This window comes from Niallia oryzisoli, from assembly GCF_043641075.1.
GTDB lineage: Bacteria > Bacillota > Bacilli > Bacillales > Cytobacillaceae > Bacillus_BD > Bacillus_BD oryzisoli_A.
Map to the genome: position 1 here is coordinate 690,822 of NZ_JBHZRC010000001.1, position 57,671 is coordinate 748,492.

Sequence of the window (57,671 nt, forward strand, 5' to 3'; positions counted from 1 at the left end):
CTGAGGGGGTTAACGCATGAATATAACACGTCAAGAAGTAGAAGATTTTTTATACCATGAGGCAGAACTGCTTGATGAATGGAAAATGCAAGCATGGGCTGATTTATTTGCTAAAGAAGGAACATATGTTATTCCTCCTATCGGAAGCCCAAATGCAGATTTCAAAACAGCTTTATTCCTAGTACATGATGATAGAGCACGTCTTGAGCAAAGAGCACTACGTTTATTGAAGAAAGAAGCTCACGTAGAGTTTCCACATTCAAAAACTACACATAATGTATCTAACGTAAGAATCGTTAGCAATGAAGATGGCGTTGTAACTGTAAGAGCTAACTTCATTACTTACCGTGCTAAGCGTGATTTCCTTGATACTTATGTAGGTGTTAATGAATACCAATTAGTTCAAGAAGATGGCGAATTAAAGATTCTTTCTAAGAAAGTAATTCTTAACTTAGAAGGTTTACGTCCACAAGGTAAAGTAAGTATCCTTCTATAAAGATCAAAAAAACACGCATGGAAAATTCCATGCGTGTTTTTATTAATATCAAATAAGCTCCAGGTTCTATGATTATTTTTATTATATTTGACTTTTAACCTAATCTTTGATTAGGTATAATATATTTTGTGAATAAATAAGTAAACATCTAACACTACTAATGTTAAAAGGATGAGTACGCTTATTTAAGGAAATCATTACGTAAATCGTTGAAAGAGAGTGGGATTTTATGGGTCGTAAGTGGAATAATATTAAGGAAAAAAAAGCATCTAAAGATGCTAATACAAGCAGAATTTATGCCAAGTTTGGAAAAGAAATATATGTAGCTGCTAAACAGGGTGAACCAGATCCAGAATCTAATCAGTCTCTACGCTTCGTATTAGAGCGAGCAAAAACATATAATGTACCAAGACATATTATCGATCGTGCCATTGAAAAGGCAAAGGGTGGATCAGAGGAAAACTTTGACGAACTACGCTATGAAGGCTTTGGTCCGAACGGATCCATGGTTATTGTCGATGCATTAACGAATAATGTGAATCGAACTGCATCTGAGGTACGAGCTGCCTTTGGTAAAAACGGAGGGAACATGGGTGTAAGTGGATCTGTTGCCTATATGTTTGATCCAACCGCTGTAATCGGGGTTGAAGGAAAAACCGCTGATGAAGTACTGGAACTATTAATGGAAGCAGACTTAGATGTTCGCGATATTATTGAAGAAGATGAAACCGTTATTGTTTATGCTGAACCAGAACAGTTTCATGCTGTACAGGAAGCCTTTAAAGCAGCTGGTGTCAGTGAGTTTACCGTTGCAGAGCTAACCATGCTGGCGAAAAGCGATGTGACATTACCAGAAGATGGAGTCGCACAATTTGAAAAACTAATCGATGTTTTAGAGGATTTAGATGATGTTCAACAGGTTTATCATAATGTGGATTTAGGGGAATAATAAACAAAAAAGCAGACTTTTGTATAAAAAGGTCTGCTTTTTTGTAACCATCATTTATTTGCTTATATATTTTCAATCTTACCTTCACATTGAATCATTCTGGATGTACATATCTAGCTTCCTGATAATCGTTTTGTACTTTAATAATAGAATTAGCAATATTGGCAGCATGATTTCCAATCCGTTTAAGGTTGCTAATGATATCAATAAAAACAATTCCAGCTTGATGACTGCATTCACCGGATTGCAAACGTATAACATGATGTGAACGAAATTCCTCTACCATTTTATTAATTAGACTACCCTTTTCCATTACCTTCTTAGCTATGTCCTTATTGTTCTGATCCAATGCAGTTATAGCAGTTTTAACAGTATCAACTGTTAATTCAAACATTTCATCTAAATCCTCTAGGGCATGGTTCGTTAAATTCACTTTCATGGCAATCTGATAGTCTATATGTTCGAGGATATTCTCAAAAAGATCTCCTATTTCTTCAATATCACGGACCGTATTTATCAGATTATGTTGTCCTTTTAATTCATGCTCCGATAAAGAGCTTGATTCAATATCAACAAGATAATTTGTAATTTTTAAATCAAAATTATTTAAAAAGTCTTCGATTTGCCTAGCACTATTGGCATGCTTCACCTGCTTCTTTTGGAAGAAATGATAAGATTCCTCTAGTCCTTTTATGGCGAATTTCCCCATGAAAATGATTTCTTCTTTAGCCTGTCCCAATGCAATGGACGGTGACTTTACAATTAAATGAGGATCAAGCCTTTTTTCCCGATACTCTATAAGAACGTCATCACCCGGAATTAGCTTTTTAATCAATAGGATTAGCACATTAATAAATGGGAGGAAAAGAAGACTACTCGATAGATTATAGAAGCCATGCGCAAAAGCAATGGCCATTTCAGGGCTTAAATGGATGACAGACGTTAACCAAAGGATTAAAGCAGCAAATGGCTGCAAAAGAATTAAAAAGAAAATCGTACCCAATATATTTATCAGTACATGGATTCCCGCAGTTCTTTTGGCAGCTGTTGAAGTACCGATGGCTGCAATAACAGCAGTAACAGTAGTACCGATATTATCTCCATATAAAATCGGCAATGCAGCTTCGAGAGAAATAATATGATCTGCATAAAGCCCTTGTAATATACCAATTGTTGCACTAGAGCTATGGATCAGAATCGTTGTAATCGTACCTAACAATACACCTAATAAAGGAATAGAGCTTAATTGCAAGGTAAGGTTATGAAAGGTGTCAAGCATACTTAATGGCTCCATTCCAAGAGTGATTAAGTCTAAACCATAAAAAAGTGCCCCAATGCCAAAGACAACCTGACCAACATTCTGTACCGTTTTCTTTTTAATGAAAAACAAAAGAAAGGATCCTACTGCAATAATTAGTAATGCGTATTCTTCTATATTTATCCCTATAACAAATGCCGTAACCGTTGTACCGATATTGGCCCCAAGAATAACCCCAATGGCCTGTCGAAGGGTCATAAATCCTGCACTAACCAGACCAACTGTAATGACCGAAGTGGCTGTACTGCTTTGAATCATTGCTGTCACAAGTATCCCTGCTAAAAATCCTGTGAAAGGATTTTTTGTGTATCGATCAAGAATATCTTTTATTTTATTCCCAGCACATTTTTGAAGTCCCATCCGCATTGTTGATAGACCGTAAAAAAAGATTCCAAGACCTCCAAGCAATTCAAGTATCACTCGTTGAACTTCTATTTCCACATTTCCAACCCCTGACTACATTGTTCGACAAAAAAATACAATTCTATTAAATTATGAAGGAAAGATTAATGTAAAGCAATGTAATAGTAATTATTTTTTACTATTTCTTAATATTAGCTCTATTTTTCTTAAATAAATCTTTGTTATAGAGCATAAATCCTACTAAAGCAGAGGTAGATGAAATAAGACTGAAATACTTCGTCATATCATAGGGTATAATTTCCACCTTTGTGTAAAATTGGTTTCTATTTTAATGTTGGTAAAACTTTCTACTTATTAGATTCCTATTATGCCTTATAGCTTTATAGTTGCAATGTATCTATTACCACTTTTTGGGTCATGAAACGTTGTATTACAACTGCTAGCCTAGTAGTAGAGAGAAACGCAGACTACTAGGAGGTTTTCTAATGAAAAGGTTAAAAAAATTTAAAATGGCAGCACTGGCATTTGTGACAACTGTATCGCTATTTACCTTCCAACACCCTATTGATACAGAAGCGGCTAGTGTAACCCATACTGTACGTTCAGGAGATACTCTATGGAAAATCAGTAATTGGTATGGAGTAGGACTAACTACTTTAAAACAAACAAATAATCAGACTAGTAATATGATTTATGTTGGACAGAAGCTGGTTATTCCACAAGCTACAATTTCTGAAAGTGATAAGGATCTGATTGCCCGTTTAGTTTCAGCCGAAGCAAAAGGGGAGCCCTATGCAGGTAAAGTAGCAGTGGCAACAGTTATTCTCAATCGTTTAGACCATCCTGATTTCCCTAATACAGTTAGAGACGTTATCTATCAAATAGACCACGGCTATTATGCATTTACTCCTGTTCAAAACGGAACAATTAATCAGCCAGCTGACGCACAATCGAAAAAAGCTGTCACTGAAGCAGTTGCTTATAGAGGACAGGGAAACGGCTCGCTTTATTTCTATAATCCAAACACGGCTTCTAGCTCCTGGATTTATTCAAGACCAGTTACAGTGACAATCGGTAATCACCGGTTTGCAAAGTAATCAATTACTGGCATAAAATAGTCCGGCTCCCATTAATGGAGTCGGTCTTTTTGTATCTACTCTACATATTTTGCTAATATAATGAAGAATAACAGTACTGTAATTGAAAGGGTTGATCTTTTGAACGAAACCATAAAGCTATTAAAAAACCACCGATCCATTCGGGAATTTGATACACAAAAGGATGTCGAGGAGAACCAAATCCAAACGATGATAGAGGCTGCAATGGCTGCACCAAACTGGATCAACGGACAGCAGGTCAGCATCATTGAAATCCGTGATACAGCTAAAAAAACTAAATTGGCCGAGGCAGCAGGAAATCAAAGATGGGTAAGAGAAGCCCCTGTATTTCTTGTGTTTTGCCTTGATTTTTACCGAGCAAAATTAGCTGCAGATAAACATAAAAGGGAATTTAATATAGTTGAGAATATAGAAGCCATTATCGTCGGTTCAACAGATGTTGGAATCATGCTTTCTAATGCCATCACAGCAGCAGAATCGATGGAACTTGGAATCGTACCAATTGGCGGCATCCGTCGAAATCCAGCCACATTTATTGAATTGTTACAGCTGCCACAATATGTGTTTCCAATTGCCGGGCTTGCTGTAGGGTTTCCTAAAGAAATTCCAGAGCAGAAGCCTCGGTTGCCAATATATTCTGTTTACCATAAAGAGGCATATAACCGAGATATTCAAGAACGACTGCTAAATGAATATGATGACACCATCTCCGCATATACTCTGGGAAGATCCGATAAGCAGCATTCTACTGATTGGTCATCAAATGTCAGCACCTTCTACGAAACAGGCTTTGAGGCCTATGCTAAAACCGTTAGTCCTGCGTTAAAAAAACAAGGTTTTAAGTATTAGCTATTAATAGAATTTAAGAACTTTTACTTCTTTGCGCATCAATATTTGAGTTGGAGTGAATGAATTGAGTCAATCTTTCGCTAAATGGTATGATTTTTTCATGTACCCATTAGAGAAAGGGAAATTTAAACATATCCGTATGGATCTTCTGAAAAAAGCATATGGAAACGTTTTGGAGATAGGATCAGGCTCCGGGATTAATTTCCCTTTATATAAGAGGGTAGACGGTGTAATTGCAATTGAACCAAGTCCATATATGATTGAACGATCGAATAAAAATAAACAGAGTGCTTCTGTTCCAATCAATATCATCCAATCAGGTGCAGAAAACTTGCCATTTTGTGATGATACATTTGATACAGTTGTTGCCACCTTAGTCTTTTGTACCATACCAGATATAGAAAAGGCATTAAGGGAAATCAAACGAGTATGCAAAACAAATGGGAGAATCCTTGTATTTGAACATATTAAGATGGACAATCCATTATTAGCACGTCTTCAGGAACAATTAACTCCTTATTGGAGTAGAATATGTGATGGCTGCCAATTAGATAGAGAGACTGTACATATTTTCGCCGCAAACGGTTTTGATATATTGGAATTGAAAAAGTATTATAATGGTCTATTTGTCACAATGGAACTCAAGATAGTATAAATCAACAAATCTCTTTTTTATTAACTAAATGAGCATCTATTTCAAATATCCCCAAGAAATGGATGCTTTTTCTTATTCCTTATTTACACAATGTGCTATAATATATTCAGAAAAATCAAATAGTGGACGGTGTGTGAATAATGGGGAGCCGAAAAAGAGAAAGCACTGGATTTCTACTTAAACAGAGGGCATTTATAAAGTTATACCTCATCACCAATATTGAAAATGGTAGATGGTACGGACTGCAGCTGTTAGATGAAATTCGAAAAGAATTTCAACCATTTGGCTTTGAACCGCAGCATTCAGAAATTTACCGGGCCTTACATGATTTATTAGAAGATGGTGTACTGACAAGGGGCAAGATTAAAAAAGGCGACTCAAAGTACCAGGAGGTTGCTGTATATTCCATAAAGGACAAGGAAAAAGCCAAGACCTATAAAAAAATGGTCAAAGCAGATTTAGACCGCTCTTCCCAGCTCCTTAGGAAAGCATTAGAAGATAATTATTCATAAATGATAATAAATAAAACCATTAGACTAAAAATCCTTTAAGCCGGCAGTATAAAACTGTCGGTTATTTTATATTGTTTCTTGTTATTCTGTCCTATTTTGTCTATATTAATAGGTAAAGATAGTTGTCATGACAACATGATGGAGGCTTCAATATGACAGAAAAGAAATTCTCTCAGAAAAAGCTGTTGAGTGTAGCAGGACTTGGATGGATGTTCGATGCAATGGATGTCGGAATGCTGTCCTTTATTATTGCTGCTTTATCAGCAGAATGGGATTTAACACCTGGTCAAATGGGCTGGATTGGCAGTGTAAATTCCATTGGCATGGCTGTTGGGGCGCTTATTTTTGGAATAATGGCTGACCGAATTGGCCGGAAACATATTTTTATCATTACATTGCTCATGTTTTCACTGGCCAGCGGGTTATCGGCATTCACTACGACCCTAACCATATTCCTTATATTACGTTTCTTCGTCGGCATGGGTCTTGGCGGTGAATTGCCAGTTGCCTCAACACTTGTTTCAGAAAGCGTTCCTGCTAAGGACCGTGGACGTGTCATTGTATTATTAGAAAGTTTTTGGGCTTTTGGCTGGCTGCTTTCTGCACTCATTTCATATTTTGTCATTCCTTCTTACGGATGGCAGACAGCGCTTATCATCAGTGCAATTCCGGCACTATATGCATTATACTTACGTATAAAATTACCAGACTCACCAGTATTCTCTCCGAGCAAAACGGAGAAGAGAAGTATTTGGCAAAACGTAAGCGATGTATGGTCAAAAGAATATGCCCGTTCTACTTTTGTGTTATGGGTGCTTTGGTTTACTGTAGTCTTTTCATATTACGGAATGTTTCTTTGGCTCCCAAGTGTTATGGTCATGAAGGGCTTTAGTATGATTCAAAGCTTTGAATATGTTTTGATTATGACGCTTGCACAACTGCCTGGTTATTATTCTGCAGCCTGGCTGATTGAAAGAATGGGGCGCAAATTTGTCCTTGTGACCTATTTATTAGGTACAGCCGCTTCGGCACTTGCCTTTGGAAACGCCGAAACAACGACAATGTTAATGTTATCCGGTATTTTGCTTTCGTTCTTTAATCTCGGTGCATGGGGTGCTCTTTATGCTTACAGCCCTGAGCAATATCCTGCAGTAATCCGCGGAACAGGCTCCGGCATGGCGGCAGCAGTCGGCAGAATTGGCGGGATCCTTGGTCCGCTGCTTGTTGGCTCACTTGTAAGTGCAAATTATTCGATTTCATTTATTTTCACTATTTTTTGCATCAGTATTGTCATTGGTGTTGCAGCAGTAGCTTTCTTTGGTAAAGAAACTCGTCAACTAGAATTGACCTAAAAAACCGCTCAATAGGCTGTTCACCTATTGAGCGGTTTTTTGATTTGATTTCCTATTATCCCTTATCTTGATTGGAAGGGTCATGTGTGAGAATGTCTCCAACCATATAGGAATCACTAAATTGTTCATGCGTTTCCGCTAAACCTTTAGATTCTTGATTGTTTTTTTCATAATCACTTGAATCATAAATTTTGTTAACGGGTTTGAAATTATTTCCTTGATCTTTACCCATGGCTGATACCTCCTTTATAGCATTAGCTTTCTTCAAAATGATAAGAACCATTCCGAGAATAAACAAAAAGGTTCAACGATGCAAAATACGGACAAGATACAAAGGAATTTGTTAGAATAATAAGTATCAATAATGATAATTCCATCATTGAATAAAAATGACCTAAAGGCTGTGAGAAAATTGTGTTTAATTTTATTTGCCTATCAAGTACATCCAGTCTATAAACTGGTAGTAGCAGCGAATAGAGATGAGTTTTACCAAAGACCGACTGCACCTGCTCAATATTGGGAGGATAACCCTGACATACTTGCAGGCAGGGATCTTGAGAAAATGGGTACTTGGATGGGCGTCACGACAAATGGGCGTTTCTCCGCCTTAACAAACTACAGGGATCCAAGCGAGTTTTCTACAACAAAACGCTCCCGCGGCGAATTGGTGGCAGACGCCTTACAATACAAAGGTAATATACAAACTTATATGCGTATGCTAGCAGCCAAAAAAGAACTGTATCCTGGTTATAACTTACTTGCTGGAGACATAGATCATCTATACTATTATTCAAACAAGAGCGATACCTTACAAAGACTAATGCCGGGTATTTACGGGGTAAGCAATCATTTACTTGATACCGAATGGCCAAAGGTCCAAAAGGGAAAGGAAGGCCTGTCTGCCATAATTGAAGGAAAGACGAGTGATATGGTTGAGGAACTTTTTATGCTTCTCCAAAACTCTGATCCTGCCCCTGACCAGCTCCTGCCAAACACTGGGGTCTCATTAGACATGGAAAGAATGCTTTCACCTTTATTTATTAAGAGCAATGATTATGGGACAAGAAGCTCTACCGTTATTCGTATGACAGATGATAAAATTTTATTTCATGAGCGAATTTTCACAAACAATGTGGCAAAGAAGCAATCCTATACGATTCAAATCAAAAATCATTAACCTGACCTGTACAAAAAAAGCGGACAAAATATTGTCCGCTTTTTTGTACAAATTCATTTAGGTTCAAATGAATGAACACTACGAGTCCAACTCAATTAATAGCTCCCCAATTTTTTGGTCCTGAATCACTTCATCTGCATATATATCAAAATCAGTTTTTTCCATATTGACAATAACCAATTTAGCGCCATTTTCCTTTGCAATCAGTGGAAATCGATTCGCAGGGGTTACACTTAAGGAGGAGCCTAGCACAATAAATAGCTCTGATTTTACCGCTTCCTCATAAGCCGTTTGAAATGCTTTTTCCGGCAGTGTCTCTCCAAATAACACGATTGACGGGCGCAGTACCCCGCCGCAAGTACAATAATATTCCTGATGAATATATTCTTCACTGCTGTATTCTTTTCCGCATGACTGACAGTGGAGTTTTTGCAGCGTACCATGTAATTCAGAAACATTTTGGCTTCCTGCTTGCTGATGGAATCCATCTACGTTTTGCGTAATAATGTGTTTAATAATCCCTTGCTTTTCCCAGTCAGCTAAAATAAAATGCCCTTTATGAGGTTTATATTCTTTAACACCTAAGACTCTTTCACGGTAAAAGGCAATAAATTCATGGACATTTTCATTCAGTGCCCTTGTACTTGCTATCTTACTCGGATCCTTTTTATTCCACATTCCTTGTTTGGAGGAACGAAAATCGGGTAAACCGCTTTCTGTTGACATACCGGCGCCTGTAAAAACAACCGTATAGTCGGATTCCTGAAGCCATTTTTTTATCATCATCTAACATTTCCCCTTACAGATTTACTTCCTTTCATTTTAAGATAATCACATTAGATTCACAATTACTATTACAGTTAAGAAACAAACAGCTGGAACTGTTAAATATAGACGCGTTTTTTTTCGGGCGATGAAGAAAGCATCATGATTCCGATACTTTCTGCCAATCGGGTTAGCCAGTATTACTTTATCCCATAAATGACCTGTCCAAATCCAAATAAATACCGTAAATCCCATAAGAATAAGCAGTTTCAGGTAGAGTGGAGGCAGTGAAATCATAGCTAGGGCAGTTACACCTAAAAGCTTATAGTATCCACCAACATATGTTGAATTACGTAAAACAACTTTAATGAAAAGCTCATAAAATCCATTTTGAGCAAGATTCCTTTTAAAGAGCTTTTTTGATTGAGGAAATACGATTGGACGATTTCTCTTTATTATTTTCGGTTTTTCAAGCTCCGGTGCCGCACCATAAATGATGTTTACATAACGCATTTTTTCTTCGTCTTCCTTCATTATTTCCTGTTGAAAATAACGAGTAGTGTGAAGCCTGTAATAAGTTAAAATGAATGCGATTATCATAAAAACAAAGGAAATCCCTATGAAATAATTCGGTACATAAACATAGTTAGAAAAAACACATATCGTACCGATTAAGAAAACCACAAAGACAAGGACAACTAACAGTTTTTCCTTCCAACCTTGAAAATACGAAGAAAAAAACATTTTGATACCAATAAAAAAGAAGGAAAGAGAGATAAATAACAGCATAAAGCATAGCACTTCTACCATAGAAAACGAGTGTTTAACAGTTAAGAATGGTGATGCCAATATAACGGTTAGGATTATTGAAATAGCATTTTTCGTTAATGAATAGAAAAACGACCACTTCTTAAGAAGGATGTATTTCTGCTTATGTTTAAGCAGAAATACTCCATCAGCTTCCTTTACAAAGCTGCGACAGCTGCTTGAGGCTGAAACAAAATAAACAATAACTGCTATAACCGGAAGATGTATAAAAGCACTCCATGCCGGCAGCTCTATCCACCAGGAACTGTACATATATCCAGCTATTACGAGTCCTGGAACAGCAATATATAACATAACCGTCCAGTCAAAAACCATTTTCACTACTTTATATTGAAATCGATAATCCTGTACTAGCCGATTGAATAGTATCCAGAAACTACTCATCACGATTGCCCTCAATTAAATGGTGATAACATTCGAATAGTGATCCTTCATGCAGATTACAGAACTCGCGGAAATCCTGTAACGAACCAACGGAAAGCTGTTCACCTTGGTCAATTAAAACAAAACGGTCGCATATTTTTTCAGCCGTATCCAATACATGAGTACACATTAATATACCCACGCCGCGCTTACATTCCTCCATAATCATTTCCAGCAAGATCTTCGTAGCAATCGGATCAAGGCCCATAAATGGTTCGTCAATAATTAGAAGATCAGGCCTAATCATCAGAGCTAAGATAATCATCGCTTTTTGCTGCATTCCTTTCGAATAGGTACCAGGTAATTCATGAACATGATTCATCAGCTGAAATTTTTCCAATAGCGGTGTAACCCGGTTGTTTACTACTTCAACTGGAAGCTCTTCGACGGCTGCTATAAAATTTATATGTTCTTGAAAGGTTAATTCATCATAAAAAACCGGGCGCTCAGGAAGGTATGCCGTTGAAATCCCTTCTTGAATCAGTATTTCACCTTCTAGAAAGGTCATATGGCCAAGTATACTTTTAATCGTCGTACTCTTTCCGGCACCGTTTGCTCCAATTAATCCAATTAATTCGCCTTTATGTATCGAAAAATTAAGATTATGAATTTTAGCTTCCCCTGGGTCATATCCTGCTTCATTGATTTTTATTGAAATTAGTGACATAATCATTCCCCCTGTAGTTAAAATACGTGGGCATTTCAAGAAAAGTTTCAAATCATTACAAATAGAAAAAGAGAGTGTCGTGGAACACTCTCTTTTTCTATTATACTGACACTTTTGATTGTGTACTTTTTTGCTGTTCTTTTCGATTTAATAATCTAAAAAACGGAGGGAGGACTAAGATGACAAAAACGATACGCAAGACCTGAACGGCTACAACAAATGTAGAATCAGCCTGCAGAATTACAGCCGTGGTCGACATCTCTGCTACACCTCCAGGTGCAAAGGCCAGCACAGAGGTAATAAGGGAAATGCCTGTAACCTTGGATACGATAAACGCGCATAAAAACATGGCTATGATAAGCCCTATAGTGCCTAGAAAGGCAACAACGACGGCTCTTCCAACCCCAATAAACATACTTCTTTGAAAACGAGACCCCACACTGGAGGCAATTAATACCTGGGAAAGAATCATAATGATCTCCGGCCACCAGATGACCATGTCATGTCCAGTAATATAGGAGTAGATGCTCTGGAATAAAGCAACAAAAATCATTCCGCCTACGAGCCAGGGGGCAGGAATTTTTATTCGCTTGCCTACATAATAACCGACCCAAGCAGCTAGACCTAATAGTACAGTGCCAAATAGCTGGCTCATCGTAAATCCAGCTGTTGTAAGTGCATGATTGGCTGACACGGACGGATCAATAGGGGAGGCAATCCATGCCGAAACGATAATCGGTATAGTTAAAACGACTAAAAATACACGCATGGTCTGGATAATACTCACGATCGCTGTATTGGCACCAACCTCATCTGCAATACCTGGCAGGGTAGCCACTCCTCCTGGTGCTGTAGCAAAGAAGCTTGTAATCATATCTGTTTTACTAAACTTCCATAAAAGCAAACCTGAAAGAAGGGAAAAACCAATAGAGAGTACCAGCATGACCGAGACGGTAATCCAATTTTCACTAAAAATATGAAGAACTGAATAATTAATTTGTTTCCCAAGCTCGATCGCTAACAGCCATTGCCCCAGATTCATCCAGCTCATTGGAAGCCCCTTTTGTGAACCGGTAATTTTCAGCCAGCCTGGCTGTCTGAAGCAGAGTAATGCAGCTAATATGATGGTCCCCAGCATCCAGCCAATTCCAAGACCAGTTAATGAGAGAAAGAATCCTCCAATACTGCTAACAATAATAAACAATACACTTTGATAAAATAAATTCCGTTCCATAAAATTCCTTCTTTAATCGTGAATTAATTAATAAATTTTAATATTAATAAATATAGTACATTTTTGTTAATAAAGAAAACAAATTGTTTTATATCGTACTTAATTTCAAGTTTACTAGTTGTTCATGTTACTATTAAAGCGACGAGGGGGAGATTACATGTTGAAAAGAACCATGACTATTCTTATAATAAGCGGTCTGTTGATTCTTAGCGGTTGTTCACTTATCAGCGAGGTTAACAGTACAGTTGAGTATGCAAATGAAGCCACTGAATATATTGATACTGTTCAAAATTTTTCTAACCAACTACCAGCTTTGGCCGGAGATGCTGTCACTGATGAAGCAGCGAGGGATACCTTAGAAACTGAACTGCTTGCTATGAAGGATGAAATCGAGACGTTTAATCAAATTGAACCACCATCCATTGCAAAGGACCTTCATACTCAAATCGTAAACTCGAATGCAAAGCTCAATGAGGGGATTGACCTTTATCTAACCAATATGGAGAACGGGGTATTGGATCCTGCATTTTTAGAGGAAACAGGAGTTCTAACGACCATAACAGAAATCACCGGTTTAATGGAGAATATTCAACAGCTTGTGAACTAGTTATCATAGCATAATAAAAGGACACTGGGTGGATTAATAAAGCCTTAGTGTCCTTTTATTACCTTATGAAGTCCCAAAAAGGATCAAAACATCAATTAATAGAGTATTTCTATCATTCTAAAAACGCTTCGACATTATTTTAATATTGCAACCAATTTTTGTTGCCTTATGTCAATATATGCGCTTACCCAGGAAATTATTTTCGATTAGGGGAATAATTTCCGCGCGAAATAGTATGAGCATGGCAACAGTTTAGCGTATATTGTTGTATTCATGCATGTCTAAAATATGACCTTTTTTGTGAAAGCTGCAAGCTCCAGCATTTTAATTGTTCTGCAATAGGCTTCTTCAATCAACCCCTCCACTTGATCCCCGGAATTGTTCAGGAAATAAATAATACGCCAATCTTGAAACCATTCATATATTTCTGCAGGTTTATGCTGGATATTTTCCCATGCAAATTCTAGTTTAGGGCTATAAATACGAGCTGAACCGGGTTTCAGTTTACAAGAGTCTATCCTTGGCTTAACGAGCTTACCAGGTACCCCTTCATAGATTTCATGGAAAAAATGCGGCCAATAATCTTTTCGAGATCCCGTATGCTGATGTTTCATTGCCCATTGAACCACCATCCCTAATTGTTCCTGATTGCTAAACAACACTGAATATAATTGCTTTCCCAAACGGATTCGATCCTGCAGCTTTTCAAATTGGTGAACAGTTAGCCCTTTCAGCTTTATTTTTTGTTCATCCATAAATGGAAATAAGATATGGTTTAGAGAAAGGAAATCCTGAAAGGTAAATTCCAAGGTACTTATGACAGCTTCTTGAAATTCCTGATTTCGAATTACTCTTGACTCTATATAATTCTGCTCATTGATAATAAGGGCAGCTGTGATCAAAAAGGAATCCTGTTCCTTCCAATACTGATTCCAAACAGACTCCATAAAGATGGAAATATGAAAATATGGCAAAAGATAAAATAGGTTTTGCCCTCTTTTTTGACTTTCTTCATAGATTAGCAGTTGAGGATAGGCATCCTGAAAAATCAGCCAATTCGCTCGCTCAATAAAGGTAAAATAAGCGTTTCGGTCTTTATTGGATAGGATTTTTGAAAGAAATTCTCCTTTTAAATCTGTCATATTCCAGCCTGCATTTCGTGAAACCATATGGGCCAATAAAGCCCAATGCAGCTCCGGATGTGACAGATAATAATCAAGGTAGGCTTTAGTCCTTGTAATATTATTTTTATTCCATTCCATTGTTTTTTCTGTTATTTCTTTTATTAAGAGCCTTTCATCTGAAGAAAGATTCTTTTTTGGGCTGTTTTTCCTTTTTCTCTTTAATACATTTTTTATCTGGATGAGTGATTTAGAAATGGAAGGAGACTTTGATTGAAAGAAATTACTAAACATGATGGTCCGCTCCTTTGATGAATGCTCTTCATATTCTCCGAATAATAATCGATAAGGGGATTATTTATTGGAGGGGGGAAGGTTATACATTGAAAAGTCGAATATCGTATGGAATTAACCGGATAATTGAGAACATTCGTCTAAACCAAGCTCCAAATGGCTCTTGGAATTATCCATTTGATACTGGAATCACAACTGATTGTTACATGATTATCTTATTAAGAGCCTTAGAATTACATGAGGAAAAATTAATCAAACAGCTGACAGACAGAATTGTCAATAAACAAAAACCGAATGGAGCTTGGAAGCTTTTTGATGATGAAGAGGAAGGGAATCTTTCACTTACAGTGGAAGCGTATTACGCATTGCTATACTCCGGATATTATGGTAAAAATAACCAATTATTGAAAAGAGCTAGGCAATTTATTATTAAAAAGGGCGGGATTGCCAATTGTCATATGCTGACAAAAATCATGCTAACCATAACTGGGCAGCTGAAGTGGCCAACACTTTTTCCACTACCGGTAGAAATGATCCTTCTGCCATCTTCATTTCCCGTCAACTTTTATGATTTTTCTGTGTATGGGAGGGCCAATCTAACTCCCATTATGATTATGGCGGATAATAAATTTCGTTTAACTACAGTAGGTACCCCTGTTTTATCAGAGCTATTTTTACAAAAGAAACACGAAAGCATATTGAGATTTAAAGAATTACAGGAATGGCGTTCATTTCTTAAACTTATTGAACAGGGAATCAAGAATTTAGTGGGATTACCAGGTCAAATCCATCAGCTTGCAATTGAACAAGCCAAACAATATATGCTAACGAGAATAGAAGAGGATGGAACATTGTTTAATTACTTTGGTTCGACCTTTTTGATGATTTTCTCCCTCCTGTCATTGGGATATAGCAAACGTCATCCAATTATCACGAAAGCTGTAAAAGGCTTACTAGCCATGAAATGTAGCATAAATGGTGAGCAGCATATACAATTTACAACGGCAACAGTATGGAATACAAGCCTACTTAGCACTGCATTACAGGTAGCAGGAGTTCCTGATTCGGACCCAATGGTAGTGACGGCAAATCGTTATTTACTTTCACGCCAGCACATGAAATATGGTGATTGGGTTGTTCATAATCCCTCAGGCTACCCAGGCGGATGGGGATTCTCAAATAGTAACACGATTCAGCCTGATATAGATGATACAACCGCTTCATTAAGAGCCATCGCAAGGAATGCCCAGACGGATATGAGCATTCGTCAATCATGGGATAGAGGCTTGCAGTGGGTTCTATCTATGCAAAATAAGGACGGGGGATGGCCTGCATTTGAAAAAAATACAGATAACCGTATCCTGCAGCTTCTCCCGATAGAGGATGCAGAATATCTTATTTCTGATCCGTCCACGGCAGATTTAACAGGCAGAACACTTGAATACCTCGGCTCCTATACGAATTTATCTAAACATCATCCAGCTGTTAAAGGAGGTATTAGCTGGTTAATCACCCATCAAGAGACTAACGGTTCCTGGTATGGGAGATGGGGAATTTGTTATATCTATGGTACATGGGCAGCACTTACTGGATTATCTGCAGTCGGCGTCCCACCATCACACCACTCCATTAGAAAAGCAGTGGAATGGTTACAGATGATTCAGAATCATGACGGTGGTTGGGGAGAATCATGCAATAGCGATATCAAGCGTACGTATATTCCTTTAAAAGCCAGCACATTAACACATACAGCATGGGCAATTGATGCCCTTATTTCTACTTCAGAAAAACCGACTCCCGCTATAAAAAAAGGAATTAGCTTTCTACTGAACAACCTTGAACGTGAGGACTGGTCAACATCCTATCCAAAGGGCCAAGGAATGGCAGGTTTCCTGTATATGCATTATCACAGCTACCGCTTTATTTTTCCACTTCTCGCTTTATCTCATTATCGTACTAAATATCTAAAATATAACGAAATGTAACTCTCTGAATAATTAAGCGAAAATAGGCAATTTACTTTACATTTTACTACATTCATATTATAATTTTATAAGTTTATAATATTGCTACATCTACTAGGGGTGCCTTTAATAGAGGCTGAGAGAAAAGCACATGCTTTTCAACCCTTTGGACCTGATCCGGATAATTCCGGCGTAGGAAAGTAGGATCTACTCTAACTTACTTTTGCTTCTTGCTATCAAAGCCGGGTCCTTTACTAGGGATACGGCTTTTTTATATTTACATATCAGCTTAAGAGAGAGGTGAAACAGCTTGAACAAAACATTGAAACTGACCATGACAGCCATGTTTGTTGCCATAGGAACACTTACAAGCCATTTGATTTATATACCGATTGGTTTTACAAAGGTTTTCCCCATTCAACACTTTTTAAATGTATTGTCTGCAGTATTGTTAGGCCCATACTATGCTGTCCTACAGGCATTTACTGTATCTTTATTAAGAAATATGATGGGAACCGGGTCTATTTTTGCATTTCCTGGAAGTATGATTGGCGCCTTGTTAGCTGCCTGCTTATTTATGAAAACAAAGAAGCTTTCCTTTGCATTTGCAGGTGAAGTCGTTGGTACAGGCATATTAGGCGGGTTAGCCTGTTATCCAATTGCAGTGCTTCTATTAGGTCAGAATGCTGCATTATTTGGCTTTGTTCCTGCATTTATGATCAGCTCATTTGCCGGAAGCTTATTTGGCTTTATCATGTTAAGCGTGATGCTTAAAAATCCAGCGATTAGATCCTTTCAACAAAGAAATCTTTAGTAGGGTATATGTTCCATAGCAGCACATGAAAAGAACAGCTCGATGGAGCTGTTCTTTTTCTATGATCGGAAGTTTTATAAACGATTAGATAATGTCAGTAAAAGCTTTGAGATTTCCTCGAACCTTGAGATACGTGAATTTATTTCCTTTGCTTTTTCCAATTGATTAATAACGGTAGAATTAATGGCTGTCACTTCTTCTGTGATCTTCTGTAAATCGACTTGAAGATCCTGTAAGGTTTTTTCTATTTCTACACTTGCATCATTGCTATGACCAGATAATTTTCGAATTTCATTTGCTACGACCCCAAATCCTTTTCCAACCTCGCCAATCCTAGCCGCTTCGATAGCAGCATTTAATCCAATTAACCTGGTTTGAGAGGAGATTGATTTGATTGATTCCAAGATTTGATTGGTCTTTTTAAATTTATTGTTTATTTCATCAGCCTTACTTTGCAGTGTAATACTGTCATTATTTAATTGAGCGGCCACGATGAGGAATTGATCAATAATATTTCCTACCTCATCACTTGATTCCGCAAGATCTACAGCACTTTTATTGAGGCCTGTCCAGGTTTCAATATTTTTAGCTATGCCCACGGAACCGATTACATTTCGATAATCATCTAGGAGAGGATAGCCATAAATTCTTACAGGGATTCCATATAAAGAAGCGTCCATGTTTTTTGCTGCTGGTTTCTTTGTCCTCATTGCCTCCGCCATGGCTGATTTAGGATTTACTGGATCACCGGGAGAAATATGTAATTTAACCGTTTTACCATCCTTTTGGATAATAAATTTTTCCTTATCTGTAACAGCAAAGCCCATATCAGTCTGCATGATTTCTGCAATCCAAGGAGTAATCGTAATTAATGCCTGCATGATTTCATTTCCAGTTGCTTTACTTTCCATCGGCTTCTCCTTTCTCTTTGTACGAAATAGTAGGATAAAAAGGTAATATTATCTTTAAATACTATTATACACTAAATAATATTGGGGGAATATGTGTCAGGAGGATATTAAAAAGAGGTTTATTGCACTTTCTTAAACATTCATTGATAATGAAAAAAATGACCGTTTGGTCTTATACATCAAACGATTATGTTAGAGAAGGATGTGTTAATTCTAATGTGTTTCACCAAAAAAACAGTAATCGTAACAGGAGCGGGGAAGGGAATCGGTAAAGGGATTGCTCTTGCCTATGCCAAAAAGGGAGCAAATGTAATTGTAGCGGAAATGGAGGAAAGAGAAGGTACAAAGACAGTTCAAATCATTAAAGAGCAGGGAGGAGAAGCTCTCTTTGTCCAAACGGATGTACGAAGAGAAAGGGATATTATTTCCTTAATGCAAGCTGCTAATCAAGCATATGGAAGAATCGATATATTAATCAACAATGCTGGAATAAGTGTTTTCAAACCTCTTTTTGAATTACCAATCGAAGAATGGGATGATGTCATCCAAACTAATTTAAGAAGTGTTTTCTTAGGATCACGTGAGGCAGCAAAATACATAAGGCAAAACGAGGAGGGAGGAGCAATTGTTAATATTGCCTCTACAAGGGCTATGATGTCAGAGCCAAATTCAGAAGCTTATGCCGCTACAAAAGGCGGCATCGTAGCGCTTACCCATGCGCTTGCCGCTTCATTGAGCAATGATCGGATTACGGTGAATGCAATTTCCCCGGGATGGATTGAAACAGGTGATTACTCAAAGCTTAGTAGTATGGATCATGAGCAGCATTTTTCAAAACGTGTAGGGAAGCCGGAGGATATTGCACAGGCCTGTCTCTATTTAACAGCGAGGGAGAATGACTTTGTTACCGGAATCAACCTTGTTGTTGACGGCGGTATGACACGGAAGATGATATATGAAGAATAAAAGAGAAGAGTTAAATAAAACCCTCTTGAATGTTCAAGAGGGTTTATCTTTATCTTATAGGTACGGACTTTCGTGTTTTGCTTTCAATTGATTCCAACGGCGTTCTACTTCGCGTTCAAATTCTTGAAGCATTTCTTTATTCTCTTCTTTTAACATGTGTTTTGTTTTACCCATATGTTTTAACCAGTCACCAAGTTCAATGCGTTTCTTTTTGTCTTCTGGGTTATGAGTAATTTTTGTAACACCTCTTTCCACTTCATAAAGAGGGAAGAAGCAAGAGTTTACAGCCGCATCTACAATCTCTTGTCCTAGTGTTTCATTTGATTTCCAGTTCAACGGACAAGCAATTAGGATTTTACCATAAACCATACCTACATTATTTGCATACCATTGCGCTTTCGCAGCTTTTCTCACAAGGTCTTGCGGGAATGCTTCAGAGCCTGTGAACACGTATGAAATATTAGTAGCAGCCATGATTTGAGCTGTGTCTTTATGATGGAAAGCTTTACCTGCCTGATATGGTCCTACAGCAGAAGTACTTGTCATATGTCCAAGTGGAGTAGAGTAAGACAATTGGCTTCCTGTATTCATATAACCTTCATTATCATACTCAACGATGATCATTTTGTGGTTACGTAAAGCTGTACCAATCGCAGGACCCATGCCAATATCCATACCGCCGTCACCAGTTACCATAACAAATGTAAAGTCATCGCTTAATCCAAGGGCTTCAAACTCACCACGACGTTTTCTTTCATGGAACATTTCCACAACGCCAGATAATGTAGCCGCACCATTTTGGAAAAGGTTGTGAATATAAGTTTGTTTATGTGAACTGTATGGATATCCTGTTGTAACAATCATTCCACAGCCAGTATGGAATAATGCAACAATATCGCCTTCAATTCCTTTAAAGAATGTCTCTAATCCAGAGAAAATACCACATCCAGGGCATGCACCGTGTCCTGAAGAAATACGTTTTGGTTTTTTCGTTAAGGCTCTTAGTGGAGGAATCTTAACTTTCAATTCACCAGTTTCTTCATTAGGAGTAACCGTAATAAGACCTGTACGTAAATCTTCTTTTTTCATTGGTTCTACTCGACGTTTTGGAGCTAATTCCGGATTACCAGGAGTGTGACCAAAGTAATCAAATGGTACTTCAACTTTATCAGCTTCTACAGCATCGACTGCTAGTTGGAAGAACTTCTCTGCATCATCTGCATAGAAATCTTTACCACCTAATCCGTAGACGCGGTTAATTACTTTTGTTTCAGTGTTGCCATAAGTTTGCAGTGCTGCTCTTACTTCAAGAGCCATGTTACCACCGTGTGCTCCGTATGAATCCCCACGGTCACCAACTGTAATAGCTTTTACATTTTTTAATGCTTCCGCAATTTGCTTTTGTGGGAAAGGACGAAGAATATTAGGAGAAATAACCCCAGCTTTAATGCCTTTCGCACGTAATTGATCGACAACATCCTTACAAACTTCTGTTGCAGAGTTTAACATGAATACGGCAACTTCAGCATCTTCCATTTTATATAAGTCAAGAATTGGATACTCACGGCCTGTTAATTCTGCATATTCTTTTGTAATTCTTTCGAATACCTTCTCAGCATTATACATTGCTTCAGATTGTTGATAACGGTTGTTGATTGTATCAGGCTCGTTCATATATGCACCAATTGATACTGGGTTGTCACGATCTAGAGCATGTGGGAAATTTGTTGGCATTTCACCGATAAACTTCTGAACTTGGTCATTATCCTTAATAACTTGAACACGTCTCTTTTGGTGAGAAGTAAAATATCCATCATAAGATACAATGACAGGTAAACGAACTTCAGGATCTTCTGCTAATTTAATCGCCATGATATTCATATCATAAACAACTTGTGGATCACGAGCCATTAGAATTGGCCAGCCAATATTTAAGGCAAAATATAAATCAGAGTGGTCACCATGAATATTTAAAGGTCCTGAAACAGAGCGGTTTACCAAGTTTAATACCATTGGCATACGTGTTCCGGATTGAACAGGCAGCTGCTCAAGCATATATAAGAAACCATTGGCACTAGTTGCATTGAATACACGTCCGCCGCCAGCTGCTGCACCATAACAAATCCCTGCAGAACCGTGCTCACCATCAGCCGCAATTAATTTAATATCATGTTGTCCTCTTGCTTTCATTCCATCAAGGAATTGCGCAACTTCAGTAGAAGGGGAGATTGGGTAATATCCCATAACATGATAGTTAATTTGATGTGCAGCATATGCAGCCATTTCATTACCTGATTCAAATACGATCGCTTGCTCAACAGATCCTTCTGATAGACCTGCTTTCTCTTTATCTATAACAATCTCTTTAGACATATACGTAATCACCTTTCACTATGAAAATTATTTTACTAATTCAAATAAATGCGGTACACGGTTAGCATCAGCGTATCCATCATTTGTTTCCACTTCATTTGTTAATGCTTCCACCGGGCAGGCATGTACACACTTTAAACAGCCTTTACAGTATTGATAGTCAATTCCTTTTAGGAACATTTGTGGACGGCCTTTTTTATCAGGCTGTTCTTCCCAAACAAAGCAGAAATCAGGGCAGGCTGTATCACACGCAGCACAGTGGATACATTTATCTTCATGATAATGAGGAAGCACTCCAGAACGTGAAATACTTAAATCTTTGAAAATACTATTTCCTGGGTCAATAACGATACCACCGATTGGTTGAGTTTCATAGCCAAGTGTTGGCTCCTCACGTACAAACGGCTTAGCTGTTGCATCTTCACTAGCTTCAAAGGTCTTAAATTCCACTTCATTATAACCTCTGTCAAATGTACGAAGATTGGATTCTACTAAATGCGGATATTTTTTCTCAAAGGTACGACGAATCGTATCTCTCATAGAGTCAGCATCCATGAAATCAAGAATACGGTATAATGCCCCCAGCATCGCTGTGTTTACTTTTGTTTTTTCTTCTAATGCAATTTTCGTTGCATCTATAACGGCCATAATACCACCATCTATATTCATTAACTCCTTAAGCTCTTCAGGAGTTTTCATAGAGTTTACTAGAACCGTACTGTCTGGATAAATACCGCTTGTACAATCTAATGTTTTATATAGAGCATCATGGAAGATTGCTACGACATGTGGACGTTCTACAGGAGTAGTGTCCCGAATATTTGTATAAGGTTCACAGAAACGAATATGTCCTTTTACTGGTGAACCTTTTTTCTCAGATCCATAAGATGAAAAGCTTAGTCCATTAAATCCATTTCCTACAACACCTGCTTCAGATAGTAATTTACCAGCAAGGTTGGCTCCCAATCCGCCAATGGATTCAAGACGAATCTCAAAAAATCCTAATTCATTTACTCTAGGTAACTTAGTCAACAGAATTCCTCCGATCAAACCAAAATAATTTTTGCATTTAAAATTGTGAATATTCATAAATATGCTCTCATTATAACAGCGCTTTTTTTTTAATGCAACAGATTTTTTGAATATTTATAAATCAACCTTTTGTCAGTATTATTACTGGTTTAGAAGGCATATTCTTAGCTTTTATTTAAAGTTGTACCAGTAATTTCCCAATCTTGTTCCATATATATTTATAGTGTTAAGTTAATTATCTATTCGATAAAAAGTATAAATATACGAGCTTCTTCTATCATTTTCGACAGGAATCGCATAAATAAATTTTATAAATCTATAGAAAAGTTTTATGTATGAAACCCTTTACTGAGGATATTACCAAAGGAAAGAGTAATGATTTGCGGGTAAATATCATTCTCATAGACAGTAAGAATTTATTAAAAGAATCAAGGGAACTTTAAAAAAGATCCTAATTTTTTGAGGAGGTAAAAAAATGGAAAACGATTCACTCCGTGACCTTATTACGGTTGAAGATGAAAAAGGACAGCAACTTTCTTATGAGATTGAAGCATTATTTGAAATGCAAGGAGAATCCTATGCAATGGTACGTAAGGAGAATGACACAATGTTAATGAGGGTTAAAGAAGATGAAAAAGGACAACATTTCGTAAACGTTAAAAATCAAAGAACATCATAAAAATTCTACAGTAAGAAGCAGCACGCTAAGAAGTGAGTGCTGCTCTTTTTTGTTCATTTTATCGTTTTATCTTCTGAGTTCTCTTTTTGACCATATTTTAGCTGATCGTGATTGATTCCTTTTTCTTTATTTACTTTACCGCCTAGACTCACATTTGAAAAATTTTTATTTTGAGTATTCATTTTTCACACCTCCAGGATATTAGTCTGTCTTTTTTATTGAAAAATATGATTTAATTACCTTAATCAGCTACCCGATATATTGGAGAAGGTAGTTATTCTAACCAAAACATATCATGGAGGAATTGCATGCTAAAAAAATTTACCTTACAAACAAACAGTCGTGATGACATGATTGAAATCACTGAAAAAGTGCAGAATTATGTGTACGAAAACAAACTTCATGATGGAGCCGTTATTGTCTATTGTCCTCATACGACTGCAGGTATTACCATAAATGAAAATGCTGATCCTGATGTAAAACGTGATATGATTCGCCGCTTTGATGAGGTTTACCCATGGAATCATGAGCTTGACCGTCATATGGAGGGTAATACCGCTGCACATATGAAAGCGAGTACCATAGGAGCATCACAGCATGTCATCATTTCGAATGGACGATTAGTTTTAGGAACATGGCAGGGAATATATTTTTGTGAGTTTGATGGCCCGCGCACGAGAACGTATTATGTGAAAATATTGTGATTGAGTTAGAGTCTCTCTGGTTATTAGAGAGGCTTTTTTTGAATTATTACAGTTTTAAAAAAGAACAGCCTATCATAAAAAAGGTATATAATAAATCTTTAGGGGTCAAAAGACCAATAGGAGATGAATTGGGTTGAAAAGTATGTTTCAAAATAAATGGGCTGTCATTGGAATAGCCATTATTTGTTCAGTATTATGGGGGAGTGCCTTTCCCGTTCTTAAAATCAGTTATATAGAATTGCAATTAGCTGCAAATGACACAATGGCACAGATTGTGTTTGCCGGTCTCCGTTTCCTAATGGCTGGACTTATTCTTTTACTGTTTCTATTCTTTACGAATCGTAACCATTTACTTGTAAAAAGGTCACATATTCTAATCTTACTTTTGTTTGGTACCATCCAAACTGCCGTGCAATATTTTTTCTTCTATAATGGTCTATCAAGGGTATCAGGGATGCAGGGAGCTATTCTGTCTTCATGCGGAACATTTTTGGCAGTCATTTTGGCACATTTTTATTACCGGGACGACCATATAAATTGGAAAAAAACAATTGGATTGATCGCTGGATTTGCTGGAATTATTGCCGCAAATTGGGGCCAAGAATTCCAATTTCATTTTCATTGGAGCGGAGAAGGCTTCATGATTTTGTCAGGTCTTACAAGCGCGGTCACGACCATCATGACAAAAGAGCTTGCTTCCGATATTCATCCGGTCACTCTTACAGGCTGGCAGCTGACAATTGGTTCCCTTGTTTTATTAATAATTGGTATTCCGCAATTAGGAGAACATTCGATTACCTTCACACCGATTGGCTGGGGATTGCTGATTTATGCGGCATTATTGTCTTCAGTGGCATTCGCCCTTTGGACAACAATCCTTAAATATAACAAAGCAGGGGAAATGAGCATTTATAGTTTTTTAACTCCGGTTTTTGGTGCAATATTATCTGCGATTTTTATTCCTGGAGAAAGCTTCAATCAGTATATTGTTGCAGCTCTTTCTTTAGTTGCAGTTGGAATCATTGCCATAAATTACCGAGGGGAACGTTCGTTCGGTACAACAAAACAAATAAAGAGGAATGTAGGTTAAAACATTCCTCTTTATTTTATAGTAAAATTATAGTTAATATATAAGAGGGGGGGTGAACACATGGATATTTCACAATTACTAGGAGAAAAATACTTCAGTTTAGATGCTGCTCAGGTTGATAAAAGCCCTGAAGAGCTTGTCGTAACAGATAATGATGAAACCTATTACATAGTTTCAAGTGATGCATTCGAACAAACATTGAAGGACCTAAATTATAAGATTATCGTTGGTTTAGGAGAGTAATACTTATCAATAATAGTCTTAAGACTTTGAAAAAGCACCTAATGGGTGCTTTTTTTCATCTTTCCTTAGAAGAATTCCCTGTCAACAGTTGTTAACAGAATCCATTCACATGGTTATGATTTATATAAAATTGTGGAATCCTAAATATTATGAATCAAAACACGAGGGTGAAGCAGATTGAACGGGAATTTTCTTTTTAAAAGTTATTTGCTTAAATGCTTCTTACTCCTGGCTGCCTTACTTTTGTCGATTCCAATACCGAGCATAGCAGCTCAGGATACAATAACAACTGCACCATTAAAAGCCCAAATAGACAGGATACTAGAGGATCAGCGACTTGAGGGGGCAGTGACTGGCATAAGCATCAGAAAGGCCGGCAACGGAGAGGTCATTTATTCTTCTAACGGAAATATTCGATTGCATCCTGCCTCAAATATGAAGCTATTGACGGCTGCAGCAGCTTTAGAAAAACTTGGTCCCGACTATCAATTTTCAACAGAATTGTGGATGGATGGCAGGGTAAAGGGAAAGGTTCTTGAGGGGGATTTATTTCTAAAAGGTACAGGCGATCCAACTTTAATGAAGAAAGACCTTGACCAATTTGCTAAGGAATTGAAAGAAAAAGGAATTTCTAGAATTAACGGAAATCTGATAGGAGACGATAGCTGGTATGATAATATTCGGCTTTCACAGGATCTGAATTGGTCAGATGAACCGTTCCATACAGGTGCCCAGGTTTCAGCATTAACTCTTTCACCAACTAATGATTACGATTCGGGAACCGTCCTCCTTGAAATAACGCCCAGTGTAAAAATTGGGAAAAAGGGAAGCATTCAGGTAACTCCAAATACTGATTATGTAAACATCATTAATCAGACAAAAACAGCAGAAGCTGAACAATCCAGCCAGGTTATTATTGACAGAGTACATGGAACGAACACAATTATTGTAAAAGGCAGTATTCCACAGAACGGCAGTAGCATGAAAAAGTGGGTGGCTGTTTGGAAACCAACAGAATATGTCTTACATGTGTTTAAAAAGTCCCTTTATGCACATGGAATCACATTCGGAGGGAAATCAGCAATAAAAACAGGTGTTCTTCCACATAAGGCTTCAAAGCTTGCTGACAAACAGTCGATGCCATTAAAGGAGCTTCTGATTCCTTTTATGAAGCTCAGTAATAATAGTCATGCTGAGGTATTAACAAAAGAAATGGGGAAGGTTGTTCAAGGCGAGGGTAGCTGGGATGCCGGTTTACAGGTAATCAAGGAGACAGTAATGAATTTAGGACTTAATGGAGAAAGTATTCAGCTTCGAGACGGTTCTGGAATGTCTCATAAAAACATGATTACAGCAAATGAGCTTTCCAAATTACTTTTTATTGCCCAGTCTAAAAAATGGTTTCCTGAATTCGAAAAGTCTTTGCCGATTGCCGGTCAATCAGACAAACTGTCAGGCGGTACATTACGAAGTCGCCTAAAAGACGAGCTGACAATTGGCAATGTAAAAGCTAAAACTGGTTCAATTTCAGGTGTTTCCACATTGAGCGGGTATATTACAGCTAGGAGCGGAGAGCCATATATTTTCTCTATCATGATTAATAATTTTCTAGCACCTTCGGTAACAGACTTAGAAGATAGCATCGTAAGAGCTATAGCTGAATCTTAAGCAAAGAAAACTACCGAAAAAAATAGGGAGTCTCAGCAGATGTTAATCGTCTTTTGAGACTCCCTATTTTTTCGGTAGTTTAGTTAAAAATTGTTCCACTGGTATAGCAAGGCCTGTACCATCTTCAATTGTTTTTGCATAAACAACTCCAATCACTTCTCCATCTAAGTCAATAACCGGACTGCCACTGTTTCCTTTATAAATAGGTGCCGAAATCATTAATAACTGATTATTATCAGACCCTTCCAATATATCGCCTTCATTGGCAATTTGATTATGAAAAAGTGGATTTCCAATCACATAAATATGATCTTTACTATTCCATTTATTAGGCTTACTCAATGTAAGAAACGGTAAATTTTCACCGTCAACCTTTAAGAAGGCAAGATCTAAAACAGAATCCATATGAACAATGGAAGCTCTCAATACATCACCTTGTGGAAACATTACAGTAATAGGATTCATATCTTCTACAACATGTCGGTTAGTAATAATGAACCCGTTTTCAGCAATATTAAAACCCGTTCCTTTTGTATTAGAGTCCTGTATCGTAACAACCGCTTCCTTATACTTCTGGATCTTTTCTTGCTTAGAAAGCTCCTTGGACTTCTGTAAAAATTTAATAGAAGGAATATTAATAACCTGAGGCCATATTTGATTAAAGCTAATCAGCATGGCTAAAACCAGTCCTGTGGTAACTATTTTAAAAAAGAAGGATCGCCGTTTTTTCTGTTTTTCCTTTACTATTCGATCATCTTCATTAGGTAAAAAATCCTCTAATGGGGGTTCATCAAAATAATCTTCCTGTTCATTTTGGTCATGACGTTCCATATGGTTTATACCCTCACATTTAACTGATTGTTTCTTCAATTATGATACCAAATGCGATTAAAAATCAAACGATTTAGTATGAGTAATAAACGGAGTCGTTGGTGCAAATTAATTATAATTATATATAAAATGAAACAAAGTCCTGCAAATTTACTTACAGGACTTTGTTATTTAATAAATAATTTATCTCCTTTTCTTCTTATTATCGCTCACTAAAGCCTGTTTCTTAACAACCTTTTCAAATTCCACATATACATGAACGACGTTTTCTCTGACCTCCTGTACATTCATAACTTTTCCTTTACGGCCTTTTATCTTAATATTCTCATCTACAACAGGTATTTGCTGTCGGCACTGGCTTAACACTAAATTACTTTTTTCATAAAAATGAACGGCAACCATATGGAGTTTCTCCTTTTTAATAAATTTTTCACAAAAAAGGGGAATTAGGGAACACTCATCTTTTATAAAATATTTAGGAAAACTCCATATTAGACCAGGTACAACTTTATTCATTAAATGATTTTAGAAAATGAAAGGAGGGAGGGGAACGAATTACCAGTTAACTGGTACTAAATGTGTGACTTTTGATATATTGATGTTTATTTCTCTGTGCTATTCTTAGTTTGTTAAGTATCGAACAAATATTTAAAACGGAGGTTATATATATGAGCTGTGGTTGTACAACAAATTTACATGACGGTAAGGCAATTGTTGATCATGTTAAAAGCAAAGGAAAAGCGGATTTAGCACCAACAGTAGCACATGAAATCGCATGTGATTGCGGTGAAACCTTTACATTAGAAAAAGTTATTATGAATTGTCCAAAATGTGAAATGACCTACGCCGTTACACCATGTGGTTCAGATGATAAAAATAATATCAAGCAGGCAGGAATTAAGTACGAATAACATGAAAAAAGGAAAATCCTCGTATAATTGGATTTTCCTTTTTTCATTATTCTTCTCTAAACCAGGTAAGCGCAATGGTTCCCGCACCAGCATGAACTCCAATTGCGGATCCCAATGGCCCAATCACTACTTCAAGATCAGGTGAAAGGGCGCGAATCTGCTCTTCGATACTAAGAGCTTCCTGTTTAGCGCCGCCTTCTAAAATATAAACGGTTTTAATGATTATATCTTGTTCTAGATCGTCCTTTAATTTCGCAACCATATAGGATAACGCCTTTTTTTGCGAACGTACCTTATCATAGGGAATCAATTTACCATCTTCAAACGTTAGAATTGGCTTAATTTGAAGCAAACTTCCCATCAGCATTTGAATCGCACTCACACGTCCCCCTTTATGTAACTGCTCTAGAGAACCAATCATGACATAAAGTGTATTAGTGGGATACATCGTTCTAAGTTTATTTGCTGTATCCTCAGGTGAGTGCCCCTCACGAATCCATTCCTGACCTTTACGAATTAGATGGGCCACCGGTAAAGAGATAAGTCTTGAATCCACTAGTTCAAGAGGAAAACCAGCCATATCAGCCGCTTGTTTTGTAGCGTTTGCCGTTCCGCTCAGTTCCGTTGATAAATGAACAGCAATTCCTAAATCATATTCTTTTTTTAGTTCCTCAAATAGAGAAACTAAATCTCCAATAACTGGCTGAGAGGTTTTTGGCAGTTTTCGAGAAGAAGTGAGTCTTGAATATAATTCTTCTTCTGAGATGTCAATTCCATCTTTATATGTCTCATTTTCAAATGTGATTTCAATGGGTACAACAAATATATTATTTTGCTTTGCATATTCAGGTTCGATATAACAGGTACTGTCCGTAATCCAAGCGATTTTTTTCAACAGAATTCCCCCTAGGCCAGATTTGTAAAATGATAGTTAGTAACATTAATTCGCAAACAATTTACGAAGTTCACAAAAAACTATACCCTCATCTTAATACCAGCTACTATATGTTAGTATATATGATATACCATCATACCCGTTAAAAAAAGCATTTTTTGCAAACACAGCTTTCTTTCAGCAATCATTGCAGTGGGTGGGGATGGAAAAATTTATTAAATATAACGGTGGCACACCAGCTTTCAAAGGTTAAATTGCTTCTCATTTTTATTAGCGTCTTTTTTGGTAAACACACAAAGTATAAAGAAGTCAGCATGCTAACAGGTAAAAATATATCCATTTCCAGTACTGAACCAATGAAAGTTCACACAGATGGTAAATATGCTGGAGAATCACCGGTTACCATTGAAATATTGCCATCATATTTTCCTATCTACTCAAAGCTAAAGGAATATAACCAGGATTAGATATCAGCACTACTATTACTATTACAGATAACCACTAACTAGAATAGCTAACAGCAAGGGTGTAGGAGGAGTAACTACTCTGGTTAGTTTCTTTTTATTTTCTAGTTTACATAATATATATTATAAGAAGCAATTATAAAAATGATTAATCCGTCTCAATATCTGAGTAAACTCTTAAAAGTGAGACAGAAAGTAAATTTTTTACTAAAACGATTTATTTAATCGTATAAATCTAACTTAATATTATTGATTAAATTTATACTCTAAAAATCTTATGTAAATCGGGATATTGTAAATAATCAACTCTTTGTAAACTAAATCATGTATCAGTCATATGTCATAACTTAATAATTAATAAAAACAATTACTAAACCACACTTAGTATCTCCAGTCTTCCTCCTCCATTCTTTTTCTTATTTAGTTTACATAACATTATTATCAATTTTTATCCTTCTTTTTTTGATTTCTAATTCATTTTAATAAAACTAAAAGGTAATATCTCATCATTCAGATATTACCTCTGGTTAATACATTCCATTACTTACTCTTCTTTGCTTTCTTATCTCTATTAATCACCTTTGTATCAAGCAAGTTCCATTTTCCATTTTCGTAAAACCATTTAGATTCTACAAATGCGATTGAATCTGCATGATATGCTCCACTTATTTGCTGGATTCCTTTTAATCCATATAACTCATCTTTTACGATGACTGGCTTTAGTGAGCTATAGGGATCGATCATTAATTCTCGAGGCTCATTTAATTTCCCTTTCACAAAGAGTCCTAATTGATCATAATCCTTTTTCTTGCTAATTAAATTAAAATTGTACGTTTGACCTGTGTTATCAATAGTAATCGAAGCTTTGTAGTTATTCTGGAACTCACTTGTAATCATCAGAGAATCAGGTACACCTATATCAGTTAATATGAAGTCTTTTAACGTATATAAAAAGTGATGAGCGATCCCACCACTGCTGCCTGTTGGAATGGTAATGTATATATCCATTATTCCATCATGGTTAAGGTCATCAAATTTTAATATCGGATCAAAGCCGCTATCCAATTCAGCTGTATAGATTTGACCATTTGATCCCTTGATTAAAAGGATCATCTCCTTTAAGAAAGAGCTGTCTTCCTCATACTGAACTCCATTTATTTCAATTGTATCTACCTTTCCATCACCTGAAACATCCATTTCCTCACTCAATAAATTAATTGTTTTGTCTACATTCGTTTCTTCTTTTTGTATTTGCTTCTTGTCTCCCTCTACTGCATATGCACCTGTAATAGCATTTAAGGACAGGAAAAACAACGCTAATAAAACCAACCCGAATTCTTTTTTCATCTACTGGTCCTCCTTCGTGATGGATTCCATTAGCTATTATGTCCAATATTGGTAAAAAGATGTAGAAAACCTCCTGCATTTTACAGGAGGTTTTTATATGCTAATCTATTGATGTTATTGATCTTCCGTTGCCGTTTCTTCCTTCTGCTCTAGTTTCCAAATCGTTTTTGCTTTTCCGTTTTGGTCTTCATCAAATAAGAAGGAACCATTTGAATAGCGGTCATTAAAACGGAGTGTTGAAGTATTGGTTTGCTCAATGATTCCCTTTTCTGTTTCAATTAGAATCATATCCTGCTCGTTAGCAAACACAAATCCAATTACATAGTGTGGATTTGTTTTCAGCTCACGTAAAATAACCACTCCTCGCTTAGCTCGCGATGTTAATTCAAACTCACTTAATTTCATTTTTTTAATGGATCCGCGCTGAGTTGCAATTACAACTGACGGCTGGTCATCACTATTTTTGATTTTACCGCCTGTAACATGATCACCGTCTTTTAAATTAATTCCCTTAACACCTGCCGCACGGACACCAATTGGACTTACTTCCTCTTCGTTAAACCATAGGGCATAACCGTAATAGGTAGTTAAGAAGAGCTCTTTTGTACCATCTGTTACATGGACATCGATGACCTCATCGTCCCCTTTTAAATTGATAGCAACGAGTGACTTCGAGCGACGCTGAGCATGGTATTGCTTTAATTCTGTTTTCTTGACCATCCCATTTTTCGTAACAAATAATAGATAGGACTCTGTTTCAAAATCCTTTACAGGAATGGCAGCAATGATGGCTTCATCCCGTTCAATTGGAATAATATTAGCAATATGCTGGCCAACATCCTTCCAGCGAATATCCGGAAGCTCATGAACTGGACAGAATAAGTAATTTCCTTTGTTCGTAAAGAGTAACAACACATCTGTTGTATTCACATCAAGCTGGGAAATCAGCTTGTCTGAATCCTTCATCCCAAAGTCCTGACCATTGGAAGCAGCATATGAACGCTGGCTTGTACGTTTTACGTATCCTTCCTTTGTAACAGTCACAATGACATCCTCACTGGCAATCAGCACTTCAAGATTAATTTTAATTTCTTCTATTTCTGCCTCGATTTTCGTTCTTCTCGTATCGACAAATCGTTTTTGGACATCTCGCAATTCCTTCTTAATGACAGAAAATAGCTTTTTCTCGCTGCTCAAGATAGCCGTTAGCTCCTCTATCAGCTTAGCCAACTCTTCTGCCTCTTCTCTTAGTGCTGTAATATCCGTATTCGTTAATCGATAGAGTTGTAGAGATACGATTGCTTCTGCTTGAGGCTCGCTAAATTGATACTTTGCCATCAAATTATTTTTAGCATCCCGCTTATCCTTAGAAGCACGGATTGTGGCAATTACCTCATCTAAAATAGATAAGGCCTTCATTAGTCCTTCTACGATATGTGAACGATCTCTTGCTTTTAAGAGATCAAATTCTGAGCGTCTTGTGACTACCTCTTTGCGATGATCAATATAAGCATCAAGCATTTCCCGCAGTCCCATTAATTTCGGCCTTCTATTATGAATGGCTACCATATTGAAATGGTAGGTAATCTGTAAATCACTATTCTTAAATAGATAATTTAAGACGCCCTCTCCATCTGCCTCTTTCTTCAGCTCAATAACAATCCTTAGTCCAGTTCGATCCGTTTCATCACGAACCTCTGCAATTCCCTCAACTTTTCGATCAAGACGAAACTCATCGATTTTCTTCACTAAGTTTGCCTTGTTTACTTCATACGGGATTTCGGTAATGACAATCTGCTGTTTTCCACCACGAATGGTTTCAAACTCTGTTTTACCGCGAACAATAACCTTGCCTTTACCTGTCTCATAGGCTCTTTTTATCCCCTCAACACCCTGAATAATCCCACCTGTTGGAAAATCAGGCCCTTTTACGAATTCCATTAAATCATCTACGGAACATTCAGGCTTATCCATACGATAGATAGCAGCATCAATAACTTCCCCAAGGTGATGTGGAGGTATTTCTGTTGCATAACCTGCAGAAATACCTGTTGACCCATTCACGAGTAGATTCGGAAACGCAGCTGGCAACACGGTTGGTTCGTTTGATGTATCATCAAAGTTCGGAACCAAATCAACGGTTCGCTTATCTATATCTCGTAAGAGCTCTGAAGAAATGGCCGACAGTCTGGCTTCTGTATAACGCATCGCAGCAGGCGGGTCACCGTCAACACTCCCGTTATTCCCATGCATTTCAATTAGTACATTACGTACCTTCCAATCCTGGCTCATCCGTACCATTGCTTCATATACGGAAGAATCACCATGCGGATGATAGTTACCAATTACATTACCAACGGTTTTGGCTGATTTACGGAAGTGTTTATCATGTGTATTCCCTTCGACATGCATGGCATACAGAATACGACGTTGCACAGGCTTTAGACCATCACGTGCATCAGGAAGTGCCCGATCCTGGATAATGTATTTACTATAACGCCCAAATCGATCTCCAATCACTTCTTCTAGAGGCAGGTCATGAAATTTCTCTATTGAACTCATGAAGGATCAACCTCCTCAGTGACAGAGATGTTTTCATTTTCAAGTATGCTTCCGTCTTCTTCTAAGCCAAAAGCCACATTAGATTCAATCCATTTGCGCCGCGGTTCAACCTTATCACCCATAAGCGTTGTCACCCTGCGCTCTGCACGGGCTAAATCATCTATCCGTACACGGATTAAGGTTCTTGTCTCTGGATTCATGGTTGTATCCCACAGCTGATCGGCATTCATTTCTCCGAGTCCCTTATAGCGCTGTAGTATATACCCTTTTCCGACCTTTTTAATGGTATCTTGAAGGTCATCGTCACTCCAGGCATATTCTATAACTTCTTTCTTTCCAGTACCCTTACTTACCTTATAGAGTGGCGGCAGAGCGATATATACTTTCCCAGCCTCAATTAATGGTTTCATATAACGATAAAAGAAAGTTAATAGCAGTACCTGAATATGGGCACCGTCTGTATCGGCATCGGTCATGATAATGACTTTATCATAGTTACAATCTTCAACCTGAAAATCTGTTCCAACACCCGCACCAATAGTATAAATAATGGTATTTATTTCTTCATTTTTGAAGATATCGGACAGCTTTGCTTTTTCTGTGTTTATAACTTTACCACGTAATGGCAGCACAGCCTGAAAACGACGGTCTCGTCCTTGTTTTGCTGAGCCCCCAGCAGAATCACCCTCGACTAAATACAATTCATTTTTCTGAGGGTTTCTAGATTGAGCCGGAGTTAATTTACCAGAAAGCAGCGCTTCTGAGCGTTTCCGTTTCTTCCCGCTCCGCGCTTCTTCACGTGCTTTACGTGCTGCTTCCCGTGCCTGATACGCTTTGATTGATTTTTTCACTAGCAATGTACTAATATCAGGATTTTCTTCAAGAAAATAAGTTAGATTCTCGGAAATAACAGCATCCACTGCGGAGCGTGCTTCACTAGTTCCAAGCTTACCTTTTGTCTGACCTTCAAATTGAAGCAGTTCTTCTGGAATCCGGACTGAAATGATTGCAGAAAAACCTTCTCTTATATCGGAACCATCCAAATTCTTATCTTTTTCTTTTAGCAGACTAACTTTTCGTGCATAGTCATTAACAGAGCGGGTTAATGCAGTCCGTAGTCCAACTTCATGTGTCCCACCATCTTTTGTCCGAACATTATTAACAAAAGACAGTACATTTTCGGAGTATCCATCATTAAATTGGAAGGCAAAGTCAACCTCTATTCCGTTTTGAACACCTTCAAAGCTAGTGACTGGATGCAATACATCCTTTTCTTCATTCAAATATTGCACGAATGCTTCTAGTCCATTTTCATAGTGAAATATATCATGAAAATCATTGCGCTCATCGATTACTTCTATTTTTACACCTTTTAATAGAAAAGCTGATTCACGAAGGCGTTCGCAGAGTGTTTCATAATTATAGGTGGTGGTGGAAAAGATTGTTGGGTCCGGTTTGAAGTGAATAGTAGTACCAGTTTGATTTGTTTTCCCTAATTTCTCCAATGTTGTAGCAGGCTTACCGCCATTTTCAAATCGCTGCTCGTAAACAAAACCATCACGCTTTATTTTCACAACGAGCCATTCAGATAAAGCATTTACAACAGATGCGCCAACACCGTGTAAACCGCCACTCGTCTTATAACCGCCCTGACCAAACTTTCCACCTGCATGGAGAATAGTTAAAATTACTTCAGGCGTAGGTTTGCCAATTTTGTGCATTCCAGTCGGCATTCCCCGTCCTTTATCCTGGACACTGATTGAATTATCCTTGTGTATTTTGACAATAATATGATCTCCATATCCGGCTAACACTTCATCTACTGAATTATCTACAATTTCATATACTAGATGATGCAGCCCTCTGGAATCCGTGCTTCCGATGTACATACCCGGGCGCTTACGGACTGCCTCAAGCCCTTCTAAGACTTGTATGGCATCATCATTATAATCAAATGCCGCTTGATTTCTTGCCACGAACATTCCCCTTTCATTCAAATCAAAGACCTATCTAACGTGTTATCTTTAATTATTCTTATATCCGTTTGTTGATCTTTTATTTATACTTGTTCTAATGGTATTCTCTTTTAATTAGGATTTTCCTCTTCCTCACAAAGAAGTTGGTTCCTTTTTGTTAGTCATTCTTCAATATTACTTTTCACATATACCATAACATGTAAATACTTATTCCGGAAAATCTCTTAAAGTGACTCTTATTATCACATCAAGAACAAACGTTCCTTTCATTATCATAACATATCTAATACGAGAGTCTACGTATTATTGTATCGATTTATTTTGATTTGGCAAATGAGATTTTCAATTAAGAGGGGGAAAATACTGCTAATAAACCTTTGAAAGATATTGATTTTAAAGGAGTTAAACAAAATTAGAAGATAGACAAAATTTAAAAGCATATACCAAAAGATATAGGTATATGCTTGATTAAATTAAATTATTTAGTCATTGCATGCTCAACTTTTATACAACGATCCATTACTACAGTATAGCCTTTTTCCTTTAAAAACTGGTATGCTTCTTCATTTTCAAGACCCTGCTGCGCCCAAAAAATGTCTGCGTCAATTTCATCAAATTCTCTTGCTACTTCAGGTAAATGCTCGGAACGACGAAATACATTGACGATATCAACGTGGCCTTCAATCTCTTTTAAGCTTTTGACAGATTGAACTCCTAGTATTTCAACCCCTTTTGGATTAACTGGAATAATCTCATACCCAGCATCCTGCATCGCTTTAGAAACCATATAAGAAGTTCGCTCTGGGTTGTCACTTAAGCCCACAACTGCAATACGCTTTGCGTTTTTTAGAATTTCACGAATTTCATCTCTTGTTGGATTTTCAATAGCCATTATTATCCCTCCAAATTTTAATGTAGTACAGGATTACCATTACAATATTTCCAATGCTTCTATAATTGTACCATAATATAGAAATATTCAATAATTATCTGCCAAAAAGGGAGGATTTCCCTTACAGCCCTACCTATTCATTTTGTGCAATTGGTTTAGAATCTAAAGTAAGTGCAAGCCAAGCGGTTTCGTCTGCAAATGATCTTGACCAGCTGGCAATCCCCTTAAGTTCATACTGCAAAGCAAGGTCAACACGTTTACTCATTGAGAGATCGTCCTCCAGCCAAATCCGATAGGTTGAATTCGTATTGGGATCGGTTAATTCAGCATAGTTTTGACCACTTTGCTCATCATAGATTGGGGTCACACCATTAGTTGTCAGCCATTCCTTCACCTCAGCCATCGACATGGCCTTAGATGAAATTTCACCGGACGTTTTTTCCTCCCATATTCGTGTATAGAGTGGAACACCCAGGATCAATTTCTCATTTGGTACTACTTCTAGCAAACTCTGTAAATTTTCTTCCACCCAAGGCAAGCTAGCCACACTTCCCGCTTCCTGAGAAGAACCCCAATGCTCGTCATAAGCCATAACAATCAAGTAATCAACAGATTCAGCCAATTTTTCCCGCTCGTAAAAAGCAGACCAATTCCCAGTTGTCATAAACGTAATATCCATTGAGACAATTAAACCTGCACGATGAAAATACGTTGTTGCCTCCCTTACAAATTGTGTAACAAACGGTCCGTCTTCTTCTCGTACATTTTCAATATCAATATTTATTCCGTCGAGATTATACATTTGGCTATAATGTAGGAGCTGCTGAATGATTGCTTGACGTGTTTCATAATATTGGAACGTTTCATGTGTAAGATCAGGATCAAAAGCATTTGAAAATAGCCCCCATACTTGATATCCTCTCTTTTTTGCCCAGTTAACATAATCTAGTGAGGCTAAATTTTTTAATGAGCCATCCATCCCGCTTAGCTCAAACCAGGTCGGTGAGACAACATTTACCCCTGGCATCTCAGGAAGTACCTCAGGATTAGGGTTTTTCGTGTACACTGCTTCCCATGTTAAGTGAATCGGCCCCTCGAATTTTGGTATGACCGCTTCAGATATAGCCTTCTTATTCTCTACTGTTTTCGTTTGTCCCTTTTCTACATACTGTTTATGAATATAGCCGGCAATTCCATTTTCTTTACGAACAAAGTAATACCCTTCATTCTCATTTTCTATCTTGATTTCTTCATTGCCGATCACCTGTTCTGTATAGGGAGACTGTAACTTAGGCTCTGTTCGCAAACGTAGCTTTTCTTCATTTGCATTCTTAGCCTTTATTTTTCCTTCCACAATCTTTTGTTCGCTTTTTACCATTTCGATTGCCTTGGTATCTGGTAAAATAGAATGTTGAATTTCATAGTTTTCAAGAACCAATGGTAAAGCCAAATATAGCTCGCCATGATGACTCTTCATAGCAGAAAAAGTCAGCTGGACAGGCTCCTGGTTACGATAGTAGACTAGCGAATCCTTTGGTAGTTGAATAACCTTACTACTTGTTGTCATAATGATTGATTGTGACTTTTCATCATATACGAGATAGTTATCAATTTTCTCTTTCAAGAAAGTCAACGGCAGATAGATTGTTTCACCCTCCAGCAAAGCATTTCCTTCCTGTTTGCCATTATATAAAATGGGGTTATCACCACTAAAATAATTAACCTTCTCTTTTGAAGCAAATGGATATAAAAAGAATAGACTAATAGAAAGGATAAGCAGCAGCAACCCTACTAAACCTGCTAGTATTCCCTTCTTTACGGTACTTTTCCTTGTTCGATAAACGTTGTTTGACATTTGGCCCGTTCCTCCTCAACCTTATCCTAGCGAAATGTAACCCGATTGAAAAGAAAATTTCTTTTTTTGATAAGTCATTTACTCATTCCCCATCATATGAAAATATTAAGTGACATGTATTGATCCAAAAATAAAATAATTTGGTAAATGGAATCTTTTAGTTGTAACATGGTAAAATATATAGGAACTATAAGCAGTAATCATCAATCAGTATTGATTCATGGGAAAAAGAAGGAGAGTTTGAATGTTTGAGTACGGAATCATTATTATTCTTGCGTATTTGATCGGATCCATTCCGTCAGGCTTAATCATTGGAAAGAAATTTTTTGGAGTCGATATCCGTCAGCATGGGAGCGGAAATTTGGGGGGCACCAATACATTTCGTGTCTTGGGTGTAAAAGCAGGTCTAACAGTAACCATTGCAGATATATTAAAAGGTACACTTGCCGCTGCACTGCCTCTTATTATTGATGTGGATATGCATTACTTATTAGCTGGAATATTTGCTGTGTTAGGACATACCTATCCAATCTTTGCCGGCTTTCGCGGTGGAAAAGCAGTAGCTACTTCAGCAGGCGTCTTACTCTGGTATGCACCACTTATGTTTATCATTATGATTGCAGGCTTCTTTATTTGCTTATACATAACAAAATATGTCTCATTGTCCTCTATGTTTGGCGGTCTTGTCGCATTGGTTTATGCCATCATCGTACAAGATATTCCACTCATTATCGTTGTAGCCGCCCTTACATTATTTGTCGTATATAGGCATAGAGCCAATATAAAACGAATCATGGACAAAACAGAACCCAAGGTAAAATGGCTTGGATAAGATGATAGGAAAGTAAGCACAAACAGGTGCTTACTTTTTTTAAAAAAAAATAGTCAATTCCCCCTATAAACTCCTGTTATTTATTCGATAAATAATTCATATTATCTATTTGATAACAATGCAATCATTTAGTATCATTATAGAAAAGTATAGGATTTGACTTATTTTGACTTTATTCTACATATATTTTAATCATAAATTGTCAGTATTCGTCATATGGTTTATTAATCGGTTTTATTAATGGGTTAACTCTTTAAAAAAAGGATGCGATTGAACAATGATAAGGACGAATGAATTCCCAAGTGAATCTTTGACAATTGATGTTAGTGAAACAGATTTTGGTAAAGAGCAGTTATTTGATGTAAGAAAGCAAGCTGCTGGATTGGCGCATGAAATACGTAATCCGCTGACAACAATAAAAGGGTTTCTTGAGCTGCTTAAGCCTAGCTTAAGCGAAATAGGCAGAGGCGAATACGCTGAAATCGCCCTTGATGAGATTGATAGAGTAAATGACATAATAAATCAGTTTTTGAACGAAATAAAGCCTATTACATGCCAAAAGGAATTATTTTCCTTAAACGAACTACTCGTGAATCTTGTAAAATTGTTTGAAAGTGAATCTAAAGTAAAAAACATTAAATTATTGACTCATTTAACTGAAGAAGAGATACAACTTTATATTGATAAAAATGAATTAAAGCAAGTGCTCATAAACCTTATAAAAAATGCCATCGAGGCAATAGAAGAAACTGATATTCATGATGGTTTTATTGATATTCGTACAGAAGTAAATAATAAGCATGCCCTCATTCATATCATAGATAATGGTTGTGGGATGACAAGTGATACAATCAATCAGCTTTTTATGCCCTTTTATACAACAAAATCAATGGGAACGGGGATTGGGCTAACAATCTGTAAAGACATTATCGATCAAAATCAAGGCCATATTTCCATTACAACAGACCACCATAAAGGCAGCAAAATTACTATTTCATTGCCTTTACACTAATAGATCGATGCATCAAAACGAAGAGAGTGTCAATGAACACTCTCTTTTTATTTTCAAATAATGTTCAATTTTTTGCCATGAAAAAACTGATGTTAAAAAATGTCCATATTTCTTTACAAAATTCCAATTAAAATTGAGATAAAATAAAAATACAAATTAAATAAATCGGAGGTTACCCACATGAAGAAAGAAGATAAAAATTATATTTTCTATACATCAGTAGACATAGAAGAGGAACAGGATGAATTCTTACTAGAGTTGTTTTCATGCTCAGAACACGATGAAGAAAAGATTATACCTGAAACCATTATTCATAACTTTGATGAATTAATTACTTTTTTTGAACAAATGGAGCAGGAATAGTCTTGTGAGCAAAACAGCTACAAATGAAAACGTACTTTCTCTTCTATATTTTAAGTAATTGAAATTTTCCTTTGCCTAGTACATCTTTTATATAATCAAGCTTTGTATGATCAAAATAATTGAAGTCATTCTCATGGATTAAAATGTCCACATGATCAAATGCATGCACTTGATCACCGGAGATTGGCTGCTCTTCCAGAGACAGCTTAAGTTGTGGTCCCCCTCAACCAATTCCCATCGAAAGGCGGACATACAATTTTTCCAGTTCATTTGTTTGTTCCTGTGCTATAGCTTGATCTAATACTGTTAGAGCAGCTGCCGTAACCTTAAACACTAGACTACCATCTCCTTTTGTTATTACCGTGCAATATTTATCACATTAATTCCTTATTCGGGGTTTTATTACCTTCAATCCTACGGTAAAATATGGACTAAGAATAGTAGATTGAGGTGATTTTCCCCATTGCTGCAATTCAGATTGTTTCCAACTAATCTATATTTTATCTTAATTTTCATGGCCACACTAGTTAGTTTTCAACTAAATCGACTTACGCTTAATTTTTTCATACTATTCATATTATTTATTATAGTAGCATTTTTAAAGGAAAAGCAGAGGGTATTTGTATGGATTACCATTGCTTACTTTTTTGGCGAATTTCTTCATTTATATGCTAATCGTTTTTTAAACGAGATGAACCTGAATGTACATACAGTGTACATAATGGAGAAACTTTTATTATTGTTTCCGATCATGAGCATTTTATATGTTAGTTATAAATTCAAGCAAAATATATCCTTTTTTTATAATAAAGATTTTTTAAGTGATTCGTTTTCCATTCTACAGGATGCATCGAACAGTCGTAAAAGACCCATCCTTCTATTGTCGATCATCCTGTCTCTTTCCCTTCTTATCCTTTTACTTGCGTTTCACAATATTTCATTTGTAGGTCATGTACTAGTATTTGCATCTCTTAGTAGTATGATTGAGGAATTCTTATGGCGCGGGCTTTTAATGCAGGCCATGCTTAACCTAACAAATAAATGGACAGTAATGATTCTATCTAGCATTTCTTATGGGTGTTCTTATCTCATGTATGGCTATTCGATTGGAGTTTGCTTGTTATTTGCATGTTCCGGCATCCTTTATGCTTGGATGACCCTTCACTTTCATCATTTATTTCCGGCCATTGTTTGTCACTTTTTAATATTTATCATCATGATTGCATGTGGAATCGTTCCATTCTCTCCAATATAAACAGATAGGTTTACTTTTAACTGTTATTAATGATTTAATTAAATTTGTTGAATAATACCTATGTACAGTTCAATAATCAAGTCAGCTAAGGGGATGGGTTTTCATGAATATAACAGTTAGTAAGGAAGCATTCGAATGGTATGTGGATGAAATGGACCTTAAAGAAGGAAGCTTTGTTCGTTTTTATGCTCGGTATGGAGGCTCCAGCCAAATTCAAAAGGGTTTCTCTTTGGGAATCTCAACAGAAGAACCTGACCATATTGGAACAAAAACAGTTATGAACGGGATAACCTTTTATATTGAAGAAAAAGATCTATGGTATTTTGATGGTCATGATTTACATATTGAATATAACACTGCATTAGGAGAACCTGAGTTTCAGTTTAGTAAATAAGCAGACGGAATCGTCCGTCTGCTTTTTTATGGATTACGACCAAAGATAATCGGTTAATCCCTCTTTTTCAAGAATTTCTTTTTGTTTAAGTCCTATTAAATCAAAATGAGGGTAGCCTTCTTTTCTTTTATCAATCCATTCTGCTTTCAGTCCATACTGCTTTCCCCAACTGATTAGCTTCTCCAAATCCTTACAGCCTACTTTTGTAACTGTTTTACTACCTGGGAAGCGGCTATCAAGCCAGTAATGTGTAAGAAAAGCAATTTCCCCATTTTCAACTTTCCTTTTCCAATCTAGCAGCTCCTGACGCGTTATACCAAAAGCCATACCAAAATCCTCCCCGGCTGCATGTCAACCATATGTACTATTTCTTTATTTCCTCATATTTTTGAAACCATTCCGGAAATGCTTTTTTAAATTGAACGGGTCTGAAATTGTCTTTTTTGACAACGATATGCGTTGTTGTCCCTTCAGCACAGACTTCATTATTCCCATTTACTATCGAATATCCATAAACCGTTTTTAAACCGTCATTTAGTTCGACCCATGTGTTTACAAAAGCCCTCTCACCATATCTGATTGCCTTTTTATATGTACAGTTCACATCATAAACAGGGGCGTAATAGCCTGACTCTTCCATTTCAAGATAACTATAACCAATGTCTTCAATTAATTGAGTTCTCCCAAGTTCAAACCATTTTAAATAATTCGCGTGGTAAATTACTCCCATCATATCTGTATCTGCATAAAGTAATTGAATCTCTTTCGTAGAAATAAACATTACGTCCTCTCCAATCATTGCTATTTATAGTTGGTTTTCTATCATTATTATAGCGCTTTTAACTGTTTTGTTTATGTTCTTTTCTTAGCTTTCCAAATGCGGCTACTACATCTGATTTTTCAATAATAACCGCTTCATTCAACTCAGGAAGGGAATGAGAACTCATTAAACGGCGTGCCTGAGCTTGAATCGACTCATTCATTAAATTAGTTGCAAAACGTCCATTTCCATCTGTATGGTGATCCTTAAGTTCAGAAAGTATGAATTCTTCTGCATCACCAGTTAAATGAAAATCAAATTGCTTTCCATATAGTTGCATGATTTGCAGTAATTCCTGATTTGAATAATCTTCAAAGTGCAAGAACTTTTTAAAGCGGGATTGTAAGCCTGGATTGCTTGCAAGCAGAAGATTCATTTCATTTGGGTAACCAGCAAGAACAACTACTAGATTTTCGTTATGCTTAGTCATTTCATCTACTAATGTATCAATGACTTCTTTACCAAAGTCACCTGCAGATTGTCCCAATAGTGAATAGGCTTCATCAATAAACAATACACCACCAAGGGCATCTTTTATTTTCCGTTTTGTTTTAATAGCAGTTTGACCTACATAACCGGCCACAAAATCAGCACGGCTTGTCACGATTAAATGTCCTCTTTTTAATAAACCGCAATCTTTAAGTAACTCAGCATAAATTTTCGCAACCGTCGTTTTTCCTGTACCTGGATTACCGGTAAATACGGAATGAAGCTGAATGGGTACAGTAGGTAAGCCATGATCCCTTCTCATTTTTTGCATTCTCACAAACGAGATAATTGAACGGACCTCATCTTTAACATTTTCTAATCCCACTAAACCGGTTAATTTTTCCTCGGGGTTATCCTTTAATTCTGCTTCACACTGAATAAAATCCTGCTTATCTAATAATGAAAATTGTAGGATATCATCCTTTTCTTCAACTGCTTGATGTGCTCCCTTTTGAAAAATGGCATCAAGGATGAGATGACGAACAGTCCGTGCATTCCCAAACGTATCATCAACCCGTTCTTTTTCAATTCGTTCCTCGAGAGCTGCTTTCGCTTCATCAGTCAGAATATAATCATTTTCAGAGGCCATCTTTTCACCTATCGTGATTAATTCCTCATTCGAATAATCAGGTAAAGTGATATGATTGGACATTGGAAAACGACTTCGAAGTCCCGGATTCGCATCAAGAAACTGCCGCATTTCATCTGGATACCCAGCAAGGATGACCGCAAACTTTCCGCCGTATTCTTTACCAGTCATTAAAGAAACAAGAGTGTCTATGGCAGTTTGGCCATAATCATTCCCAGATTGTCCCTCTCTCTTTAAATTATAGGCTTCATCGATAAACAGCACACCGCCCAAAGCTCTCTCTACCGCTTGACGGACATTTTCCTCTGTTTGCCCAACATAAGACCCAACTAATTGTGATCGGTCAACCTCTACGACTTCTTTTCCAGGCAAAACATGTAGCTCATGATATATTTTAGCAAATAACCGCGCAAGCGTTGTTTTCCCGGTACCTGGATTTCCAGTAAGGATCATATTCAAACTTATTTCATCCTTTGATTGAAATCCCTTATCTTTACGGATTTTTTGATACTTAAAAAACTGATAAAAGTCATTTAGTTTTCTTTTAACAGCATCAAGTCCAATCATATTATTTAGCTCTTCTAATGAACTAACTGCTTCTTCAGCCTTATCATTTAATTCATCAGCAAAAAGTGCCGACCATTGTTTTTTATATTCTTCAATTGCTGTAAGATGTTGTTTCATTTCTTCCAGATGTACGGCTGTATGAAAAGCACCTACCAACGAGCTTTCATATTCACTTGTTGCTTTTAGCAAAGATGCCGTTTCCTCAATTGTATCCTCTAGAATCCCTTTCATTTTTTCGTATAAATCAAGGATATCTGAATTTGTTATGTACGACGAAGACTGCGTATAGGAGGATATTTTGTCGAAAGTATCTTCTGCAATCGTTAAAAATTGGCCGCATATGACTTTATATGTCTCTATTGTTTGTTTCTTTGCCTGCCGGTTATCGGTTTCCCTGATTGGCGGGAAGATTAATGCATCTAATAAATGGCTATCCTTTTTCCATTCATATCCTGCTAGAAACTCGTTTGCTCTAGTATTTGCCGGATTTAACTCCTTTGCTTTTTCCATCCAGGTCAGAACAATAGACCCCTTCTTTCCTTTAGAGAAGGTGGAAACAGCTAGAATCGTTAATAGCTCGGAAGCGAGCAGACGATTAGTAGCTTCTTTCATATCAAGACTTTGAAGGCTTCGTAAAATTTCTCCTTCATTTTCTATAAATCCTTGTACTTGAAGTTCCTTTTCCCAATTTTGCACCTTATGAATAAGCTGATCTTGGTCTTGTTGCAACAGTCTTTCCATTTATATCACTTCTTTTTCGTCAATAGTATTTGATTGAAAATAATCCTTCTTATTCTAACATATTTTTTCATCGGAATAGTCAGTAGGGGATTTGACTGTAGGAGAGAGAATGTATGTAGTCCCATTGAAAGAGCAACTACTCCTTCAATGGGATTGATGTAATCATATGGTATAAATAGATTACCTATTAGCGTGAAGAATTCTCATCTTTTATTTCAGAACGCATGGCATCAATACTTTCGCGTCTGCGTTCATTTTTCGCTTCAATTTGCGCACGCTCGTCGCCGTTTACATTTTGCATCGTTTCTTCCGCCTCTTGCATATTATCAATGGTGTTGACAATTATTTCTTGTAGTTTTTCTACATTATCACTTCGATCATCTGGGTTTGGTTTATTATTGTACGTCATGTTAATTCCTCCATATCATTAATTATCAAATTCGCTCCGTCAAATTTGCTCCCGGATTTTTATCGACCTCGGTCGATTTATTTCCATTAAAAAATACAGGGCATCCGCCGGAGGCTAAACTTCAGAAAGAAGTTTAAAAATACAGAGTTAGTTTGTCTCGCTCACCAAAAAATAATCAACATAATTGTACAAAATTTAATTTTCAATAAAATGATTATGTAAATAAAAAAGAGAGAAAGAACCTTTGGAAGGTCTTTCTCTCTTTTTTATTTATTCGCCCTTTGTTTGTATCACTTGGGCATGTTTACCGGATGTATCCTGCATTTTCTTTCCTTTATTACCGCCAAAGCCACGTGGTTGTGTACCTAATGTCTCTGGTACATGATGTTTACTGTCTCTCTTTGGATTACTCATCTGAATCCCTCCTCAAAAGCTTTCTTTTTCATGAGTATGCTATTACCAGCCGCGTCGATTGCTGCTGTTACTCCTCATGTAAAGTATCTCCTTTAGGGAAGGTTTCATTAATGGTAATGACTGTTAGAACTATTTCACAGCAAATTTACTCCGCTTTACTAAGATGTTTCTTTTCTAATCTTTCTTCAATTTTCTCGATTGCAGCCTGATCACGTAATAATTGAAGTTTATTTTCATTAACGAGTTCTGAGAAAGAACGTTTTCTTGGTTTTCTCATTATTGATTCACACTCCTTATTTACTATTGTAAGCGTTATTATGTCCAATAACTGAATTAATTATTACAAATTTTCGAAAATTAGTTTTTTTACGAGCGATTTCGACATTTTTCTTCCTGTTTTTATTATACCATGATTCCTTGAAAAAGTTTATGAAAAATAAAATATGTTCTGAAAATTTATTTTATTATTCATTTCATTTTTACAAGATTCTATTAATAGTACGCAAAAAAAACACTGATTCCATGCTAATCAGTGTTTTTTCTCTTACATATCATCCACATATTGTTCCATTATTTCCTCTGTCATGGCTGAAATATATTTATGTCGAATGATTCCCTCTTCATCTATAAAATAAGTAGTTGGAATTGTTAAAATCTGATACATTGTATTCACTTCATCTTTTTCATCTAGAAGGATTGGGAATGTAATCCCCATCTCGTTGACAAATTTATTCACATCGTATTGGGGATCTATATTAACAGCAAGGATTACCACATCATCCCCAGCAGATTTATGAAACTTTTCCATATCTGGCATTTCCTCTTTACAAGGCGGACACCAAGTTGCCCAAAAGTTTAACAGTACTTTTTTTCCTTGAAAATCAGATAGCTTGACCGTTTCACCTGCTAAATTTTTCACCTCAAAGTCCGGTGCCTTAACACCGACTTTTAACCCTGGCAGGTTATCTGGCTTTTCTTCTTTTTCCATTGCCTGTACAATCGCTACAGTCATCATCGCAAGTAATAGAACAGCTGCAGCAACCTTTTTAACCATGAAAAATCCCCCTTGTTTTCCAGCCATTATTATGTATATTGTAACCTAAAAATCCAGCATTATGAAATAATTATTCTTGTATATGAAACAAAACACCATACAAGTATCTTGTATGGTGTTTCAAAAGAAAAGAAACTTATTTTAATTTTTCACGAAGTACCATTTGAAGAATACCACCGTGACGATAGTAATCAATTTCCACTTCAGAATCGAAGCGAACAAGTACTTCAAATTCTTTCTTATTGCCTTCTTCATCAGTAGCTGTTACTTTCAATAGGTCACGAGGACGAACGTTTTCATCGATTTGAACATCGATCACTTCTTTACCAGTTAGGCCAAGAGTTTCAGCACTTTCTCCATCCTTAAATTGTAATGGAAGAACTCCCATAAGAACAAGGTTAGAACGGTGAATACGCTCATAGCTTTCAGCAATAACTGTCTTGATTCCAAGTAAGTTTGTGCCTTTTGCTGCCCAGTCACGAGAAGATCCCATTCCGTAATCTTTACCAGCTAGAACAACTAGGCCAGTTCCATCTTCTTTATACTTCATGCATGCATCATAGATAGATGTTACTTCACCAGTTGGCCAGTAAGTTGTGAAACCACCTTCTGTACCAGGAGCGATTTGGTTGCGGATACGAATGTTTGCAAATGTACCACGCATCATAACTTCATGGTTACCACGACGAGAACCATAAGAGTTAAAGTCACGTACTTCAACACCATTTTCGCGTAAATATTTTCCTGCTGGTGTATCCTTACCGATTGCACCTGCTGGAGAAATATGGTCTGTTGTTACAGAATCACCGAACTTACCAACAACACGTAAACCAGCTAATGGTTTTACTTCTTCTGGATCTGGCTTTAAGCCTTCGAAGAATGGTGGATTCTGAATGTAAGTTGATGTTTCATCAAAAGTATATAATGCATCATTGCTTGTTTGAATTTTATTCCAAAGTGCATTATCAGCAAACACATTCGCATATTCGGCACGGAATAATTCTGGTGTAACGGTTTGTTTAACAACTTCATTGATTTCAGCAGTAGTTGGCCAGATATCCTTGAAGAATACATCATTTCCATCTTTATCTTTACCAAGTGATTCATTTTGAAGGTCGATATCAACTGTACCAGCTAGTGCATAAGCAACAACAAGCGGCGGTGAAGCCAAGTAGTTAGCTTTTACTAGCGGATGGATACGTCCTTCAAAGTTACGGTTACCAGAAAGAACAGATGTAACAAGTAAATCGCTGTCTGCAACTGCTTTTTCAATTTCATCTAATAATGGACCAGAGTTACCGATACATGTTGTACAGCCATATCCAACTGTGTTAAAACCAAGCTTTTCAAGGTATGGAAGCAAACCTGAATCACGTAAATATCCAGTTACAACTTTTGAACCTGGAGCTAATGAAGTTTTAACAAATTTAGGTACTTCTAAGCCAAGCTCAACGGCTTTCTTTGCTACTAAACCAGCGCCTACTAATACATATGGATTTGAAGTATTTGTACAGCTTGTGATTGCAGCAATTGCAATTGCACCCGTTTTCATTGTTACTTGATCGCCATTTGCAAAATTAACAACTGTTTCTTTGTTAATTTCATCTTCATTTAAACCAAAACCTTGGTTTCCTTGAGGAGCAGTAATGGCTTTGTTAAATTCCTTTTTCATTTGTGAAAGTGGAATTAAATCCTGTGGACGCTTAGGACCAGAAAGATTTGCTTCGATTTCAGCAAGGTTAATTTCAACTACTTTTGTATATACTGGTTCTAAAGATGGATCAAAGAATAATCCGTTTTCTTTACAGTATGTTTCGACAATTTTAATTTGTTCTTCAGAACGACCTGATAAGCGCATGTACTCTAGAGATTCTCCGTCAACTGGGAAGAATCCACAAGTTGCACCATATTCAGGAGCCATGTTGGCAATTGTAGCACGGTCTGCAAGTGGTAATGCAGGTACTCCAGGACCGAAGAATTCAACGAATTTACCTACAACACCATGGCTGCGAAGTACTTGTGTAACTTTTAAAGCAAGGTCAGTAGCAGTTGCGCCGTCTGGAAGTTCTCCAACTAGCTTAACCCCAACAACTTCAGGAACCGGGAAGTATGAAGGCTGTCCTAACATGCCTGCTTCTGCTTCAATACCGCCTACACCCCATCCAAGAACACCGATACCATTAATCATTGTCGTGTGAGAGTCAGTACCAACTAGTGTATCAGGGAATGCTTCAAATTCACCGTCAGCATTTTCTACAGCGTGCACTACGTTAGCAAGGTACTCTAGGTTAACCTGGTGTACGATACCTGTTGCAGGTGGAACTGCACGATAGTTATTGAATGCTTTTTGTGCCCAGCTTAGGAACTGGTAACGCTCAGTATTACGTTCAAATTCTAACTCCATGTTAAGACCTAGAGCTTCTGGAGTTCCATATTTATCAACTTGTACAGAGTGGTCAATAACAAGATCAACTGGCTTTAGCGGGTTGATTTTGTCAGGGTCTCCACCTAAATCAGCCATTGCCTTACGAAGTGAAGCAAGGTCAACGACAGCAGGTACTCCTGTAAAGTCTTGAAGGATAACACGTGATGGTTTAAAAGGAACATCGATCTCTTTCACTTCATCTGTTCCCCATTTAGCTAAATTCTCAACATGCTCCTTTGTGATTACACGTCCATCATACTGACGAAGCACAGATTCTAATAATACTTTAATAGAATAAGGCAATTTAGATACATTGCCTAATCCAGCCTGTTCTAATGCGCCTAAATCATAAAAATTATAACGCTTCCCGTCTAATTCAAATGATTTACGGGCTTGAAAAACATCATTATTTGACATTATGTATTTCCCCCATTTCTTAAAGTTGTTCGTAATTATTTTATACAATTTTCGCACTTTTGTCGAAAAGTTTGAATTTTTTATTTTGTCCCAAACTTCTCTAACGTTTTTATTTTAATATAAGCATCGATATAAGTAAATAACAAGAAAGTGATGTTTTTTACCATATTTACTTAATATTTAATATTATCTATCAGATTTTTACAATTTATCGAAAAAATATAAAATTTATCTAATTATGTAGACTATTTTCGAAGATTTTATGCTGAATAATGACAAAAAATGCAGAGATAATAATGAAAAATGGAGGTGAACACGATGGCAAAAAGAAGAGCTAATCATATCATTCCAGGTGCGAATGCGGCTAGTGCACAGGGAAAAGGAACAGGATTTAATGAGGAATTTTCTAATGAACCGCTGACAGAAGCACAAAAGATGAATAATAAGAAACGAAAGAAAAATCAATAAAAGAACCCTTCACGGGGCTGTTGTCAAAGTGGGAAAGGAGCTACGATTCCTTTTCCACTTTGTTTAGAAAATCCACTTAATTTGTCAACAGCCATAACGTGACGAGTTTTTTTACTATGATCAATATTACTTTCGACAAAAATATTTCTCCTAGTCAAAGTAACTCTCACCGCTTACTCTTCTTATAATATTATAAAAACATACTCATATTCATCGTAGTGATGACCGCTTGATCCGGTTTAATTAGCCTCTTAGCAATTTTCCATTGGTCGTCAATTTTTCGAATAATGTCATGCCGTTCACCAAATAGCTGTTCAACTTCATGATGAGAGCCTCTGCTACGTTGAAAGAGGAAATAGCTCCTTACTTTGTATTCATTAGGGCTGGATGTACTTTCAACTACAATATTGGTGATAAAATGACGCTGTCTTGTAGCAGGATTTTCCACCCAGGCTGATTTTGTATATAGTCTGTTTACCCGTGTACTTAATGAAGTTTTGGTTTCATAGTAAAAATCAATATCGCTAGCAATATTATTGGCCCCGACTCCTTCAACCGTTTCACGAACAGGCATTTGGTACGTTAGATCCTCTGCTAATAGTTCAATCCATTCCTTGTACATCCCATTATCTAAATAATATGCCTCTTGATTAAGCAAATGAGTGATTTCAAGATAAAGCTCCGGTGTTATTTGATTTGTTACTGTTGTCATACAGTCTTTTCCTCCTTTTCTTTAACTCCTTCTGATAACAATGTAAACCAATATTCATGCATACTTCTGGCTATTGCATCAATATATGTGGTTGGGTATGCTTGACCAGGTCCCGGAAAACCTGGATCGAGTTCAACGCGTTCATAGCCCATCAAATAATTGTTGATGTTGTTGTAACTTAGCTCTTTATTACGAGCCATTAACCCTGTGCTTGCTTCTACAATCCGAGCCCAATTCTCTGTATCATCCACTTCAAGCGTTCCAGTTGGGCCGAAAGAACCTAAATAACCCCTATAAGCGTCCTCTTTGTATTTCTCAGGAGCGGCTTTATCAATCATAAACCAGCACCAGACTTCTACCTTGTCCGGACCAATCGGCCTCCATAATCTAAAGTTTAAGTAATTGTGTAAATGCCCTTCTGTCCCGTGTATCGGGCTTACAAACGATAGATTTGGATAAACTCCACCGACAAACACCGTTACCCTTGATTGGATATCAAGCTGCTCCGGAGTTAAATTTTTCTCAAACATTGTCCACATTGATTCAGGTGTACCTTGGAACGGAACACGTGCTTTCCCTGTTTTCGATGTAATGACATTAATGCCATGGCCATTTTCTAATACTACTTGATGTCCGTAACCTGCATATAAAGGATCTTCCGGGCTGATTCCCATTTCAACAGTGGAACGATGGGTTGTTTGTACATGATAAGGATCGGCTGCGAAATTTTCTGCTGTTGCTTTCCAATTGGCTTTAGCTACCCAGCGCTGCGGAAGGCCTCTGACTTCCATACCGCCGTCACTTCTGCCTAACATCAAATCAAAGTACCATTTCATATCTCCGAGGTAGTCTTCTAAAGAAATTGCATCTTTATCTAAATTTCCGAATATCATACCTTGATAGATAGCGATTTTAGGAATTCCCCGTAATCCCCATTCGCTTTTATCCATTTCTTCCCCAAACACTTTATTGCCGGCAACGATCCCGATTAACTCACCATCAAGATTATAACTCCAGCCATGATAAGGACATGTAAATGTTTTATTATTGCCGCGGTCCGCCGTGCACAAGTGAACACCACGGTGGGCACAGGAATTTAGATAGGCTTTCACTTCCCCATCCCGATTTTTTAAGACTATAACCGGATCATTGACCATCCATCTTGTTACATAGTCTCCAGGTTTCTTTAATTCGGATTCGTGGGCAAGGAATTGCCATGTTCGTCCAAAAATCTTTTCCTGCTCAAGTTCATAAATATCCGGGTCTGTTAACACCCATTGTGGGAACAAACCTTGATCCATTTTTTCTTTTAAAAGTTGAAAAGCCTTTTCGTCGAGAGTTTTTTTAATCATGTTACCCATTCCTTTCCATGAAAAAATGTTTTAAATAAGAGGCAATCATTCATACTCCTCGTGCAATTATTCATTAATTGTTATTGCTTTCATAATATTATGATATAATATGAATATTCTGAATTAAACTGGATTTTTCCTGTATATGGAACCCTTATTAAAAATTGAGGTGAAAATATGGTTTCCTCTAATCAAGTGCCATCACTTTTGCAATCTGTTCAAAATGGGCTAAGGATATTAAGGTTATTTAAGAAGGAAAAAAACATTTGGGGAACGGTGGAAATTGCGAGAGAATTGGATCTGCCTAAAAGTACAGTCAAACGTTTACTAGATGTTCTTTGCCATGACGGATTTATCGAAAAAACAGAGAAAAAATACCGTCTGGGTCTATCTCTTCTCAATTTATCAGGTGTTATTAAGTCACATATGGAAATAAAGCGAGAAGCAGCAGAACCTTTGCAATCACTTGTTGATAAAATAGGAGAAACAGCCATGATCCCAACACTTGAAGGGGGAAAAGTAATTTATCTGCTGAAAATAGAATGCCAACAACCGTATCCACTTCATGGAGATATAGGCGATCATAACCCTGCCACTTGTTCTAGTTCAGGGAAAGTTCTTTTGGCCCATCTGCCCAACAATAAGTTAGAGGAAATCCTTCAAGCAGGATTGCCAAAAATGGGCCCAAACAGTGTAACAGACCCTGAGATTCTGAAAGCACAATTACAGACAATAAAAAAACAAGGGTTCTGTATTTGTATAGATGAAATGCATGAAAACAGCATAAGCATATCTGTCCCGATAAGAGATTATACGGGTCAGGTAGTGACAGCGGTTAGTGTAATCGGTCCCAGAAATCGAGTAAATACCAAATCATTAACCGAAATCGTCGAATTGGCTGTTAAAACCGCACATGATATATCCTCTCGGTTAGGGTATATCGAATCTATTTATGATGAGGATTTTTGTTGAGACGCTAAAGAATATTCCCTTCGTTCAGCAAATGATCCAAATGAAAAATAAGAAAGGATGCTCAATCATGGATGCTAATCATATGAAAAGCTCATCATCATTAGGAAATGCTCTCCGCCTATTAAACTTATTTAATATGGATCAACCAGAGTTTACATTAAGTGAATTAGCCGAACGTTTAGGTGTCGGTCATAGTACAATGCACAGGCTCACCATGACGCTTATGAAAGAAGGATTTCTGGCAAGGGATATTAAGTCCAAAAAGTTTCGCTTAGGAGCTTCTATACTTGCAACGGAAAAAACAATTCTATCCTACTATGACATTTGTGAGATGTCGCTTCCAGTTTTGGACAAGCTTGTTCAAAGCACAGGAGAAACATCCCATCTTTCCATTTTTAAAAATTTCAAAGTGGTTTATTTACAAAAGATAGAAAGTCCGAACTATACCCATTTGCTTTCCCATGAAGGAAAACAAAATCCTGTCCACGCAACAAGCACCGGTCAAGTTCTTCTCGCTTACCAGGACACAACAGAGATTGAGAAAGTGATTGCAAAGGGATTACACAGTTTTACGAGTCAAACGTTAACGGATCCTCAACAGTTGAGGAATCTCTTAAAAATGGTACGCTGTCAGGGCTATGCTTATAGCAAGGATGAACTTCATCTGGGATATTCCTCTATCGCAGCACCCATTATATCCCCTTCAGGGAAGGTTACGTATGCCGTCAGTGTTGCCGGACCGTCATCAAGAATCACTTCATCCCGCGTTCAGGAGTTAAGTAAAGCAGTAAAAGAAGCGGCAGATCAGCTAGCAAAAAAACAGTATCAGATAAGATCTTGGTGAGCTCTTGAGTTCTATGGATTCATTTAAGAATTATTTACTCGTAACAAGTTGTTATAAACTGGATTCTCTTTTATCCCAAGAGTATAGTTCCTAAATTTTTTAGCAGCTGCGGAAATCGGTCTCCCTTTTTTGGTTGTCAAGCAGATTTCCCATGTAAAGGACTCATCATTGAATCTTTCTACATTAACACTTAAGATTGATGCATAATCTAACTCTTCAATTTCTATTGGAGAAATAGTAAAACCTATATCTGCTTTTTCCTTAAGTATAGCCTCCTCACATGCATAATCAGGATATTCCATTATATCTAATTCAATATCCTGATACATTTCACGAAAGGTTGATACAAAATGTACAGGAAGTGCATTCATGACACCAAATGCAAATGCTACATTAATTGTACTATTATTAGATACTTTTAATTTATCGATTTCATCAAGAAGTATATTCGTTTCATTTAGAATGTTACGAGATTTACGCCTAAGACATTCGCCATACTCAGTTAATACGACTCCTGATTTTGTTCTATAAAATAGTGGGACTCCCAATTCTTCTTCAAGTACTTTGATAGCCTTACTTAATCCCTGCTGAGTAATATAAAGATGCTTTGCTGCCTTCGAAAAACTTCTACTCTCACATATTTGCAGGAAATACTTTATCTGTTTAATATCCAACTGTCACACCACCTAAAATACGTTTTGTTTAGCCTTTATTAAATCCTGCCGATTATCTATTACTTTTAGTTGTTGATGTACAACTTTTCTCTGTTTTAATAAAAAATAAGAATTATATATAATAGAAAATAAGAAATATTCCAATGATTACATATAATTTTTTCACCAGTATAGAAATGGAGGAAACTACATGATCACTTCAATGAAAGATGCATTTAGTGTTAAAGGATTAAATGTCTTAATTACTGGCGGCAACCAAGGAATAGGCTTAGGTATTGCTGATGCCTTTTGTCAATGCGGCGCTAATATAGCCATTATGGCTAGAAACGCTGAGAAAGGTGAAAAAGTAGCAGCAGATCTTAACGAAAAATATGGAACAAGGGTTGGATTCTATCAAGGTGATATTGTTAAAAAAGGTGACCCTGAAAGAGTTGTCGAAGAAATCATTAATGATTTCGGCAAAATCGATGTTCTTATAAATAATGCTGGGATTGCAAGATTTTTTGATGCGATGGATGCAGATAAAAATGACTTCCAGGATTGGCACGATGTCATAAACGTTGATTTAACCGGACCATTTATCATGTCTGTTTTAGTTAGTAAACATATGAAAGAACAAGGCTGGGGCAGCATTATTAACATTACTTCAAATGCTGCGGAAATCGTTAACTTGCCTCAAAGAATGGTTTCCTATAGCGCAGCAAAAGCAGGTGCAAATCGAATGACAAAAATGTTAGCACATGAATGGGCACCACATAAGATTCGTGTAAACGCCATTGCTCCTGGATATACAGAAAGTGACCTTACTCCGCCTATCGAGGGAGATGAGCTGCAAAACCTCATTAACTACTGGACAGATCATACACCAACAGGCCGCTGGGGAAAACCAATTGAGATTGGCGCAATGGCTGTTTACCTTGCCTCCGAGGCTAGTGAACAAATCACCGGAGCAATATTCACGATTGATGGCGGTTATTCCTTAGCAAACTAAAGACATGCTGTTACATCCATAATCAAGGTTGGTGCAATTGGAAAAGAGATTGTCTGTGGGTTATTCTACAAGCCCACAGACCTTTTCTTTTGATGCATCTTCCAATCCCACATTGCAAAAACATATGCCTTCGTTACCTCCCCTATATTTTGTATAAATCACCCGTTCTTGCATTCTCATCTGTAAATTTGATGATTGATCATATCCCTCTACTGCTTACTCTTTATTTCTAATCTCAAAAAAACCAGGTGTTCAAAGTTATTATTTGAACACCATCAATGATCAAGACTATTAAACTAATGAGCTGCTAGTACTTGCTTTTTACTGCGAGCATAGAAATCCCAGCCAATGACAAATACTAATAGCGCGCCTAAAATAAAGGTTTGATAGAAGGAATGAACATTTAATAAACCAAGTAGATTATCGAGTATTCCTAAAATAAACAGTCCCATGATCGTTTTTGGAATACTGCCTTCTCCTCCGGCTAAGCTAGTACCTCCAATTACAACAGCTGAAATAACGGTTAATGCAGCATCACTTCCAACAAAAGGTGAAGCCGAATTTAGCATTCCAGTTAATAAAATACCTCCAAGAGATGCTGCGACACTAGAAATAACAAAAACAATAATTTTATAGAACTTTACTGAAATACCTGTCAGTCTAGCTACCTGTTCATCCCCGCCAACTGCATATATATTACGGCCAAATTTTGTTTTTCTTAGGATATAATCAGCACCAGCAGTTAAGATAATAAGCACAATAATTGGATTGGGGATTCCCAAGAATGTTCCTGAACTAATATAGGTTAACACTGGGTCTAGTGCACTTGCTGGTCTTCCATCTGAAACAGATAGGGCAAGACCATTATAAAAAAACATCGCACATAACGTAACAACAAAGGAATTTAAACCGAGGTAAGCGATTAAAAATCCTGTAATGAACCCAATAACTACTCCTAATACTAGCGTCAGA

At 37.0% G+C, this 57,671-nt stretch carries 60 protein-coding genes and 1 riboswitch (2 of these 61 cut by a window edge); of the genes, 29 read left to right on the forward strand and 31 right to left on the reverse strand.

What is annotated here, in order from left to right:
* From ACHUFV_RS03560 to ACHUFV_RS03570, 3 genes are all read left to right on the forward strand, one after another.
* On the forward strand, positions 1-20 hold the 3' portion of the coding sequence (locus ACHUFV_RS03560) for an aromatic ring-hydroxylating oxygenase subunit alpha (protein WP_394232232.1). 1,291 nt of this gene lie to the left of the window's left edge; only the last 20 of its 1,311 coding nucleotides appear in the window; its start codon lies beyond the left edge, outside the window; its stop codon occupies positions 18-20.
* Positions 17-496 (forward strand): aromatic-ring-hydroxylating dioxygenase subunit beta, encoded by a 480-nt coding sequence (locus ACHUFV_RS03565; RefSeq protein ID WP_394232233.1) that lies wholly within the window; start codon positions 17-19, stop codon positions 494-496. Before ACHUFV_RS03560 ends, ACHUFV_RS03565 begins: the two co-directional genes overlap by 4 nt.
* 229 nt (positions 497-725) lie before the next feature.
* Positions 726-1,445 carry a YebC/PmpR family DNA-binding transcriptional regulator gene (locus ACHUFV_RS03570; protein ID WP_394232234.1) on the forward strand — a complete coding sequence of 240 codons (720 nt, stop codon included), beginning with the start codon at positions 726-728 and terminating at the stop codon, positions 1,443-1,445.
* A 94-nt stretch (positions 1,446-1,539) separates the two neighbouring features.
* Here ACHUFV_RS03570 and ACHUFV_RS03575 read toward each other — a convergent pair whose 3' ends face one another.
* Positions 1,540-3,204 (reverse strand): Na/Pi cotransporter family protein, encoded by a 1,665-nt coding sequence (locus ACHUFV_RS03575; RefSeq protein ID WP_394232235.1) that lies wholly within the window; start codon positions 3,202-3,204, stop codon positions 1,540-1,542.
* A 407-nt stretch (positions 3,205-3,611) separates the two neighbouring features.
* Here ACHUFV_RS03575 and ACHUFV_RS03580 point away from each other — a divergent pair, with 407 nt between their 5' ends.
* From ACHUFV_RS03580 to ACHUFV_RS03600, 5 genes are all read left to right on the forward strand, one after another.
* Positions 3,612-4,223, forward strand: coding sequence for a cell wall hydrolase (locus ACHUFV_RS03580; protein ID WP_394232236.1), 612 nt, complete (start codon positions 3,612-3,614; stop codon positions 4,221-4,223).
* Positions 4,224-4,343: 120 nt separating this feature from the next.
* On the forward strand, positions 4,344-5,093 hold the full coding sequence (locus ACHUFV_RS03585; RefSeq protein WP_394232237.1) for an NADPH-dependent oxidoreductase: 750 nt from the start codon (positions 4,344-4,346) through the stop codon (positions 5,091-5,093).
* A 55-nt stretch (positions 5,094-5,148) separates the two neighbouring features.
* On the forward strand, positions 5,149-5,748 hold the full coding sequence (locus ACHUFV_RS03590) for a class I SAM-dependent methyltransferase (RefSeq protein WP_394232238.1): 600 nt from the start codon (positions 5,149-5,151) through the stop codon (positions 5,746-5,748).
* A 140-nt stretch (positions 5,749-5,888) separates the two neighbouring features.
* Entirely contained in the window at positions 5,889-6,260 is a 372-nt protein-coding gene (locus tag ACHUFV_RS03595) for a Replication termination protein (protein ID WP_394232239.1), read from the forward strand.
* Between the two features lie 152 nt (positions 6,261-6,412).
* On the forward strand, positions 6,413-7,612 hold the full coding sequence (locus tag ACHUFV_RS03600) for an MFS transporter (protein ID WP_394232240.1): 1,200 nt from the start codon (positions 6,413-6,415) through the stop codon (positions 7,610-7,612).
* A gap of 55 nt (positions 7,613-7,667) precedes the next feature.
* Here ACHUFV_RS03600 and ACHUFV_RS03605 read toward each other — a convergent pair whose 3' ends face one another.
* Positions 7,668-7,844, reverse strand: coding sequence for a YozQ family protein (locus tag ACHUFV_RS03605; protein ID WP_394232241.1), 177 nt, complete (start codon positions 7,842-7,844; stop codon positions 7,668-7,670).
* A gap of 132 nt (positions 7,845-7,976) precedes the next feature.
* On the opposite strand from ACHUFV_RS03605, the gene ACHUFV_RS03610 reads away from it, so the two are divergent.
* Positions 7,977-8,789, forward strand: coding sequence for an NRDE family protein (locus ACHUFV_RS03610; protein WP_394232242.1), 813 nt, complete (start codon positions 7,977-7,979; stop codon positions 8,787-8,789).
* Positions 8,790-8,867: 78 nt separating this feature from the next.
* Here the strand turns inward: ACHUFV_RS03610 and ACHUFV_RS03615 are convergent, their stop codons facing one another.
* The 4 genes from ACHUFV_RS03615 to ACHUFV_RS03630 form a co-directional block, all read right to left on the reverse strand.
* Entirely contained in the window at positions 8,868-9,572 is a 705-nt protein-coding gene (locus ACHUFV_RS03615; RefSeq protein ID WP_394233366.1) for an NAD-dependent protein deacylase, read from the reverse strand.
* A 48-nt stretch (positions 9,573-9,620) separates the two neighbouring features.
* Positions 9,621-10,766: an ABC transporter permease gene (locus ACHUFV_RS03620; RefSeq protein ID WP_394232243.1), complete on the reverse strand. Its 1,146-nt coding sequence runs from the start codon at positions 10,764-10,766 to the stop codon at positions 9,621-9,623.
* Positions 10,759-11,472, reverse strand: a complete 714-nt coding sequence (locus ACHUFV_RS03625; protein WP_394232244.1) for an ABC transporter ATP-binding protein — start codon at positions 11,470-11,472, stop codon at positions 10,759-10,761. The genes ACHUFV_RS03620 and ACHUFV_RS03625 overlap by 8 nt, the downstream gene beginning before the upstream one ends.
* Positions 11,473-11,572: 100 nt before the next feature.
* Positions 11,573-12,706 (reverse strand): AbrB family transcriptional regulator, encoded by a 1,134-nt coding sequence (locus ACHUFV_RS03630; RefSeq protein WP_394232245.1) that lies wholly within the window; start codon positions 12,704-12,706, stop codon positions 11,573-11,575.
* Between the two features lie 157 nt (positions 12,707-12,863).
* Between ACHUFV_RS03630 and ACHUFV_RS03635 the strand changes: the two genes are divergently transcribed.
* Positions 12,864-13,313, forward strand: coding sequence for a DUF6376 family protein (locus ACHUFV_RS03635; RefSeq protein ID WP_394232246.1), 450 nt, complete (start codon positions 12,864-12,866; stop codon positions 13,311-13,313).
* A 281-nt stretch (positions 13,314-13,594) separates the two neighbouring features.
* On the opposite strand, the gene ACHUFV_RS03640 is transcribed toward ACHUFV_RS03635, so the two are convergent.
* Entirely contained in the window at positions 13,595-14,728 is a 1,134-nt protein-coding gene (locus tag ACHUFV_RS03640) for a DUF2515 family protein (RefSeq protein ID WP_394232247.1), read from the reverse strand.
* An 89-nt stretch (positions 14,729-14,817) separates the two neighbouring features.
* On the opposite strand from ACHUFV_RS03640, the gene ACHUFV_RS03645 reads away from it, so the two are divergent.
* Both ACHUFV_RS03645 and thiW read left to right on the forward strand, forming a co-directional pair.
* Positions 14,818-16,713, forward strand: a complete 1,896-nt coding sequence (locus tag ACHUFV_RS03645; RefSeq protein WP_394232248.1) for a terpene cyclase/mutase family protein — start codon at positions 14,818-14,820, stop codon at positions 16,711-16,713.
* Positions 16,714-16,798: 85 nt separating this feature from the next.
* Positions 16,799-16,908: riboswitch (TPP riboswitch) on the forward strand.
* A gap of 94 nt (positions 16,909-17,002) precedes the next feature.
* Positions 17,003-17,506 (forward strand): energy coupling factor transporter S component ThiW, encoded by a 504-nt coding sequence (gene thiW, locus ACHUFV_RS03650; protein ID WP_394232249.1) that lies wholly within the window; start codon positions 17,003-17,005, stop codon positions 17,504-17,506.
* 74 nt (positions 17,507-17,580) lie between these two features.
* Here the strand turns inward: thiW and ACHUFV_RS03655 are convergent, their stop codons facing one another.
* A complete protein-coding gene (locus ACHUFV_RS03655; RefSeq protein WP_394232250.1) occupies positions 17,581-18,417 on the reverse strand; it encodes a methyl-accepting chemotaxis protein in 837 nt (278 codons plus the stop codon).
* Positions 18,418-18,633: 216 nt separating this feature from the next.
* On the opposite strand from ACHUFV_RS03655, the gene ACHUFV_RS03660 reads away from it, so the two are divergent.
* Positions 18,634-19,383 (forward strand): glucose 1-dehydrogenase, encoded by a 750-nt coding sequence (locus ACHUFV_RS03660; RefSeq protein WP_394232251.1) that lies wholly within the window; start codon positions 18,634-18,636, stop codon positions 19,381-19,383.
* 54 nt (positions 19,384-19,437) lie between these two features.
* On the opposite strand, the gene ACHUFV_RS03665 is transcribed toward ACHUFV_RS03660, so the two are convergent.
* Both ACHUFV_RS03665 and ACHUFV_RS03670 read right to left on the reverse strand, forming a co-directional pair.
* Positions 19,438-21,756 carry a thiamine pyrophosphate-dependent enzyme gene (locus tag ACHUFV_RS03665; protein ID WP_394232252.1) on the reverse strand — a complete coding sequence of 773 codons (2,319 nt, stop codon included), beginning with the start codon at positions 21,754-21,756 and terminating at the stop codon, positions 19,438-19,440.
* Between the two features lie 27 nt (positions 21,757-21,783).
* Entirely contained in the window at positions 21,784-22,788 is a 1,005-nt protein-coding gene (locus tag ACHUFV_RS03670; protein WP_394232253.1) for a 2-oxoacid:acceptor oxidoreductase family protein, read from the reverse strand.
* A 475-nt stretch (positions 22,789-23,263) separates the two neighbouring features.
* Between ACHUFV_RS03670 and ACHUFV_RS03675 the strand changes: the two genes are divergently transcribed.
* A complete protein-coding gene (locus ACHUFV_RS03675) occupies positions 23,264-23,467 on the forward strand; it encodes a DUF1292 domain-containing protein (RefSeq protein WP_394232254.1) in 204 nt (67 codons plus the stop codon).
* Positions 23,468-23,520: 53 nt separating this feature from the next.
* On the opposite strand, the gene ACHUFV_RS03680 is transcribed toward ACHUFV_RS03675, so the two are convergent.
* Complete coding sequence (locus tag ACHUFV_RS03680) at positions 23,521-23,649, reverse strand: hypothetical protein (RefSeq protein ID WP_394232255.1); 129 nt, start codon at positions 23,647-23,649, stop codon at positions 23,521-23,523.
* A 126-nt stretch (positions 23,650-23,775) separates the two neighbouring features.
* On the opposite strand from ACHUFV_RS03680, the gene ACHUFV_RS03685 reads away from it, so the two are divergent.
* The 4 genes from ACHUFV_RS03685 (at position 23,776) to dacB (ending at position 27,172) form a co-directional block, all read left to right on the forward strand.
* The gene (locus ACHUFV_RS03685) at positions 23,776-24,171 is read left to right on the forward strand and encodes a secondary thiamine-phosphate synthase enzyme YjbQ (RefSeq protein ID WP_394232256.1); all 396 of its coding nucleotides are present in this window, start codon (positions 23,776-23,778) and stop codon (positions 24,169-24,171) included.
* A 142-nt stretch (positions 24,172-24,313) separates the two neighbouring features.
* On the forward strand, positions 24,314-25,261 hold the full coding sequence (locus ACHUFV_RS03690; protein ID WP_394233368.1) for a DMT family transporter: 948 nt from the start codon (positions 24,314-24,316) through the stop codon (positions 25,259-25,261).
* A gap of 60 nt (positions 25,262-25,321) precedes the next feature.
* Entirely contained in the window at positions 25,322-25,504 is a 183-nt protein-coding gene (locus tag ACHUFV_RS03695) for a hypothetical protein (RefSeq protein WP_394232257.1), read from the forward strand.
* A 177-nt stretch (positions 25,505-25,681) separates the two neighbouring features.
* Positions 25,682-27,172 (forward strand): D-alanyl-D-alanine carboxypeptidase/D-alanyl-D-alanine endopeptidase, encoded by a 1,491-nt coding sequence (gene dacB, locus ACHUFV_RS03700; protein ID WP_394232258.1) that lies wholly within the window; start codon positions 25,682-25,684, stop codon positions 27,170-27,172.
* Between the two features lie 63 nt (positions 27,173-27,235).
* Here dacB and ACHUFV_RS03705 read toward each other — a convergent pair whose 3' ends face one another.
* Together ACHUFV_RS03705 and ACHUFV_RS03710 are read right to left on the reverse strand one after the other, a co-directional pair.
* Positions 27,236-28,003 (reverse strand): S1C family serine protease, encoded by a 768-nt coding sequence (locus ACHUFV_RS03705; protein ID WP_394232259.1) that lies wholly within the window; start codon positions 28,001-28,003, stop codon positions 27,236-27,238.
* Between the two features lie 183 nt (positions 28,004-28,186).
* Complete coding sequence (locus tag ACHUFV_RS03710; RefSeq protein WP_394232260.1) at positions 28,187-28,405, reverse strand: hypothetical protein; 219 nt, start codon at positions 28,403-28,405, stop codon at positions 28,187-28,189.
* Positions 28,406-28,671: 266 nt separating this feature from the next.
* On the opposite strand from ACHUFV_RS03710, the gene ACHUFV_RS03715 reads away from it, so the two are divergent.
* Positions 28,672-28,914 carry a hypothetical protein gene (locus ACHUFV_RS03715; RefSeq protein ID WP_394232261.1) on the forward strand — a complete coding sequence of 81 codons (243 nt, stop codon included), beginning with the start codon at positions 28,672-28,674 and terminating at the stop codon, positions 28,912-28,914.
* 46 nt (positions 28,915-28,960) lie between these two features.
* Here the strand turns inward: ACHUFV_RS03715 and ACHUFV_RS03720 are convergent, their stop codons facing one another.
* A complete protein-coding gene (locus ACHUFV_RS03720; protein WP_394232262.1) occupies positions 28,961-29,809 on the reverse strand; it encodes a DegV family protein in 849 nt (282 codons plus the stop codon).
* Between the two features lie 158 nt (positions 29,810-29,967).
* On the opposite strand from ACHUFV_RS03720, the gene ACHUFV_RS03725 reads away from it, so the two are divergent.
* Positions 29,968-30,276, forward strand: a complete 309-nt coding sequence (locus tag ACHUFV_RS03725; RefSeq protein ID WP_394232263.1) for a diacylglycerol/lipid kinase family protein — start codon at positions 29,968-29,970, stop codon at positions 30,274-30,276.
* 537 nt (positions 30,277-30,813) lie between these two features.
* Here ACHUFV_RS03725 and ACHUFV_RS03730 read toward each other — a convergent pair.
* The 5 genes from ACHUFV_RS03730 to ACHUFV_RS03750 all read right to left on the reverse strand — a co-directional run bounded on the left by ACHUFV_RS03730 (position 30,814) and on the right by ACHUFV_RS03750 (position 38,905).
* Positions 30,814-31,620 carry a hypothetical protein gene (locus tag ACHUFV_RS03730; protein ID WP_394232264.1) on the reverse strand — a complete coding sequence of 269 codons (807 nt, stop codon included), beginning with the start codon at positions 31,618-31,620 and terminating at the stop codon, positions 30,814-30,816.
* A gap of 114 nt (positions 31,621-31,734) precedes the next feature.
* Positions 31,735-34,182, reverse strand: coding sequence for a DNA topoisomerase IV subunit A (gene parC / locus ACHUFV_RS03735; protein WP_394232265.1), 2,448 nt, complete (start codon positions 34,180-34,182; stop codon positions 31,735-31,737).
* Positions 34,179-36,158, reverse strand: coding sequence for a DNA topoisomerase IV subunit B (gene parE / locus ACHUFV_RS03740; protein ID WP_394232266.1), 1,980 nt, complete (start codon positions 36,156-36,158; stop codon positions 34,179-34,181). The genes parC and parE overlap by 4 nt, the downstream gene beginning before the upstream one ends.
* 478 nt (positions 36,159-36,636) lie before the next feature.
* Positions 36,637-37,050, reverse strand: coding sequence for a CoA-binding protein (locus ACHUFV_RS03745; RefSeq protein ID WP_394232267.1), 414 nt, complete (start codon positions 37,048-37,050; stop codon positions 36,637-36,639).
* 133 nt (positions 37,051-37,183) lie between these two features.
* Positions 37,184-38,905 carry a glycosyl hydrolase family 18 protein gene (locus tag ACHUFV_RS03750; protein ID WP_394232268.1) on the reverse strand — a complete coding sequence of 574 codons (1,722 nt, stop codon included), beginning with the start codon at positions 38,903-38,905 and terminating at the stop codon, positions 37,184-37,186.
* Between the two features lie 244 nt (positions 38,906-39,149).
* Here ACHUFV_RS03750 and plsY point away from each other — a divergent pair, with 244 nt between their 5' ends.
* The 5 genes from plsY (at position 39,150) to ACHUFV_RS03775 (ending at position 42,761) form a co-directional block, all read left to right on the forward strand.
* Complete coding sequence (gene plsY, locus ACHUFV_RS03755; protein WP_394232269.1) at positions 39,150-39,737, forward strand: glycerol-3-phosphate 1-O-acyltransferase PlsY; 588 nt, start codon at positions 39,150-39,152, stop codon at positions 39,735-39,737.
* A gap of 277 nt (positions 39,738-40,014) precedes the next feature.
* Entirely contained in the window at positions 40,015-40,749 is a 735-nt protein-coding gene (locus ACHUFV_RS03760; protein ID WP_394232270.1) for an ATP-binding protein, read from the forward strand.
* Between the two features lie 180 nt (positions 40,750-40,929).
* Positions 40,930-41,112 (forward strand): hypothetical protein, encoded by a 183-nt coding sequence (locus ACHUFV_RS03765; RefSeq protein WP_394232271.1) that lies wholly within the window; start codon positions 40,930-40,932, stop codon positions 41,110-41,112.
* A 751-nt stretch (positions 41,113-41,863) separates the two neighbouring features.
* Positions 41,864-42,367: a CPBP family intramembrane glutamic endopeptidase gene (locus tag ACHUFV_RS03770; protein ID WP_394232272.1), complete on the forward strand. Its 504-nt coding sequence runs from the start codon at positions 41,864-41,866 to the stop codon at positions 42,365-42,367.
* A 103-nt stretch (positions 42,368-42,470) separates the two neighbouring features.
* Positions 42,471-42,761, forward strand: coding sequence for a HesB/YadR/YfhF family protein (locus ACHUFV_RS03775; protein ID WP_394232273.1), 291 nt, complete (start codon positions 42,471-42,473; stop codon positions 42,759-42,761).
* A gap of 33 nt (positions 42,762-42,794) precedes the next feature.
* On the opposite strand, the gene ACHUFV_RS03780 is transcribed toward ACHUFV_RS03775, so the two are convergent.
* From ACHUFV_RS03780 to acnA, 8 genes are all read right to left on the reverse strand, one after another.
* Positions 42,795-43,088: a hypothetical protein gene (locus tag ACHUFV_RS03780; RefSeq protein ID WP_394232274.1), complete on the reverse strand. Its 294-nt coding sequence runs from the start codon at positions 43,086-43,088 to the stop codon at positions 42,795-42,797.
* Between the two features lie 37 nt (positions 43,089-43,125).
* The gene (locus ACHUFV_RS03785; protein ID WP_394232275.1) at positions 43,126-43,542 is read right to left on the reverse strand and encodes an acyl-CoA thioesterase; all 417 of its coding nucleotides are present in this window, start codon (positions 43,540-43,542) and stop codon (positions 43,126-43,128) included.
* 58 nt (positions 43,543-43,600) lie between these two features.
* Positions 43,601-45,967, reverse strand: coding sequence for an AAA family ATPase (locus tag ACHUFV_RS03790; RefSeq protein ID WP_394232276.1), 2,367 nt, complete (start codon positions 45,965-45,967; stop codon positions 43,601-43,603).
* A 187-nt stretch (positions 45,968-46,154) separates the two neighbouring features.
* Positions 46,155-46,376: a small acid-soluble spore protein Tlp gene (gene tlp, locus ACHUFV_RS03795; protein WP_394232277.1), complete on the reverse strand. Its 222-nt coding sequence runs from the start codon at positions 46,374-46,376 to the stop codon at positions 46,155-46,157.
* A gap of 270 nt (positions 46,377-46,646) precedes the next feature.
* On the reverse strand, positions 46,647-46,790 hold the full coding sequence (locus ACHUFV_RS03800) for an acid-soluble spore protein N (protein ID WP_394232278.1): 144 nt from the start codon (positions 46,788-46,790) through the stop codon (positions 46,647-46,649).
* Between the two features lie 145 nt (positions 46,791-46,935).
* Positions 46,936-47,067 carry an FbpB family small basic protein gene (locus ACHUFV_RS03805; protein WP_338452340.1) on the reverse strand — a complete coding sequence of 44 codons (132 nt, stop codon included), beginning with the start codon at positions 47,065-47,067 and terminating at the stop codon, positions 46,936-46,938.
* A gap of 267 nt (positions 47,068-47,334) precedes the next feature.
* Positions 47,335-47,844 carry a peroxiredoxin family protein gene (locus ACHUFV_RS03810; protein ID WP_394232279.1) on the reverse strand — a complete coding sequence of 170 codons (510 nt, stop codon included), beginning with the start codon at positions 47,842-47,844 and terminating at the stop codon, positions 47,335-47,337.
* A gap of 136 nt (positions 47,845-47,980) precedes the next feature.
* Positions 47,981-50,686 (reverse strand): aconitate hydratase AcnA, encoded by a 2,706-nt coding sequence (acnA, locus tag ACHUFV_RS03815; protein ID WP_394232280.1) that lies wholly within the window; start codon positions 50,684-50,686, stop codon positions 47,981-47,983.
* 318 nt (positions 50,687-51,004) lie between these two features.
* On the opposite strand from acnA, the gene sspO reads away from it, so the two are divergent.
* Positions 51,005-51,154 carry a small acid-soluble spore protein O gene (gene sspO / locus ACHUFV_RS03820; protein WP_150440459.1) on the forward strand — a complete coding sequence of 50 codons (150 nt, stop codon included), beginning with the start codon at positions 51,005-51,007 and terminating at the stop codon, positions 51,152-51,154.
* A gap of 190 nt (positions 51,155-51,344) precedes the next feature.
* Here sspO and ACHUFV_RS03825 read toward each other — a convergent pair whose 3' ends face one another.
* Both ACHUFV_RS03825 and ACHUFV_RS03830 read right to left on the reverse strand, forming a co-directional pair.
* Entirely contained in the window at positions 51,345-51,866 is a 522-nt protein-coding gene (locus ACHUFV_RS03825; RefSeq protein ID WP_394232281.1) for an aromatic-ring-hydroxylating dioxygenase subunit beta, read from the reverse strand.
* A complete protein-coding gene (locus tag ACHUFV_RS03830) occupies positions 51,863-53,218 on the reverse strand; it encodes an aromatic ring-hydroxylating oxygenase subunit alpha (RefSeq protein WP_394232282.1) in 1,356 nt (451 codons plus the stop codon). The genes ACHUFV_RS03825 and ACHUFV_RS03830 overlap by 4 nt, the downstream gene beginning before the upstream one ends.
* Positions 53,219-53,413: 195 nt before the next feature.
* Between ACHUFV_RS03830 and ACHUFV_RS03835 the strand changes: the two genes are divergently transcribed.
* Together ACHUFV_RS03835 and ACHUFV_RS03840 are read left to right on the forward strand one after the other, a co-directional pair.
* On the forward strand, positions 53,414-54,190 hold the full coding sequence (locus tag ACHUFV_RS03835; RefSeq protein WP_394232283.1) for an IclR family transcriptional regulator: 777 nt from the start codon (positions 53,414-53,416) through the stop codon (positions 54,188-54,190).
* A gap of 67 nt (positions 54,191-54,257) precedes the next feature.
* Entirely contained in the window at positions 54,258-55,034 is a 777-nt protein-coding gene (locus ACHUFV_RS03840; RefSeq protein WP_394232284.1) for an IclR family transcriptional regulator, read from the forward strand.
* A gap of 23 nt (positions 55,035-55,057) precedes the next feature.
* On the opposite strand, the gene ACHUFV_RS03845 is transcribed toward ACHUFV_RS03840, so the two are convergent.
* Complete coding sequence (locus ACHUFV_RS03845) at positions 55,058-55,708, reverse strand: LysR family transcriptional regulator (protein ID WP_394232285.1); 651 nt, start codon at positions 55,706-55,708, stop codon at positions 55,058-55,060.
* A gap of 190 nt (positions 55,709-55,898) precedes the next feature.
* Between ACHUFV_RS03845 and ACHUFV_RS03850 the strand changes: the two genes are divergently transcribed.
* Entirely contained in the window at positions 55,899-56,699 is an 801-nt protein-coding gene (locus ACHUFV_RS03850; protein ID WP_394232286.1) for an SDR family NAD(P)-dependent oxidoreductase, read from the forward strand.
* Between the two features lie 296 nt (positions 56,700-56,995).
* On the opposite strand, the gene ACHUFV_RS03855 is transcribed toward ACHUFV_RS03850, so the two are convergent.
* Positions 56,996-57,671 carry the 3' portion of an ABC transporter permease gene (locus ACHUFV_RS03855; protein ID WP_394232287.1) on the reverse strand. It continues 272 nt past the right edge of the window, so 676 of the gene's 948 nt are visible here — the last part of the coding sequence; its start codon lies off the right edge, out of view — the gene reads right to left on this strand; the stop codon is at positions 56,996-56,998.

Bases quoted from the DNA above. Each gene is read 5' to 3' on its own strand.
- ACHUFV_RS03565 (WP_394232233.1), top strand. From the start codon at position 17: ATGAATATAACACGTCAAGAAGTAGAAGATTTTTTATACCATGAGGCA.
- ACHUFV_RS03570 (WP_394232234.1), top strand. From the start codon at position 726: ATGGGTCGTAAGTGGAATAATATTAAGGAAAAAAAAGCATCTAAAGAT.
- ACHUFV_RS03580 (WP_394232236.1), top strand. From the start codon at position 3,612: ATGAAAAGGTTAAAAAAATTTAAAATGGCAGCACTGGCATTTGTGACA.
- ACHUFV_RS03595 (WP_394232239.1), top strand. From the start codon at position 5,889: ATGGGGAGCCGAAAAAGAGAAAGCACTGGATTTCTACTTAAACAGAGG.
- ACHUFV_RS03600 (WP_394232240.1), top strand. From the start codon at position 6,413: ATGACAGAAAAGAAATTCTCTCAGAAAAAGCTGTTGAGTGTAGCAGGA.
- ACHUFV_RS03605 (WP_394232241.1), bottom strand. From the start codon at position 7,844: ATGGGTAAAGATCAAGGAAATAATTTCAAACCCGTTAACAAAATTTAT.
- ACHUFV_RS03610 (WP_394232242.1), top strand. From the start codon at position 7,977: ATGATAATTCCATCATTGAATAAAAATGACCTAAAGGCTGTGAGAAAA.
- ACHUFV_RS03615 (WP_394233366.1), bottom strand. From the start codon at position 9,572: ATGATAAAAAAATGGCTTCAGGAATCCGACTATACGGTTGTTTTTACA.
- ACHUFV_RS03620 (WP_394232243.1), bottom strand. From the start codon at position 10,766: ATGAGTAGTTTCTGGATACTATTCAATCGGCTAGTACAGGATTATCGA.
- ACHUFV_RS03625 (WP_394232244.1), bottom strand. From the start codon at position 11,472: ATGTCACTAATTTCAATAAAAATCAATGAAGCAGGATATGACCCAGGG.
- ACHUFV_RS03630 (WP_394232245.1), bottom strand. From the start codon at position 12,706: ATGGAACGGAATTTATTTTATCAAAGTGTATTGTTTATTATTGTTAGC.
- ACHUFV_RS03635 (WP_394232246.1), top strand. From the start codon at position 12,864: ATGTTGAAAAGAACCATGACTATTCTTATAATAAGCGGTCTGTTGATT.
- ACHUFV_RS03640 (WP_394232247.1), bottom strand. From the start codon at position 14,728: ATGTTTAGTAATTTCTTTCAATCAAAGTCTCCTTCCATTTCTAAATCA.
- ACHUFV_RS03655 (WP_394232250.1), bottom strand. From the start codon at position 18,417: ATGGAAAGTAAAGCAACTGGAAATGAAATCATGCAGGCATTAATTACG.
- ACHUFV_RS03660 (WP_394232251.1), top strand. From the start codon at position 18,634: ATGTGTTTCACCAAAAAAACAGTAATCGTAACAGGAGCGGGGAAGGGA.
- ACHUFV_RS03665 (WP_394232252.1), bottom strand. From the start codon at position 21,756: ATGTCTAAAGAGATTGTTATAGATAAAGAGAAAGCAGGTCTATCAGAA.
- ACHUFV_RS03675 (WP_394232254.1), top strand. From the start codon at position 23,264: ATGGAAAACGATTCACTCCGTGACCTTATTACGGTTGAAGATGAAAAA.
- ACHUFV_RS03680 (WP_394232255.1), bottom strand. From the start codon at position 23,649: ATGAATACTCAAAATAAAAATTTTTCAAATGTGAGTCTAGGCGGTAAA.
- ACHUFV_RS03685 (WP_394232256.1), top strand. From the start codon at position 23,776: ATGCTAAAAAAATTTACCTTACAAACAAACAGTCGTGATGACATGATT.
- ACHUFV_RS03690 (WP_394233368.1), top strand. From the start codon at position 24,314: ATGTTTCAAAATAAATGGGCTGTCATTGGAATAGCCATTATTTGTTCA.
- ACHUFV_RS03695 (WP_394232257.1), top strand. From the start codon at position 25,322: ATGGATATTTCACAATTACTAGGAGAAAAATACTTCAGTTTAGATGCT.
- ACHUFV_RS03705 (WP_394232259.1), bottom strand. From the start codon at position 28,003: ATGGAACGTCATGACCAAAATGAACAGGAAGATTATTTTGATGAACCC.
- ACHUFV_RS03710 (WP_394232260.1), bottom strand. From the start codon at position 28,405: ATGGTTGCCGTTCATTTTTATGAAAAAAGTAATTTAGTGTTAAGCCAG.
- ACHUFV_RS03715 (WP_394232261.1), top strand. From the start codon at position 28,672: ATGAGCTGTGGTTGTACAACAAATTTACATGACGGTAAGGCAATTGTT.
- ACHUFV_RS03730 (WP_394232264.1), bottom strand. From the start codon at position 31,620: ATGAAAAAAGAATTCGGGTTGGTTTTATTAGCGTTGTTTTTCCTGTCC.
- parC (WP_394232265.1), bottom strand. From the start codon at position 34,182: ATGAGTTCAATAGAGAAATTTCATGACCTGCCTCTAGAAGAAGTGATT.
- ACHUFV_RS03745 (WP_394232267.1), bottom strand. From the start codon at position 37,050: ATGGCTATTGAAAATCCAACAAGAGATGAAATTCGTGAAATTCTAAAA.
- ACHUFV_RS03750 (WP_394232268.1), bottom strand. From the start codon at position 38,905: ATGTCAAACAACGTTTATCGAACAAGGAAAAGTACCGTAAAGAAGGGA.
- plsY (WP_394232269.1), top strand. From the start codon at position 39,150: ATGTTTGAGTACGGAATCATTATTATTCTTGCGTATTTGATCGGATCC.
- ACHUFV_RS03760 (WP_394232270.1), top strand. From the start codon at position 40,015: ATGATAAGGACGAATGAATTCCCAAGTGAATCTTTGACAATTGATGTT.
- ACHUFV_RS03765 (WP_394232271.1), top strand. From the start codon at position 40,930: ATGAAGAAAGAAGATAAAAATTATATTTTCTATACATCAGTAGACATA.
- ACHUFV_RS03770 (WP_394232272.1), top strand. From the start codon at position 41,864: ATGAGCATTTTATATGTTAGTTATAAATTCAAGCAAAATATATCCTTT.
- ACHUFV_RS03775 (WP_394232273.1), top strand. From the start codon at position 42,471: ATGAATATAACAGTTAGTAAGGAAGCATTCGAATGGTATGTGGATGAA.
- ACHUFV_RS03780 (WP_394232274.1), bottom strand. From the start codon at position 43,088: ATGGCTTTTGGTATAACGCGTCAGGAGCTGCTAGATTGGAAAAGGAAA.
- ACHUFV_RS03785 (WP_394232275.1), bottom strand. From the start codon at position 43,542: ATGTTTATTTCTACGAAAGAGATTCAATTACTTTATGCAGATACAGAT.
- ACHUFV_RS03790 (WP_394232276.1), bottom strand. From the start codon at position 45,967: ATGGAAAGACTGTTGCAACAAGACCAAGATCAGCTTATTCATAAGGTG.
- tlp (WP_394232277.1), bottom strand. From the start codon at position 46,376: ATGACGTACAATAATAAACCAAACCCAGATGATCGAAGTGATAATGTA.
- ACHUFV_RS03800 (WP_394232278.1), bottom strand. From the start codon at position 46,790: ATGAGTAATCCAAAGAGAGACAGTAAACATCATGTACCAGAGACATTA.
- ACHUFV_RS03805 (WP_338452340.1), bottom strand. From the start codon at position 47,067: ATGAGAAAACCAAGAAAACGTTCTTTCTCAGAACTCGTTAATGAAAAT.
- ACHUFV_RS03810 (WP_394232279.1), bottom strand. From the start codon at position 47,844: ATGGTTAAAAAGGTTGCTGCAGCTGTTCTATTACTTGCGATGATGACT.
- acnA (WP_394232280.1), bottom strand. From the start codon at position 50,686: ATGTCAAATAATGATGTTTTTCAAGCCCGTAAATCATTTGAATTAGAC.
- sspO (WP_150440459.1), top strand. From the start codon at position 51,005: ATGGCAAAAAGAAGAGCTAATCATATCATTCCAGGTGCGAATGCGGCT.
- ACHUFV_RS03825 (WP_394232281.1), bottom strand. From the start codon at position 51,866: ATGACAACAGTAACAAATCAAATAACACCGGAGCTTTATCTTGAAATC.
- ACHUFV_RS03830 (WP_394232282.1), bottom strand. From the start codon at position 53,218: ATGATTAAAAAAACTCTCGACGAAAAGGCTTTTCAACTTTTAAAAGAA.
- ACHUFV_RS03840 (WP_394232284.1), top strand. From the start codon at position 54,258: ATGGATGCTAATCATATGAAAAGCTCATCATCATTAGGAAATGCTCTC.
- ACHUFV_RS03850 (WP_394232286.1), top strand. From the start codon at position 55,899: ATGATCACTTCAATGAAAGATGCATTTAGTGTTAAAGGATTAAATGTC.